Raw genomic sequence first — 57,671 nt, forward strand, 5'->3', positions numbered from 1 at the left:
ACCGTAGATGGCCTGCTTGGGGTCGCCGATCAAAAACAGCGCCGGCTCCAGACCCGCCGCACGTGCGAGCGGGCCTTCGCCGAACACGCTGGAAAAGATCGACCACTGACGGTCGTCGGTGTCCTGAAATTCGTCCACCAGCGCGATGGCGTATTGCGCGCGCAGGCGTTGCACCAGGGCATCGGCTTGCGGGCCTTGCAGCGCGTGCGCCACGCCATCGACCAGATCGTCGTAGGTCTGCACACGGCGCTGGCGCTTGAGTAGCGCGAGCCGTGCGATGGCATCGTCGCGCAGGGCATGCAGCAGACGGATGCGGCGGCGTGTGCGCCATTCTTCGACACGTGCCAGCGCGGTGAGATAGCCATCGATTTCGTGGCTCATCGGCGAGGCCGGTGTGCGATCGACAAACTTCTTGTTGGTGCCCGATGCCAATTCGGCAGCGGTCAACTTGAGCAGCTTGGGATGCTGGGCGTGCTCGTGCGTTGGCGCGGCGGCGAAGCTGTCGAACCAGTACCACAGCGCGGTGAGCCACTCCGGTTTGTAACTGACCTTGCTCAAGATGCCGCCATCGATGGCGGACATGATGGATTCGAAAAAGGCCGTGCCATGCGCGTGGAATGCGCTTGCCAGCGCGTGGCGTGCATCGTGCACGGCCTGCAGCAATGCGGCGGCATCGTCGCTGCTGGCTTCGGATGCTGCCGGCAGGATCGCCGCGTGCCGCACCAACGCGCGCAGATCGGTGGCCAGCGCAGGCGGGCCGCCCGACCACAGCGCGATCAGGTCTTCGGCCATCACCGCATCGGCCGCACGTTGGCGCCACAGATCGGCGGCCACTTCGCCCAGCAATTCGCGGTCGTTGGCGAGCAGTTGCGGCGCGGCGAAGGCCTGGCCGCTTTCCAGCGCATGTTCGCGCAGCACGCGCGCGCAGAAGCCGTGGATGGTGAACACGGCGGCCAGATCGATTTCTTCCACCGCCTGCTGCAACCGGCGGCGCAAGGCGGCCGGGGTTTCATCGCCGTGGGCCAGATGCGCGGTGAGGATGGCGCGGGTCAGCAGGACGTCGGGCGCTTCCTGTAGGAGCGGCCTTGGCCGCGACGGGACGTCGGCGAGGTCGGTCGCGGCCGATGCCGCTCCTACAGAAGCTGATGGAGCATTGGATGCATGCGTTGCAGGTGGTTTGGTCGCGGCCAGGTCCGCTCCTACGACGGCATCGGGGACGAGGGAGGCAGCCAGCACCAGGCGTTCGCGGATGCGGCGGCGCAATTCCTGCGTGGCCGCTTCGGTAAAGGTCACTGCCAGGATCTGGCCGATGCGCAAGCCGCGCTCGACCACCAGCCGGGTGAACAACGTGGCAAGGGTGAAGGTCTTGCCGGTCCCGGCGCTGGCTTCGATCAGGCGCACGCCGTGCAGCGGCAACTGCAGATACGGGTCGCTCACAGGCGCGCTCATTCGGCGTCGTCCTGGGCGCCGTGCCAGTGCCGCCAACTATCGATCAGACGCTCCGGGTCGAGCGTAGTGTCGGTGTTGCCGCGTTCGAGCAGGTCGTACACGCGATGGCTGGTGGTGGCGAAGTCGGTAAAGCGCTGCGCATCGGCAAACGGGTCGCGGCCGCGATTGACCAAGCGCAGTTCGGGACTTTGCGACTCGCTCCAACCGAAGCTAGCCTGCCATTGCCCGGCGGCGTCCTTGATGGCCTTGTCCAGATCATCGCTGCGTGCGGCCTGGTGGTATTTCCAGCTGCTGTACGGCGCAAACGCCAGCGGCATTTGCAGACCGTGGCGATACAGCTGCAATAGCTCGCCCAAGGCGTGTTGCGCCTGCGTCTGCGAGAGCGGTTCGGCATCGATGGGATACGGGCCCAGGCCATCGTCATGCTCGAAGAAGCGCACATACGGCACGCGCTCGCCGGCGGCGCGCAGCAGCAACCATTCCAGGCCGTGGCGGATCGCGCTGCGGCCACTGAGCGCGCCAACCTGCACGCGCCCCACGCCATCGGCATACCAGCCGGGCACGCGGCCGTGGACGTCGATATCGCCGATCTGCACCTGCAAGCGGCGCGACTGCGCCGGCGCATCGCCACGCCATTGCCGAAAGGCGTCGGCATACGGGCGCAGCTGCGCCACACGCTCGTCGAGTTGACGGCGGCCGAGCGGGCCCGATGGCAGCAAGGCGCGTGCGCGCAGCCGCTCGTACAACCCGTCCACTTCACCCGCCAACGCCGCCTCGAACACCTGCTGCTGCAACCCGTATTGATCCAGCCCGCGCGTGGGCGCGAGCAGCGGTTCCAGATCGCTGTCTTCGCTGGCCGGGTCGGGCAAGCGCATGCCCAAGCGATGACGCAAAAACTGCCCGGCCGGGTCGCCGAACAAGCGGCGTAGATCGTCGATAGAGACGCTAGTGGGCAAAGCGATGTGATCGGCCGGCAGCGCACCGGTCACCCACGGCGCCAGCGGCTGGCGCTGGCCGGTGAGGCTATCCACGGCCGGGCGCCATTGCCGGCGATAACTGAAACGCCGCGGGTCCGCGCCGTCATCGCCCAGCGCACCGAATGCGGCGGCGGCAAACGGCTGCAACGGGTGATGCACCACCAACGTGTGGATCGCCGTTGGGTCGGCGTGGTACTGCGCCGCGCTCGCCAACAATTCGCTGACCAGCACCGACGGCTCGCGCACGCTGCCATCGCGCGCATCGGCGCCGAGATAGCTCAGATAGAACACGTCCTGCGCAGAGGCGAACAACTGCAGAAACAAAAAGCGGTCGTCCTCGCGGGTGGAACGGTCGCCATGCCGGCGACGCTCGGTGCCCAATTCTGCGGTGAGCCGATTGAGCCCGGCGGCCGGGTCGCGACGCGGGAAATCGCCATCGTTCATGCCGAGCAAACAGATCGCGCGGAACGGCAGCAAGCGCATCGGCACCATGCGGCCGAAACTGATGCCGCCGGTCAGCAGCGGCGCACGCGTGTCCGACTCGCCCAGTATCGCTTCAAAATGCGCACGCACCACCTCGGCCGGCACCTTGCCGGCGTAGTGTGCGCGCTGCGCATCGCGGGCGAATTGATCGATCAAGCTGCGCAACCGATCCAGCGCGCGCTGCGCGCGCGGGGCCGATGGCGCGGTGGGAATCAACGCATCCAGCAGCTCGAGCAAACGCTCGCGCCAGTCGACAGGCGGCATCGGCTCGGCCAGTAGGGACTGATGGCGTTCGAGCACGCGCAGCAACCGCATCAGCGTGTCGAGTGCGGTCAGTGCGCTGCCTTCCAGCTGCGGCCATGGCGCCACGCCATCGATGTCGTCGTCGGCGCCGCTGGCATGGCCGAGCAGCAGCCGGTCCAGCGCAAAACGCCAGGTGTAAGCGTCATCGCCGGGCGCCTGATGCTGACGCCGATGCAGCGCATCCAGCCCCCAGCGCGCGCCGGCCGCGTGCAGCCAGGTGCGCAGGCGTTCCAGCCCGGCGTCGTCCAGCCCGGCGGCCTCGGCGATCGGTGCGCTGGCCAGCAGGTCGAGAATTTCATGCAGCCCAAAGCGTGCGATCGGCAGCTTGAGCAAGGTCAAAAACACCTCGGCCAACGGCTCGCTCGCCAACGGGCTGGCGTCGGCCAAGGTGTACGGCAATGCATCGTCGCTGCCATGGCTGCCGAACACCGCCTCCAGGTACGGCACATACGGGTCGATGTTGGGCGACAGCACGGCAATCTCGCGCGGCTGCAAGGGCGGGTCGAAGCGCGGGTCGTCGAGTAAGGCGCGTAACTGGTCGTGCAGCACCTGCAACTCGCGCAAGCGCGTGTGGCAGGCATGCACCTGCAGGCTGGGGTCGTGCAGATTCACCGCCGGCAATGCCGCAGGCACGGCGGGTGCACGACGATGGAACAGATCGCTCTGCATACGCCGCAGCAGGCTGTCGCCCACGCCGCCATCGGCAAGTGCGCGACGGCCGGTGTCGAGCGGGTCGGCGTAGGCGGCGATCTCGGCCAGCGGATGCACCACCTCGTAATCGCCCACCAGCGCCATGAAATCGCGCCCGGCCGCACCCCACGCCTGCAGCAACGGGTTTTCCTGCACTTGATCGACGAATAGCTGCACTGCGCCGTCTTCGCGGCGGCGCTGCCACAGCGTCTGCAGATCGCCCCAATAGCCTTGCGTGGGCGTGGGCAGATAGAAATGCAGCGTGCCCACGCGCGCTTGCGTGGCCAGCACCCGCAGCACGTCGGGCGAAATGTTGAGGATGGCGAAGGCGAACAGGCGGGTCGGTAAGCCCTGCGGCAACGGCCCGTCTGCGCGCGCGTAACGGTCCAGATACTGGCCGATGCGACGCGCACGGTATTGCCGACCGCTGGCGATGCTGCGCCACAGCCGTGCCTGCGGGTCGTCCGGATCGGCGCCACCTTCCCAGCGCAGCAGCCAGTCGCGTCGCCATGCCTGGTACTTCTCGAACACGTTGCCCAACTCGCCGGCCAACGCCCATGGCTTGAGCGCATCGCCATCGGCCAGATAGCCGGCCAGCGGCGCCAGCGCGGCGTCGCTGCCCAGATCCGATTGCAGCGTCGCGTACAGGTGCCACTGCGTGGTCGCCATGTCCAGGTCATCCTCGGCCGGGCCTAGGTTGCACTCCAGCGCGCGCGCCACGAATTCGCCCGGGGTGAGAAATTCCAGATTGGCCGCCACGCCATGCTCGGCGGCTAGCGTGGACTGCAGCCAGCGCCGCATCGCCACCTGCGGGATCAGCACCACCTCCGGCTGCAACACCGGCTGCCCGGGCACCGGCCGACGCAGCTCCTGCGCGAGCAAGGCAGCCAGGGTATCCAGCGCATTGGAAGGATAGAGACGAAAATCGGGCGCGGAGGTGGCGTGCATGCGTGCGGCATTGTGCCGGATGGCGAGGGAATGCGCTGTCGACCTGCCCGATGCGCGGCAGTCGATGTGCTTGCACGTGCTGCGCAGAGGCGTGGTGTCCGCAACATGGCACCTGCGCTCAGGCGAGCACGGCCCGTGGCAGGAAAGGGATCGGTGTCGCCATCGCTTGCGGCCTTGCAGCCTACGCAGCGTTATGCGAGCCATGCTGCGTGCAACGTGTCGACTGCCCTGTGCATGTAAGCCAACCGCAAGCGACACGCACCTCGGTGCGCCCTACCTGCCACTCCTGCACGCGCCACAAACGCGATGGGCCGAGCAGTGCCCGGCCCATCGCATTGCCTCTACTGCGGCGCGCGTGGCGCGATCAGTATTTCTTTTCCAGATTGATCATCCAGGTCTGGTCGTTGCCGCTGTCGCCGTCGGTGATGCCGCGGTATTCCAGCCGCGTGGACAGGCCTTGTTCGGTCAGCAACGCCGCGCCGATGCCCACCATCAAGCGGTTGCGATCGAACGCGCTCTGGCCGGTGCGATAGAACGGCCCGCCAGACAGATCGGCATAGCTCAGGGTGGCATCGCCACGGCCCTGGAAGTCGCGCTGATATTCCACCCGCAGCTGCGGGGTCAGGCGGCCCCAGCTCACTTCGCGACGCCATTCCAGACGCAGGCCCAGGTTACCGGTGGTGGTGGCCACATCCATGTCGGCATAGCGCAACGCGAACGGTGCCACGCCGTCTTCGCTATAGCCGTCCAGGGTGGCGCGCGAGACATCCAGCCGCGCATACGGGGTGATCTGCAGGCTGTCGCGCTGCAGGTCCGCACCGGTCGATAGCGACGCGATCCACTGCTTGCCGTCGCGGTTGCCTTCGGCCAGCGAGCCATCGTCGGTCACATAGCGGCGCAGGTCGTACGACAACAACTGGTACCCGACCAGAGTGTCGAAGAAGAACGCCTTGCCCGGATGGAAGCTGGCATACACGGCCATGGTGTACGCGTTGCCCTTGCTATGGCTGCCGTTATTGCCCACGTCGCTGTCGTCGCGGCCCCAACCCAGGCCCGCACCGATCGCCAGCGACTGCGCCACCCGGTAATCCGCACCCACGCTCAAGCCGTCGGTCTGGAAGTCCACACCGTTGCTGCTGGCCTGCCGGTTCAAGCTGCCCGAGCGGATCGCACCGCCGATCCACAGACCCAGATCGCCCTGCCCCTGCGCCTGCGCCGTGCCGCTGGACGCCACTGCCGGCGCATCGCGGAAGTCGTTATCGGCATCCTGCGTGTCCGGGCTGCACGGCTGCGCACTGACACAGCGCTCGGCCTGGCGGCAATGCGAGGTGGGCTGGAAGCTCACCGCATTGCTGAAGCTGCCGCCACCGCGATGGGTGGCCTCCAGACGGCGCTGGAAGTTGTCGATCTGCGCGCGCGCAAACCGCCGTGTGGACTCGGACTGCGCATCGATCAAGCCGCGCACTTCCGCATCCTGGCTCGGGTCGCGGCGCGGTGCGATGTTGAACACCACGCTGGCCGGCGCCGAGGTGGCGAACGCGTTGGACAAGGTGAACTGCACCGTCGCCTGGCCGACAAATGCCGGGTTGGGCGTAAAGGTCAGCGTAAAGGTAGGCACTTCGGCCATCGCGGTCGCGGCCGGCGACAGACCGGAAGCGCGTGCCGCCGATGCGGTGGCGGCACCGCCGACACGGGTGATGGTGGCGGTACCGGCCGAGGCCGGCAGCACCGAGACCACCGCGGCGGCCACGAACGGCCCGCCGGTAGCGTTGCGGGTGATATCCACCTGCTGCGCCTCGCCGGGCACCGCCTCTGCGGTCACCGACACCGCAACCGGCCGCGCATTGACCGTGATGGTCAGCGTGGTCGCCGCCGAGGTGCCGCCACTGCCGGTGGCGGTGTAGCTCACCACATCGGTGCCGATGAAACCGGCGGTCGGGGTATAGACCAGCTGCAAGCCATCGACCACGGCAGTGCCGTTGGTGGGTGCGGTGGTGATGGCGATCGCGGTGATGGTGCCGGTGTCGTTGCCGGTCACCGCCACCGTCACTGCCGTGCCATCCATGGTCGCGGCGGTGTCTGCAACCGCCACCGGGGCGGCGCTGCCAACGCTGAAGCTATAGGCCTGCGCAGCGCTGGCGGCACTGGCATCGGTCACGGTGATGGTGAAGTTGCTGACGCCTTCGCCGCTGGGCGTGCCCGACAGCGTGCCATTGGCAGCCAGGGTCAAACCAGCTGGCAAGGTGCCGCTGGTCACCGCAAAGCTGTAAGGCGCCACGCCACCGGACACGGTCAAGGTCTGGCTATACGCGGTGCCGGTGACTGCCGGCGGCAGCGTGTTCTGCCCGATCACCAGCGTGGCTGCGCCGATGGTCAACACATAAGCACGCGAGGCCTGCGCCGCAGGACTGGGCGTGCTATCGGACGCGGTGAGCGTGAAGTTGAAGCTGCCCGACACCGTCGGCGTGCCGCTCAGCCCGCCGGTCGCGGTGTCCAGCACGATGCCCGCCGGCAACGCGCCGGCGCTCAGCGCATAGCTGTACGGCGCAGTGCCGCCGGTGGCCGGGCTGATCGCTGCCGTGTACGCCTGCCCTGCCGTGCCTGCCGGCAAGGTGGATGCGGGCAGCAGCAGGGTCGGGCCGGCCACTGTCAACGCATACGCCCGCGTCCCGGTGAAGCTGTTGGCATCGCTCGCCTCAACCGTGACGTTGAAGGTGCCTTCCACCGTCGGCGTGCCCGACAGCGTGCCATTGCCGGCCAGGGTCAGGCCACCCGGCAACACGCCAGCGGCGATCGTGTAGCTGTAAGGCGCAGTGCCGCCGCTGGCGCTCAACGCCTGGCTGTATGCCGTACCACGGGTTGCAGCGGGCAGCGTGGTGGGCGCCAGCACGATCGTGGGCGCGGCGATGGTCAGCGTGTAGCTCTGAGTGGCAGTGGACGGCGTACCGGTCGTGCTGTCGGTGGCGGTCAGGGAGAAGTTGTAGGTACCAGGTGCCGTGGGCGTGCCGCTGAGCGCAGCGGTCCCGCTGTTGAGCGTGATACCCGCCGGCAGCGCACCGGCACTGAGCGTGTAGGTATACGGCGCGATGCCGCCGCTCGCCGGCGTAACGGCCGCCGTGTAGGCCTGACCGGCGGTGCCGGCGGCCAGCGAGGTCGCCGGAAGCGTGACGGTGGCACCCGCAACAACCAGGGTGTAGGCGCGGTTGCCGGTTGTCGGGGCGCCGCTGTCGGTCGCCCTTACCGTGAAGTTGAAGCTGCCGGTGCCTGTCGGAGTGCCTGACAGCACGCCGGCAGCGCTCAGGGTCAGCCCGGGTGGCAACGCACCGGCAGTGATCACGAAGGTATAAGGCGCGGTACCGCCGCTGGCCGACACCGTCTGGCTGTAGGCGCTGCCTGCCGTCGCTGCCGGCAGCGACGCCGGTGCGACGGTGACCACCGCATCGTCGTTGACGATGGTGCCGGTGCCGGTGGCGCGCGCGATGGACGCGTTGCTGGCGCCGGACAGGCCCACGGTGAAGGTGTCATTGGGTTCGACAGTGTTGTCGCCGCTGACGGTGACGATCACGCTCTGCGCCGTGACGCCCGGCGCGAAGGTCAGCGTGCCCGAGCGGGAGACATAGTCGTTGCCGGCAATGGCGGTGCCGTCGGCGGTGGAGTAGTTGACCGACACGGTCTGGCCGCTGGCCGCGCTCAGGCTCACGGTAAAGGTGAGCAGGGTGGACCCGCTATTGCCTTCGTTCACGCTGACATCGTTGATCGACAGCGCAGGCAGCGTATCGTCGTTGACGATGGTGCCCTGACCCTGCGCGTCGCTGACGGCGGCGCCAGCGACGTTGCTGACGTTGACGAAGAAGGTTTCGTTGGGCTCGCTGAGCGTGTCGCCGTTGACCAGCACGGTGAAGGTATAGCTGCTGCTGCCGGCGGGAATCGTCTGCCCGGTCAGGCTGGAAGCGGAGTAGTCCACGCCTGCGGTAGCGGTGCCGTCGGCGGTGGCGATGTCGAAGCTGACCCCGCCGGCGCCGGCCGGCTGGCTCAGCGACACGGTGAAGGTGGCATTGGTGGTGCCGGCGTTGCCCTCGTTCACGGAGACGTCGTTGATCGACAGCAACGGCTGGTCGTCATTGAGGATGGTGCCGGAGACGCTGTTGGGCGAGCCCACGCTGTAGCCGCTGCCTGCGCTCAGGCTGATGTCGACGGTCTCGTCGGGTTCGACGGTGCTGTCGGCGGTCGGGTTGATGGTGATGGTGCCGGTGGTCTGGCCGGCGCCGATCACCAGCGGCGAACTCACGGCCGCGTAGTCGGTGCCCGAGGTCGCGCTGCCGACTACGCTGTAAGCGACAGACACTGCGCTCACCGGCACCTGGTCGAGCGTGACGGTGTAGACCAGATTGGTGGCGCCGTCCTCGGCCACACTGACCGGCGACAAGGTGATCGACGCGGTGGGCAGATCGTCGTTGAGGATGGTTGCGGTGGCGCTGGACGGGCTGCCGACGCCATAGCCGGTGCCGCTGGCTACGCTGACCACGACCGTCTCGTCTGCCTCCACCGAGGTATCGGAGACCGGAGTGACGGCGAAGCTGGCCGAGGCGGTGTTGGCGGGCACCACGACGCTGCTCACCGAGCCGGTGTAATCGACGCCGTTGGTGGCGGTGCCGCTACGGTTGAGGTTTACCGTGGTGGCCGTACCGCTGGTCTGGCTCAGCGTCACCGTATAGGTGAACGATGAACCGCTGTCTTCGTTGCGACTGGCCGGGCTCACCGCGATGCTGGCGGTGCGCGACGGATTGATGGTGATGTTGAAGACGACCTGGTTGTTGTCTTCGTCAAGCAGGTAAAACGAGTCCGACGTGGCGCCGTCCCCGTTGTTGAAATAGGTCACCTGTTCGGTGCTGTCGGGATTTTGACCGGGAGCGCTGTAACTGCCATGCGCAGGAGGTATACCGGGATCTAACATGCCGATGTTGGAAGGGCCGTCGCAGTCGCCAACTTCAAAGGACACCGAGCCGCCGGAGTTGATGGTGGCGCTTTTCGGACTCGGGCAGTAGGCAGCCATGGCAACGTGAGACGTCGCCAACAACAACAGCGCCAACATCCAACGCAATAGCGGGCGCACGCCACCCAAGGCAGCGAAAGTCGTGGACATAAGTTTTCCCCAAAAAAGCACGCCACCCCGGCGTCGGCATCGGTCCTGGTGCCTCAGATCAGCGCAACGCGATGCTTTTCAGGGCATACAGTTGGACTGCGGCGCTATTTAAACAGGAACTGACTGCCAGTTAAAGGATGAAAAATTAATACTTCATTCCAGTTTTGAAGGCTGATGGCTTGTAGTGCGCAACCTCGACAGGTATCTGTACCGCAGTCCCGACATCCGTTCGGCGGCGTACCTACGCGGGGAGATCTGCATGAGCGAGTTTTTTGTCGGTCAGATCATGATGACCGGTTTCGTTTTCGCACCCAAATATTTTGCGCAATGCAACGGCCAGCTATTACCGGTCAATCAGAACCAGGCGCTGTTCAGCCTGCTTGGCAGCCGCTTCGGCGGCAATGGCAGCAGCACGTTCGCGTTGCCGGATATGCGCGGACGTACGCCGATGGGTTACGGGCCGTCGGCCGATCCGAGTTGGCAGCCCCCTGCAATGCCGATGGCGCAGGCTGCCGGTGCGGAGACGGTGACGCTGGTGGCGGACAACCTTCCCGCGCACAGCCACCTGATGGATTGCAGCAGCGCCAACGGCGACAACCGCGTCCCGACCGGGCGCCTGTTCGCGAACAACAACATCACCACCGGAACCGCGCACGCGTTGTATGCCGCGCCTGGCGCGATGGTGCCGCTGTCCCAAGGCACGGTCGCCAACAGCGGCGGCAACCAGGCGCATCCGAATATGCAGCCGTACACCGCGATCAATTTCTGCATCGCGCTGAACGGCATCTTCCCCTCGCGCAGCTAGGCGCACGCATATCCGGGCGCTTAGCGCGCAGTGTGCGCGTGGCGTCTCATCGACCAGGAAGGACCTCATGAGCACTCCATTCATCGGCGAAATCCGCATGTTCGGCTTTGGCCGCACTCCCCAGAATTGGCAGGCCTGCGACGGCTCGCTGCTGCAGATCTCCGACTACGAAACGTTGTACATGCTGCTCGGTACCGCCTACGGCGGCAATGGCATGACCACATTCGCGGTGCCGGATCTGCGCGGCCGCGTGCCGATCCACCAGGGCCAAGGCCCCGGGCTGAGCAACTATGTGCTCGCCCAGCGCTCCGGCACCGAGACGGTGACGTTGATCGACCTGCAGATGCCGGCGCACACGCATACCGCCCAGGCCACCACCAGCGCGGCGACCGCTACCGCACCCGCGGGGCTGTTGCCGGCGGCGGTCAGCGGCAGCACGTTCTATGTCAGCGACGTCAACGGCGCGACCACGCTGGCGATGTCCGCGCAGAGCACCTCGTTCTCTGGCGGCAGCCAGCCGCACGACAACCTCATGCCGACGCTGACGGTGCAGTACTGCATCGCCACCACCGGCATCTTTCCGCAGCAGCCCTGATATCCCTCGCGCCGCGCCGATCAGACCGCAGCCCGCATCCGCTTCATCGGAGGAATCTGTTCATGACCGAACCCTATATCGGTGAAATCCAGCTGTTCGGCTTCGATTTCAATCCTGTTGGCTGGGCGTTCTGCAATGGCGCCACCCTGCCGATCACGCAGAACACCACGCTGTACTCGCTGCTCGGCGTGGCCTATGGCGGCAACGGCAGCAGCACCTTCCAGTTGCCGAACTTTTCCTCACGCGCTGGCTGCCAGCAGGGCGCTGGGCCGGGGCTGACCCCGCAAACGCTGGGCAGCAACTTCGGCTCCGCCTCGGAAAGCCTGCTGAGCACGCAGATCCCCATGCACCAGCACGGCGCCAACGCGTTTTCGCAGCCGGACCTGACCAAGAAGACGGGCACGCCGGCCAGTGGTGTTGCCCTGTCGTCGCTGAGCGTCAACACCGAGCGCCCGTTCTTTGCAGTCGCGCCGGACAAGCAATTCTTCCCTAGCATGCTGTTGCCCACCGGCAATGGCCTGGCCCACGAGAACCGGCAGCCCTATCTGGCAGTGAACTTCTGCATCGCACTGCAGGGCGATTACCCGGTATTCGATTGAGGCCATGGCCCAGCGGCTCTCCAGCACGGCGGCGACGGCAGCGTTCGGCCACGACCACGCGGTCGGGTCTGGTACGCAGGCCGTCGTCTTGCGTTCGGAACGCGATACCGACCTGCCATGGTTGCGGGAGCTGTATGCCAGCACCCGTCGCGAAGAGCTGGCGCAGGTGCCTTGGCCGGACACGACCAAGCGTGCGTTTCTGGACCAGCAATTCGACCTGCAGCGCGCGCATTACCGGCAGCATTTTGCCGATGCCGACTTTCTGATCGTTGAGGCCAACGACGCGCGTGTCGGCCGGCTCTATCTGCATTGCACTGCGCCCCGGCACACCTTGATCGACATCAGTCTGCTGCCGGACTGGCGTGGCCGCGGCATCGGCTCGCACCTGCTTGCGCATGCGCAGTCACGCGCCCGCGAGGCCGAGTGCCCGCTGTCATTGCATGTGCTGCACGCCAATCCCGCCGCGCAGCGCCTGTACGTCCGCCATGGGTTCGTTGCAGGCAGCAGCAACCAGACACATCTGCAGATGCAGTGGCATCCGCACGATCACCTGGTCAGTTGAACGCGCTCAATTAAAGACGGCCTGATACAAAAACCCGTCGCGCTCGCGTGCCACCGGCACCAGAAAGATGCCGATCTCGCCCAGCCGCGCATGGCGCATCTGATAGGTCTGCTGCGGAAACAGAAACGCCGAGCCATTGCGGAACAACAGCGAGAACGGGGCGCGTTGCGCGTTGCGTGCGTCCTGCAGCGGCCGCGCTTCCACCAACACAAACGGCACCTCGCCCTCGTTCAATGACGCAGCGAATGTTTCATTGACACTCCCGGCGAAGTGTTCAAGCGTCAGCAACTCCATGGATGATTCCTTGGCGACGATGGAGATGGATCCTCGCGTCTTTTGCGCTGGCACCACAAGACGGCGATGCCAACAACGCGACGCACTCGACAGATCGGAAGGACGGGCAGAAACCCTCAGACGAAACACCTGACCGCGAGAAACGTCACGACGGTGCAGGTATCGCCAAGTGTGCCGAGCGATCGCACGCTAATTACCCTACTGCTGCGTACGTTGAACAGCAATGACACGCAGTGCTTCAGTCCCTGCGTTACGGGACACGCTGTTACGCAGATGGCGACATGCTCAGCCACATCGCTTGCCGCATGAATGCGACAATACTGCACGCAGCGGTTCGGTTATGTTCAGCCGTGTGACGGCTACTCTATTGCGTTGGAATTCTGTTAAAGGCTTCGATGACGGCGTCCGCCTCTCCTGTCGTGCAGTTGTCCGGTGTCCGCATCGATCGCGGCGGGCGGACGATTTTGCGCGACGTTTCGCTCGATGTGCCGCGCGGCAGTATCACTGCCGTGCTCGGTCCTTCCGGTAGCGGCAAGTCCACGATGCTGGCGGCGTTGACCGGCGAACTGCGCCCGGTCGCCGGTACGGTGACCTTGTTCGGTAGCCCGATCCCGCATGGCAGCCGAGCGTTGTTGGAAATGCGCCGCAGTGTCGGCGTGTTGCTGCAAGGCAACGGCTTGCTCACCGACCTGAGCGTGGCCGATAACGTCGCACTGCCGCTGCGCACGCATACGCGCCTGCCGGCGCCGGTGCTGCAGCGGCTGGTGCAGATGAAGCTCCACGCCGTAGGCCTGCTTGCTGCCGCCGATGCCTGGCCACGTGAGTTGTCCGGCGGCATGGCGCGACGTGTGGCGCTGGCGCGCGCGCTGGCGCTGGACCCGCCATTGATGATCTACGACGAGCCGCTGACCGGGCTGGACCCGATCGCCTCGGGCGTGATCATGAGCCTGATCCAGCGCCTCAACGACAGCCTGGGTCTGACCAGCATCATCGTCAGCCACCACGTGCACGAGACGCTGCCGATCTGCGACCAGGCGGTAGTCATCGCCAATGGCGGCATCGTGTTCGCCGGCACGCCGGCGCAATTGCAGGACAGCACCGATCCGTTGGTGCAGCAGTTCCTGCACGGCCAGCCGGATGGACCGATCGCCTTCGATGCCGCACCGCGTCGCGACCGGAGTGCTGCCTGATGGCCATGGTTGAATCGATCCGCGCTTTCGGCCGCGCCGGCTTGTTTTCGCTGACCGTGCTGCGCGGCTCGCTGCCGACGCGCGATTTCATCGCCGAGCTGGTGCGCGAGATCTACAAGGTCGGCGCGCGCTCATTGCCGATCATCGCCGTGGGCGGCGCCTTCGTCGGCCTGGTGCTGACGCTGCAGGGCTACCGCACGCTGACCACCTACGGTGCGTCGGACGCGCTGTCCACGCTGTTGGGGCTGTCGCTCTACCGCGAGCTGGCACCGGTGCTGACGGCGTTGCTGTTCATCGGCCGCGCCGGCAGCTCGATCGCCGCCGAACTCGGCCTGATGCGCGCCACCGACCAGATCAAGGCGCTCGAACTGATGGCCATCGACCCGGTGGCCAAGGCAGTGGCGCCGCGGTTCTGGGCAGCGGTGCTGACGGTGCCGTTGCTGACTGGCGTGTTCTGCTCGCTGGCCATTACCGGCGGCTACTTCGAAGCCGTACACGTGTTGGGCATCGACAACGGCACATTCTGGTCGGGGCTGAGCAATAGCGTCGATTTCTGGGACGACTTCGGCGTGGCGATGCTCAAGTCGGCGATCTTCGGCGGCACTGCTGCGCTGGTGGCCGCCTATGTGGGCTTCCATGCCGAGCCGACCATCGAAGGCACCTCGATCGCCACCACCCGCGCGGTGGTCAACGCCTCGCTGCTGGTGCTGATGTTCAACTTCGTCCTTTCTGCAATGTTGTTTAGGTGAGATAGCCCATGGCCATGCGTGGACCACGACTCGAATTCGCCGTTGGCGCCTTTTTGCTGCTGACCCTGGCCTCGCTGCTGGTGTTGGCGGTGGCCTCGACCAATCAGCGCTGGGGCTTCGGTTCCAGCCAGTACACCTTGATCGCGCGCTTCAGCCAGATCGGCCAGCTGCGCGCGCAGGCGCCGGTGAAGATCGGCGGCGTGACCATCGGCAAGGTGTCCGAGATCAACCTGGATCCGACCAAGTTCGATTCGGTGGTGACGCTGTCGCTGGACACCAAATACAAGGATCTGCCCGCCGACACCTCGGCCGGCATCTTCACCAGCGGCTTGCTGGGCGAGAGCTATATCGGTCTGCAGCCGGGCGGCGACCCGGAAACGCTCAAGCCGGGCGAAGAGATCGGCTTCACCCAGCCGGCAGTGGATCTGCTGCAGCTGGTCGGCAAGTACATGTTCAGTGGTGGCGGTAGTGGTGGCAGCAATGCCCCGGCCGCCACCGATGGTCAGACGCCCGCGCCTGCCCAGCCCGCTTCTCCCTCTACGGAACCTCACCACCAATGAAAACCACCCTGCTCTCCGCCGTCCTGGCCTCGACCCTGCTGGTGTGCGCACCGGCCACCGTGCTGGCCCAGCCCGCCGCCGCCAGCGCGCCTGCGCAAGGCGCGGCCACCAAGACCGTCATCGACAGCAGCACCCGCATCCTCACCACGCTGGACCAGCGCCGAGCCGAGTTCCGCGGCAATCCGGCCGCCCTGCGCCAGTACATCAATGGCGAATTGAACAAGGCCTTCGACCGCGACTACTCGGCCCGTCTGGTGCTGGGCGTGCACGGCCGTGGCGCGTCGGACGCGGACATCAAGCTGTTTGCCGACGCGCTGGCCGAGAACCTGATGCAGCGTTACGGCACCGCGCTGCTGAACTTCGAAGGCAAGCCGACCTTCCGCGCCAAGTCCGAGAGCGCGCTGCCGGGCAACCGCGGCGTCAAGGTCTCCACCGACCTGCTGCGCGCCGGCAACGACCCGACCCCGGTCGACTACCTGATGCGCAACAGCGGTGGCCAGTGGAAGATCTTCGACGTGATGATCGAAGGCATTTCCTACGTGCAGACCTTCAAGACCCAGTTCGACGGCCCGTTGCGCGAAAAGGGCATCGCCAAGGTCGCCGCGGAACTGCGCAGCGGCAACCTGCAGGTTGGCGCGGCACCGGCCAATGGCAAGTAACAGCACCGTGCAACGCAACGGCGACACGCTGGCATTGACCGGCGTGCTCGACCGTGCGGCGGTCACTGCGGCCTGGCCGCAGGCGATCGCCCGGTTGGATGGCGTGCGCACGCTGGACCTGACAGGTGTACAACGCCTGGACAGTGCCGGCGTTGCGATGCTGGCCGAACTGGCCGCGCGGTTGCGCGGTAACGGCACTGCGGCGGTGGTGGGTGAGACGTCCGGTCTGGACGAATTGCGCGCCGCCTATCGCTTGTCCCCCACTCTCGATTTTCAGGCCTGAGCGCCACGCCATGACCCAGTTACGCACCCTCCCCTTGCTGGCCTGCCTGTTGCTGGGCGCCTGCGCCAGCCACGCGCCGAAGTCGGCACCGCCGTCGGCCAGTGCCGATACCGCACCCAGCACAGCAACACCGGTGCGTGACGATGCCGGGGTGACCGCGCAACCGGCCGCTGCGGGTTTCGCCGCACCCGATGCACTGCCTGCCGGCGTGGCCGCCGCGCCTGCCGAGCAGTCCGCTGCCGGCAGCGATGCCGGTGCTGCAACTGCAGTTGCACCGACCTCGGCCGAAGACGACTTCGATGCCTTGTACGGTGCGACGACCCCGCAGGCCGGTGCCAACGGCGCGCCTGCGCAGCCAGGCGCCCCCGCCTACGACCCGTGGGAGCGCTACAACCGCGGCATGCATCGCTTCAATCTGGCGGTGGACCGTGGCGTGGCGCGTCCGCTGGCGACGGCATACACCAAGGTGGTGCCGCAACCGGCGCGGCTGGGCGTGACCAACTTCTTCGACAACCTCGGCACGCCGTTGACCATGGTCAACCAGTTGCTGCAGGGCCACCCGGTCTTTGCGGTGCAGTCGCTGGGGCGCTTTGTGATGAACTCCACGTTGGGCGTTGCCGGTCTGTTCGACCCGGCCTCCGCCGCCGGCATTCCGCGCCGCAGCGAAGACTTCGGGCAGACCCTGGGTGCCTGGGGCTGGCGTAACTCGCGTTACTTCGAGCTGCCGCTGTTTGGCCCACGCACCGTGCGCGACACCGTTGGCCTGGGTGGCGATATTCCGCTGTCGTGGGTGCGCCAGGTCGACGACGGCGGTGCGCGCTTTGCCCTGCAGGGCTTGCAGCTGGTGGATACGCGTTCGCAGCTGATGTCGCTGGATTCGCTGCGCGACCAGGCTCCCGACGAATACGCGCTGACCCGCGATGCCTGGATGCAGCGCCGCAACTATCAGATCGTGCGCGACCTGCGCAGCCGACGCACCGAAGACGGCGAGCTGCCGGACTATCTGCGCGAAGACAAGGACAGCACCGTGCCGGTGGACGCGATGCCGATTCCGCAGTGGATTCGTTGATCGGTTGCGCTGTGGTGTGACCTGCACGCGAAAGCCCGGGAGCGATCCCGGGCTTTTTGCGTTGTGAAGATCATGCAGATGATGACGTGTGCCAGTGTCCGGCACGTCCACCTTGATCGCTGCGTGTTTTTAGCGCGGCCAACACCACCCGGCAAGTAGTCGTCAGTCGTGCGCTCGGCACCGGAGCGCACAGGTGGTATATGCCGGTGCCGAGCAGCGGCTGCGCACCGGCGGTGAGCGCAAAAGATGACTGGCCGCCGTTAGATCTGAAACCCATTGAGATTGCCCGTCCGCAGCAGACGACGCAGGCAAGCACGCTGATCAAGATCAGCATCAAAACACCGGCTCGAACGCGTGTCTTGCCTGGCATTGAACGACGGCTGCCTGCGTTATGCAGCCTCAGCCAACGCCGCATCCACGGCTACGCGCAGGCGTGCATCGTCGGCCGGCACATCGGGAGCGAAACGCTCGATAACGACGCCGTCGCGGCCGATCAGGAATTTTTCGAAGTTCCACAGCACGCCCGGTGCGGGGTTTGCGGCAATTCCGTAGCCGGCGAGTTTCTCGCGCATCGGGCCATCGCCGGTGGCGCTCGGGCGCGCGCTGGTCAGGGCCTGATACAACGGATGGGTGTCTGCACCGGTGACGGCGATCTTGGAGAACATCGGGAAGGTGACGTCGTAGGTGAGCTGGCAGAACTGGGCAATCTCCGCCTCGCTGCCGGGTTCCTGGCCGTTGAAGTCGTTGGCCGGGAACGCCAGCACTTCCAGGCCCGCCGCATGCTTATCGCGGTACAGGGCCTCCAGGCCTTCGTATTGCGGGGTGAGACCGCACTTGGAGGCGACGTTGACCACCAGCAGCACCTTGCCGCGGTAGTCGGCCAGGGTGGCCGGTGCGCCATCGATGCGTGTCACCGCAATGGTGTGGATGCTGGAAGTCATGGGTGCGTCCTGATTGGCGGGAAGCACCAGAGCATAAACCGCCGGATGCGCGCGAGCGATGTCGCCCGCGCGCGCATCAGCCGGTCAATCGATGCACAGCGCCGCCTGGCCTTTGCCACCCACTACAGCCTGACGGCAGCCGAAGCGATCGCTGTCGCGCTGGCAGGTGCCGGTGGTGGCGGTACCGGTCGGCACGATGCTGGTGGCCAGGCAATCGCCGCTGCAATCGGCCTTGTCGGTGCAGGTCTTGCCGGCATCGGCATACGGCACGATGCAACGCGGAATCTGCATGCGGCCCACCGGGCGTAGCTGCCCGCCTTTTGCGATGCAGGCGGCTGCGTCGGCGTTTGCGGTTTGCGATGCGGGCGTGCTCGCGGATGCGGCCTCTGCGCGAGACGCAGGTGAGTTGCTGCAGGCAGCCAGCAGCAGCGCGGACAGTGCAGCGTAGATCCAACGGGTCGACATACCAGTTCTCTTTGAAAGGTCAGGTACGCAGGATCGCGGTGCCGATGTCTGCGTGGTGTGCTTGGCATAGGTCGCAGAAAGATGACGCCTCGACCCCGCTGTTGTAGGAGCGCACCCGGGCGCGATGAGGCGTTACCGGTAATGCCCTGTCGCGCCCGGGTGCGCTCCTACGTGTGCTGTCTGCTTGGGCAGGGGCGCTGCTGCATCGCCGTTTGCGATCGAACTACTTCTGCGCTGCGCGGGCCGCATTCGATCGTGCGCGTCCTGCGGCTGGTGGTGTAGGAGCGGACCTGGCTGCGATGAGGCGTTACCGGTAATGCCTTGTCGCGCCCGGGTGCGCTCCTACGTTTGCTGTCTGTTGGCTGGCGTCTGCGGGTGGATCATTCTTGCTCGTCGCCGATTTCGTCGTCGTTGCCGTTGTCGGCATCGTCCAGCAGCGCTTGGGATTGGTCGCCGGACAAGGTTTCCACACCGCGCAGGCGACGTTCGATGGTGCGGGTCTTGCGGCTGGCTTCGCCGAGGCTCTTGCCGACGGTGCTGATCTGCCGCTCGGCCTTCTCCAGAATGCCGGCGAACTTGCCGAACTCGCTCTTCACTGCGCCCAGCACCTGCCAGACCTCACTGGAGCGTTTTTCGATGGCCAGCGTGCGGAAGCCCATTTGCAGGCTGTTGAGCAGGGCGGTGAACGTGGTCGGGCCAGCCAGTACCACGCGATGTTCGCGCTGCAGCAGATCGACCAGGCCGGCGCGGCGGATGACTTCGGCGTACAGGCCCTCGGTGGGCAGAAACATCACCGCGAAATCCGTCGTATGCGGCGGGCTGACGTACTTGTCGCTGATGGATTTGGCCTGCACGCGGATGGCGCGCTCCAGCTGCGCAGTCGACTGCTTGATCGCGTCCAGGTCGCCCTTTTCCTGCGCGTCGATCAGGCGTTCGTAGTCCTCGCGCGGGAACTTGGCGTCGACCGGCAGCCACACCACCGTGTCGTCGCCGCGCCCGGGCAGGCGGATCGCAAAATCCACCGCTTCGGCGCTCTCGGGTTTGACCCGCACGCCGCGCGCGTACTGCTCCATCGTCAGCGTCTGCTCGAGGATGTTCTCCAGCTGCACTTCGCCCCAACCACCACGGTCCTTGACGTTGCTGAGCACGCGCTTGAGATCGCCCACGCCGGTGGCCAGTTGCTGCATTTCGCCCAGGCCGCGCTGCACCTGTTCCAGGCGCTCGGAGACGAGCTTGAAGGACGCATCCAGGCGTGTGTTGAGCGTGGTCTGCAGTTTTTCGTCGACGGTGGCGCGCATCAGTTCCAGCTTGCTGGCGTTGTCGCTTTGCAGGCTGGCCAGTTGCTGTTCCAGCGTGGCGCGCATCTCGCCGATGCGCAGTTCGTTGCGCTGGGTGAGTTCGCTCAGGCGCTGGCTCAGCGCTTCGGTGAAGCGTTGCTGCGACTCGCCGGCTTCGGCGCGGCCCTTGCGCGCATCCTCGGCCAGCGCTTCGCGCAACGCGGCCATGTGCGTGTCGGTGCGTGCGATCAGGTCGGTCAGTTGCTGGCCGAACACGTGGATGCGGGTTTCCTGCTGCTGGCCGAAGCCTTCGAGCTGGGTGCGTAGTTCGGTGAGCCGCAGGGTCAACAGTTCGCCGGTGCGTTGCTGGGCCAGGCCGCTTTCTTCGCGCGCCTTGCGGGCATCTTCGCCAAGGGCATCGCGCAGCAAGTCCAGACGTTGATCGGTGCGGGTGGACAGCTCGGTGAGATTGCGCGCGAAGGTTTCCAGACGCGCATCCTGCTGCCGCGCCAGGCCTTCGAGTTGCTCGCGCAGTTCGCCGCGGCCGTCGCGTTGTTCGGCGCGCAGCGCCAGCTCCAGACCGCTGGTGGAAGGACGCCGCAGCAGGGCGAGCAGCTGCAGCACGAGGACTACGACGAGCAGTCCGAGAAGGATCAGGGGTTCGGATGACATGCGCGCAGTGTAACGGGGCCGGTCGCAACAGCTGCCTCAGCGGCTTGGCGACTGGATGCATCGGTGCGGGGGCATGGCGCGGTGCCCGATGGGTTGGCGCAGGTTCGCACTCGGCGCGCGGCGGTAGCTGCGACGCGGGCGTCGAGCTCGTGCAGGGGTTTGCCTGGGTCACTGCGCGAAAAAGTGATGACACGCTAAGGTGAGCAGCCTGCCAAATCTGCGACAGACCATGCTCGAACTCTACGGAAAGCCGACCTCCATCAATGTGCGCAAGGTGCTGTGGCTGTGCGAGGAGTTGGCGCTGGACTACACGCTGCATGCGTATGGCAGCGGTTTTGCCTCGGTGGACACGTCGGCGTTTCGCGCGCTCAATCCCAATGCGTTGGTGCCGGTGATGCGCGATGGCACGGTGGTGCTGTGGGAATCGAACACCATCTGCCGGTATCTGGCCGCGCGCAGCCACCGCAACGATCTGCTGCCGAGTGCGCCCGCTGCACGTGCACTGGTCGAGCAATGGATGGATTGGCAGGCCACCGAGCTCAACAACGCCTGGCGTTACGCGTTCATGGCGATGGTGCGTGGCAGTGCGACGCATACCGATGTGCAGGCGATTGCAGCCAGCGTACGCGAGTGGAATCGGCATATGACCATCCTCGACGTACAGCTGCAGCACGGCGGTCCGTTCGTACTCGGGGCAAACTTCACCCTGGCCGATATCGTGCTGGGCTTATCGACGCAGCGCTGGTTTGCCAGCCCAATCGATCGGCCGGAGTTGCCTGCGGTGGAGGCGTATTACGCGCAGCTCGGACTGCGCGCCGGGTTTCAGCGGCATGGGTGTAATGGGGTGGTTTAGCGGTGCCGTTGTGGCGGCCTATAGGTCATCTGTTTGCGTAGCTTCCGGACACGCAGCCGCATCGCCTCAGCCCGAATCGCATCACCACCGATAGCTTTGCTGCAGCGCGTTGGGCGACACTCGGGGATTCTTTTGGTTCCTTCGAGGTCCGCATGTCGTCTTGGCTCAGGCGCAAATCCATCGATCAGGTCACCGTGCACGAGGCCGGCCGGCAACTGGTGCGCAGCCTGAGTTGGCCGCATCTGATCGCGCTGGGGATCGGGGCGATCGTCGGCACCGGCATCTACACGCTGATCGGCGTGGGCGCGGACAAGGCCGGCCCGGCCGTGCTGCTGTCCTTCGTTGCCGCCGGCATCGTGTGCGCCTGCGCGGCGCTGGCGTATGCGGAAATGGCCACGATGATGCCGGCTGCCGGCAGTGCCTACACCTACAGCTACACCGCCTTGGGCGAGAGCATCGCCTGGGTGGTGGGCTGGAGCCTGGTGCTGGAATATTCGCTGGTGGTCAGCACCGTGGCGGTGGGCTGGTCGGGCTATTTCGTCGGGTTCCTGCAGTGGGTGGGCGTCGACCTGCCGCATGCATTGATTGCCGGGCCGCACGCCGGCGGCATTGTGAACCTGCCGGCGGTGGTGATCACCTTTTTGGTGGCCGGCATGTTGATGGCCGGCACCAAGGAGAGCGCCACGCTCAATGCGGTGCTGGTGGTACTAAAGATCATTGCGCTGGCTGTGTTCGTGGCGATCGCCTTGCCGGCCTTCAACAGCGCCAACCTGCAGCCGTTCATGCCGTATGGCTTCTCCAAGGCGATGGGGCCGGACGGTGTGGAGCGCGGGGTGATGGCGGCAGCAGCGATCATCTTCTTTGCGTTCTATGGGTTCGATGCGATTTCCACCGCCGCCGAAGAGACCAAGAACCCGGGGCGCGATCTGTCGATCGGTATCGTCGGTTCGATGATCGGCTGCACGTTGATTTACGTGCTGGTGGCGCTGTCGGCAGTGGGCGCGTTGAGCTTCACCGTGTTCAGTAAGAGCCCGGAGCCGTTGGCGTTGATCATGCGCGAGCTGGGCCACGGCAAGGCAGCGTTGGTGATTGGTGCGGTGGCGATCATCGCGCTGCCGACGGTGCTGCTGGCGTTCCTGTACGGGCAGAGCCGAATCTTCTTTGTGATGTCGCGCGATGGGCTGTTGCCGCGCGGCTTGTCCAAGGTCAACGCCCGCACCGGCACGCCGGTGGCGATCACCTTGTTCACCGCGGTGCTGGTGGCAGCGTTGGCGGGTGTGGCGCGGCTGGACGAAATCGCCGCGTTGGCCAATGCCGGCACGTTGGCCGCGTTTACTGCCGTGGCGGCGTGTTTGCTGGTGTTGCGCGTGCGCGAACCCACCCGTGCGCGGGCGTTCCGCACGCCGCTGGCCTGGGTGGTGGGACCGGTAGCGATCCTGGGCTGCCTGTACCTGTTCTGGAGCCTGCCGAGCAAGACGCAGCTGTGGTTCTTGCTGTGGAATGTGTTGGGCGTGGTGGTCTATCTGGCCTATGGGCGGCGGAATAGCCGCTTGGCGAAGGTTGGGTAGTTCCATCTCCCATCGGGAGAAGGTGGCCCGAAGGGCCGGATGAGGGGCGCCCTAGAGATCTTTCAGTGCCATGCATGACGAACGCGTCGCCACGCGCCTTCCAGGTTGAATCGTCGATGGGAAAGTCTTGGCGGTAGCAGTCCTGTGCTGCACGACTGCTTGCGGATGCGCGCTGACCACTCCCTTCTCCCATCGGGAGAAGGTGGCCCGAAGGGCCGGATGAGGGGACGGGCGAAGCCTGGTGTTATCCAACTTGGTCAGGGGCTTCGCTCCGTACCCGCGCCCCTGCCCGCGTAGCAGCGCGGGCGCTCCCAGGCACGCGCGCCAGTGGCGCGCAAGCTGTGCCTTATCGCCCCGCAGGAGAGGGGCTTTAGCACATGCTCCGACAACGTCAGGGCTTTCCCTCGCATTCCCCGCAACCAGGGGAGAAGCTTTGGCTTAAGGCGCGGCTGCAGGCGTGGCGCAGAACGAGGTTGGGAGTGCATCCGCTTGGGTGCCCCAGCCTTGCGTGGGCGCCTGCTTGGTGAGCGCAAACGACAACGTGCCGCCTTGCTGCAATTGCGCCCAATCCAGGAAGACCTTGGTCTGCGGTGCGCCGTTCAAGCGCACGCCCTGCACGTACTGCAGCGCGCGGCCATCAGCGCCGGGGGCATCGATGCGCAAACGTTTGCCGTTACCCAGATCCAGCGTGGCGCGCTTGAAACGCGGCGTGTGCAACAGGAACTCGCCGCTGCCCGGCACCGCCGGATACAGCCCCAAGGCGCTGAACAAATACCAGGCCGACATCGTGCCGAGGTCGTCATTGCCGGTGACGCCGTTGGGCGCATTGGTGAACAACTGCTGCGCGGCGCGCACCACGGTGGCGGTCTTCCACGGCTGGCCGATCAGCGTGTACATCCACGGCGCGTGCAGGTCGGGCTCGTTGTTGGGGTTGTAGCGGTACTGGTTGTAATAGCTGTACGGGCCGACCACCCAATGCGTGCGTGCACCGTTGAGCGGGTCCTTGAGCAGGTCGTCATAGGCGAAGAAGGTGTCCAGGCGTTTGCCTGCCTGGTCGCTGCCATGCATAGCCTGCAGCATGCCGGGGATGTCCTGCTGCACCAGCCATTGGTATTGCCAGGCAGTGCCTTCGTGGAAGCCGTGTTGCGAGCGTGGGCTGTACTGGTCGTTGGACGGCGCGTACCAGCTGCCATCTTCCAGGCGTGGACGCGGGAAGCCGGCAAAGCTGGTGTCCGCATCGCGCACCGTGGCGTCCCAGACGTGATGCCAGTTGCCGCCGCGCGCACGCAGCTGGGTGCTGTCGTCGGCATGGCCCAGGGCTTGGGCCATCTGTGCCAGCGCGCAATCGGCCAGGGCGTATTCCAGCGTGGCCGAGCCGCCGTGGTGCGGGTCCACGTCCATGCCCTTGGACGGAAACGCGCGGTCGTATTGCACGAAGCCATTGGCGAGATAACTCGCGTTGCCCGAACGCCCGGAATGCCGCGAGTTGATCGGCGGTTGGCCGAAGGCGTTCTGCCGTAACGCGGCGTAGGCCTCGGCCTCGTTGCCCTGTAGTGCGCCGAAGCGCCACAGGTCGACCAGGAACGGCGTCACCGGATCGCCGGTCATGATGTTGGTGTCGTAGTTGGCGTAGCCCCAGCGCGGCAGCCAGCCGCCTTGCTGATGGATCGCCAGCAGCGAGCGGCCGATGTCGCGCGCGCGCTGCGGGCGCAGCAAGGCGAGCAGCTGATTCTGCGAGCGATAGGTATCCCACAGCGAAAAGTACTCGTAGTAGGTCCAGCCCTCGGCACGATGGATCGCATCGTCATAGCCGCGGTAGCGGCCATCGGCATCGCTGCCGGTGAGCGGCTGCAACAAAGCGTGGTAGAGCGCGGTGTAGGCCACGCTGCGGTCGTCCTTGCTGGCGCCGTCCAGCTGCAGGCTGGCCAGTTCGGTGCGCCAGACCTGCTGCGCGCGCTGGCGCATCCGCTCCAGGCTCAGCAGCGTGCCGCCCTGCATGCCATCGGCGCGCAGGTTGCTGCGTGCGCCGTCGGCATCGACATGCGAGATGGCGCTGACCACGGTCACTGCGCGCGCGTCCTTGCCCTTGCCCAGCGGAAAGCTGAGCCAGGCGCCATTGGGTTTGAGTTCGCCGCCCATGCCGTGACGCGCGCCAGGCACGCCGCCGTCTTCGCCCCACACCCCGTGCGCGGTGAACGGGCGATCGAATTCCAGCCGGAACCAGGTGGTGTATTCGTGGCCGCCACAGAAACTCTGCGTGACCAGTTTGCCTTCCACCACACGGTCGCCGACCAGCTGCACCTGGCTGCCGATCACCACGTGGCGGTCGTTGGCCTGGGCCACGTTGATCAGCAGGTGGCCGGTGTCGGCGCCCGGCGCGAAGGTGTAGCGCTCGGCCGCGGCGCGGGTGAGTGCAGTGGCTTCGGCATCAATGCCGCCGTAGTCGGTGAGCCGCACCTTGTAATAACCGGCCTGGCCCACTTCGCCGGCATGCGTGTAGCGCGCTGCATAGCGTTTCTGGTCGAAGGTCTTGGCGTCGGCGGTGTCGAAATCGCCACCCGGTCCGATGCTGCCGGTCACCGGCAGGATCGACACCTGCCCGCCCTGTTCCCAGCAACCGGCGCCGGACAAAAAGGAATGCCCGAAGCCACGAATAGTGGGGTCGTCGTAGCGCCAGCCGGCGTAGTGCGCACCGATCGGGCTGACCTGGATCAGGCCGAACGGAGCGGACGCGCCGGGATAGGTATTGCCGTCGTCCTTGCTGCCGATGAAGGTGTTGACCTGCGCCGGGTCCTGCGCGGCCAGCGGCGGCGCAACCGCCATGCCGAGCAGGCAAAGGGCAGCGGCGCGGCGCCACAGCGAGGTTGATGGAAGAGGCAACGAAGAGCGATCGGATGCAACGGCAGAGAGCATGCAAGACACCTCGGGGGAGAGCGGCCAAGGCCGCAGGTGGAATGACGCGCACCGACCGCTGCAAGACGCGGCGATCAGCATGACGACGGTGCTCGAACGACGACTAGGAACAGCCGGTAAAACTAAGGTGAATCCTCGCCAGTTGCGTGCTGACGGCGTACCGGAGTCCGAGTCTACAAGTGGTGCATGCCGATTCCGAACACCGCGATTCCGAAAAGCGGCTGTGCCCGTCTGGCGATGCAACGGGAGTGATCCAGGGTGCGCACCTGCGCCGAGCTGGGTTGGCCGAGCCAGGAATGCATGTGGGGGGCACGGAAATTGATGGCGTAACTACCGCGCAGCAACAGGTTGTCGACCAGCAGCCATTGCAGGCCGACGCTCGGGCGGCAGATCAGGCGCTTGGCGCGTTAAGCGATTGCAGGTGGGCGTTACTGGTTACAGGCGGCCACGTAGGTGAGCACTTTCAAGGACCGCCCATGGTGATCCTCGGCCCCTGCTACTGCTGCTGATTTTGCTGCTGCGTCTGTTCCAACGCCTGCTGGCGGACCTGATCCTGCCTGATGGTTTCGGCCTGCTGGGAGCATGCGCTCGATGCGGGTATCAGGCATCGCTGCGCTCCATCTCGAAGCGGACGATCGTCACGCAGGTCGGTGCGTCCCCTCGGTCAGGAGTCGCGGCAATGTAGAGCCCAAGCGACGGGCCGACGACCTTGTGGAACGTGATTCGCTGATCATCGCCAAACGTGGGCACATACACCTGGAACCGATCAGCCTCCATCTGCTTCTTCAGCCCCTCGTAGGCAAGGCAGGCGTTTGGGGTGAGTGTCAGTTCCACCCGGTGCCCAGGGTGCTTGGGTGATGGCTTCCACACCGCCCATTCGTAAGTGCCCTGCCCCACACTGCCAGTCACCCCTCTGCGCTCATGTTTGGCGTCGGGAGGAAGCGCGATTCCCAACACGCGCTCCACATTGGCGGAATCCGAGTCTGCTTGGACATGGAGAGCCTTGGCGAGTGCTTCGATCTGCTGCAGAAGCTGTTCTGGGGTGTGCTCAGCTCCTGATTGCAATGCGGGATAGCCGTCCCAGGTCATCATTGGCGCCGAACGCTCAGGAGCGGCGGCATCGACAAGTGCGGCGACGCGGTCCTGTTCGCGCTTAAGGTCGGCGGAGGTGACATCCTGCATGGCTTTCTCCTGATGGGCATTCGACGGCTCTGCGCATGCGGCCAATACCAGCAGCAAAGCGCTGGTCGAAACAACTTTGGCAATGCGGTGCCCTTGGCGAAGAGAATCCATGGCCAACACTCCGGTGCTTGAAGTCTGGATAGCTTACTGCCAAGCCATAGATTTGCCTGATTAGCCCTGACCCTCAGCAGGATGTTTGTTGCAGTCCTGCAAATAGCTTCGTTTTCCTGGTGTTTTCCTTGATGTCCGCTCTCGGCGTCGCTGACGCGAGGAGCCGGTCCGAAGTTATTTCAGCCAGGACTTCATCGCGGCCTTGCATTGGGCGGATTTAGCGATAAGCGCGGAGGTGCCACAACTGAAGGTCAGGGCTAATCGGTAGATTTGAATCAGTGCGGGGCCTGCAGACAAGCGACGCCTCGCCTGCTTTTTCGGCGTCCACAAAAAAGCCCGGTCATCGGACCGGGCTTGGCGACACGTTGGCGACGGCGGGAGGGGCCGGCGCTGCGGTGTTGCGGTGACGTCAGATCCAGCGCATGCCTTCAAACGGGTTCCAGCTGGTGCTGCCTTTGGCCTTGTCCAGGTAATAGGCGTAGTTGGCGATCATGCCGGTCAACAACGACATCGGCAGCCACAGCACATTCTGAAACGCGGCCGGCAGGAACGAGGCCACGATGCCCAGCACGAGGCTGATGCCAATCAGGCTCAACGCCTTGCGCCACAGGCCGATGATGAAGAAATAGATGCAGCCGAAGAAGAAGGCATAGAAATTCATGCCGATCTTGACCTTGTCACCGAAGCTCAGCGTCTTCAGCGCCTCCTTGTAGGACGGCTCCTTGGGGCTGCCGTGACGGTCGAAGAAGTCGAAGCGAAACTGCCACTTGGGGCTGAGTTGGGTGCGATCGAAGGTATCCATTCCAATCCATGTAGTTGAAAACGGTTACATGATAGGCGATCGCGTATTCAGGAGCACGTGTTTCGGGGCAGATTCTGCAGCGTTGCAGGGCGCCAGCCACGCACAACCGGCCTTGCCCGGCCACCCGAACGTCCCGCGCGGCCAGCCGTTAACGCTGCTGGCCGATCCCGGACCCGCGCCGCGCGCGCCGGATGGCGTAAAGCGAATGGTCGGCCCGGTCGACCACCGCGGTCAGCGCTTCACCTTCCTGGCGCAAGGCCGTGCCCAGCGTGAACAGGATCGGCGCATCGTCGCTGGCCGCCGTGTAGGTGCGCACCAGCTCTTGCAGCTGCTGCTCGCTGGCCTGGTGCAGCAGCACCAGAAATTCATCGCCGCCCAGCCGGACCAGGTGGTCCTGCCGGCGCAACGGGGCATTGAGAAACCAGGCCATCTGCACCAGCACTTCATCGCCGCGCTGGTGGCCGTAGGTGTCGTTGACCAGTTTGAACTTGTCCAGGTCCACCACCACGCAGCCCCAGCGCACGCTGGCATCGCGCCTGTCCAGGTCGTCCAGGAAGCGGCGATTGAAGCAGTTGGTCAGCGGGTCGGTGAACGACCATTCCAGCAGCTGTTTTTCCTGCTGATGCTGGTTGGTGACGTCCTGGGCGTGGGCCAGGACGATGGTGGCGTCAGACTCCACGTCGAGCACGTTGTGGTATTTCCAGTGGCGCAGGCTGCCATCGCCGGCCACCAGCTCGATCACGCCGGAATCCTGGCCGTCGAGCACCATGCGCGACAGGTAGCCGCGCACGCCGTCATGCCGCTCCGGGCGGATCAGCTCGAACAGCGAGCGGCCCTCCATCTCCTCCACGCTGCGGCCCAGCGAGCGCGCTGCCGCCGGGTTCACGCTGACCAGGTGGCCATCCATGTCGTGGGTGCAGATCAGCCCCAGGCTGTACTGGAACATCTTGCGGAATTTGCGCTCGCTGGCGGCCAGCGCGTCCACCGCGCGATGGCGGTCGGTGACGTCCTGGATTGCACCGATCAGGCGCATGCGGCCGTCGACATGTTCCACCGCGCCGGTGCTGTGCACCCACAGGCGGCGGCCGGTACTGCTGATCAATGGCAGCTCCAGATCCCAGGGCGTGCCGTCGCGCACGCACAGTTCCACCGCCTCGGTGATCACCGCGCGCGCTTCCAGCGGGTAGAAGGTGATAGCTTCGGCCAGCGTGGGTTGATAGCCCGGCGGCAAGTCGTGCAGCCGGCAGGTTTCGTCCGACCAGGTCAGCGTATTGGTGCCGACATCCACTTCCCAGCCGCCGACGCCGGCCACCCGCCCGGTACGCTCCAGAAACGCTTCGCTCTCGCGCAGACGCTGCTGCAGTTGGGCGTTGATGTCGGCGCGTTCGAGCATCACCCGGCGCTGCTCCAGGCCTTCGGCGGCCACCTTGGCCAGCTGTTGCAGAGCTGCCAGCTGGGCCGGCTGCAGGTGACGCGGGCGCTGGTCGATCACGCACACCGTGCCCATGCGCAGGCCATCGGGCAGCACGATGGGGGCGCCGGCGTAATAGCGGATGCCGGGTGTATCGGTGACCAGGGCGTTGCTGGAGAAGCGCGGGTCGGCCGGGGCGTTGGGCACCTCCATCACCGCATCGCCCTGGATGGCGTGGGCGCAGAACGCCAGCTCGCGCGGGGTCTCGGACACGCCCGGCAAGCCGATATTGGCCTTCCACCATTGCCGATGCTCGTCCACCAGCGACACCAGCGCGATGGGCGTGCCGGCGATGGCCTGTGCGGCAGCTGCCAGGGCATCGAAGAACGGTTCGGATTCGGTATCGATCACCTGCAACAACGCCAGCCGCGCCAGACGCTGCGCTTCGCTGGTGGTGGATGACACAACGGTATCGCGCTGATTCAACGGCAAGCTCGCTCGTGCCCGTGCAATCCGCCCAGTCTAGCGGACTGGGCATGAGTGCCAATCGGCGCTTCCGTGCGTCGGGACACAGGATGCGCTGCGGCCGCTGTGCAGGGGGTGGCCGCCCGCTTGGCCTGGTCCACGCGGTCCCTCATTCGCTGCAGTCGGCGGCAGAGCGTTGCATCAGCGCGCCGCCCACCTGCAGCGCTGCCGCCAGGTTGCGTGCGGTGACGCGGACATTGCGGGCAGCGTCGGCCAACGCATGCTCCATCGTGCAGGCGCCAGGCACCACCGAAAACATCGCAGCGATGCCCTCCGTGTGTAGCTGTCCAGCGCCGTTGCCCAGCGATCCGGCAATGGCGATGACCGGGATACCGTGCCGCTGCGCCAGGCGTGCCACGCCCACGGGCGTCTTGCCGCGCAGGCTCTGGTTGTCGATACGGCCTTCGCCGGTGATCACCAGATCGGCCTGTGCGATCAGCGCGTCCAGCCCCAGCGCCTGAGCGACGACCTCCACGCCCGGACGCAACTGCGCGCCCAGGAATGCCACCAACCCGGCGCCCAGCCCGCCGGCAGCGCCGCCGCCAGGCAGCGCGTGCAGGCGCACGCCCAGATCGCGCTGCACCACATCGGCGTAGTGCCGCAGGTTGGCGTCGAGCTGGCGCACCATCGCCGGGGTGGCGCCCTTTTGCGGGCCGAACACTGACGAGGCACCGGTCGGGCCGATCAGCGGGTTGTCGACATCGCAGGCCACCTCGACGTGGCACTGCTGCAGCCGCGCGTCCAGGCCAGCGGTGTCGATGCGCGCCAACGCCGCCAGCGCCCCACCGCCGGGGCCGATCGGCACACCGTGCGCGTCCAGCAGCCGCGCGCCCAGCGCCTGTGCCATGCCGGCGCCGCCATCGGTGCTGGCGCTGCCGCCGATGCCGATGATGAAACGCCGCGCGCCGGCATCCAGCGCGGCCAGGATCAACGCACCCACTCCGGCGGTGCTGGCATGCAACGGCGCGCGCTGTGCTGGCGATATCAGGGCCAGCCCGCTGGCGGCGGCCATTTCGATCACCGCGGTGGCGCCATCGCCGGTCAGACCGAAGAAGGCCTGCACCGGCGTGCCGAGCGGGCCGCTGACCGTGCATGCGATCACCCGCCCGCCGGTGGCAGCGACCAACGCATCCACGGTGCCTTCGCCACCATCGGCCATGGGCACGGTGGTGTAGTGCCACTGCGGGAACACCTCGGCAAACCCCGCTTCGATCTGCGTGGCCACCGCGCGCGCGGACAGGCTCTCCTTGTACGCATCCGGGGCGATGACGACTCTCACCAGCGACGCGCCTGCGGACGCGCCTGCGATAAGGGACAAGACGCTGCCGCGCCGATGCGCTGCGGCAATGCCACCTGCAAGGTGCGGTACATCGCCCTACGTCGCCTTGGCCTGCCTGGCCGCGTAGTCCTGCGCCTGTTGCATCACCCGCAGCAGGTTGCCGCCCCAGATGCCGGCGATCTGCGCTTCGGTATAGCCTTTGCGCTGCAGCCAGGCGGTGATGCGCGGGAGCTTGGAAACATCTTCCAGCCCGACCACACCACCGCCGCCATCCCAATCCATGCCGATACCCACGTGGTCGGGCCCGACCAAGGAAAGCACGTGTTCCAGATGGGCGAAGAAATCCTCTTCGGTGGCACGCTTGATCGGGTAACGCGCATCCAGATCTTTGAGTGCGGCGCTCAGGGCGGTGCCGTCGGCGATCTTGACGTGTTCCCAGCCGCCGTACTGATCGGTCAGCGCCTTTTCGGCGGCCTTGCGCTCGGGGCTGGTGCCGCTGTCGACCAGATAGCCACCGTAGGAGTTCACCTGGATCACCCCGCCGTGCTCGGCCAGCACCTTCAAGCGTGCATCGTCGATGTTGCGCGGATGGTCGTACACCGCACGCGCGCCGCTGTGCGAGAGCACGATCGGTACCGGCGATAGCGCAATCAACTGATCGAACACCGCATCGGAGGCGTGCGATTGATCGATCACGATGCCCAGCGCTTGCGCCTGTTGCACCAGTTGCTTGCCGGCCGGACTCAAGCCCTTCCACTCCGGACCCTTGGGGTCGGTAGCCGAGTCAGCGAACTCGTTGTTGAGAAAGTGCACCGTGCTCATCAGGCGCAGCCCCTGCGCGTAATAGAAGCGCAGCAGCGTGGGGTCGGCGACCAGCGGGCTGGCATTTTCCATGCTGATGTACACCACCCGCTTGCCGTCGGCCTTGATGCGCGCTGCATCGGCGGGCGTGCTCGCAAACGCAAACCGCTGCGGCTGTGCGGCCAGCAGTTGATGGATCTTCATCAGCCGCTGCAGCCCGGCATCGCGGTCATCGAGATGCGCGGCGGCGCTGCGATTGCCCTGGCCGGTGTAGACCGCCCAGAACCCGCCATCGAGCGCGCCGTCGACCATGCGCGGGTAATCCACTTGCGACAGGCGATTGCCGGCATGCGCCTGCAACATATCGAAGTCGGGCCGCTCCAGATTGGCCGGCGTATCCAGATGCGAATCCAGGGTGACCAGGCGCTTTTGTAGCGCAGTGGCGCGCGCCAACTCGGCCTTGGAAAACTCCAGCGCATGCGCCGAGCCAGCCAGGCTCAGCAACACGGCCACACATCGCAGTTGCAGATTCATGCGCGCTCGCAAACAGGTGGGGTCATCCGATCATAGCCGCAGCGCGGCCGCGCGCTGGCTTCGCGTTGTGCACGCAAATGGCCCGGTCATGGCGCGCACAAGTTCAACCAGCGCCACACCACGAGCGCCGAACGCGTTGCAGTTCTAAAAAATACACTGCCAAAGCAATTGCGCGGCGGTCGGCGCTGCGCACACTTGCGCGGCCGTCGCTGGCGGCATCCCCCACTCCCGATACCCGCAGATCGCCGTGCTTTCAGCGCGCGACGTGCGGGTGTGCGCAACACCTTCCCTTCTTGGCGAGATCCCTCTATGTCCATCGCATCGCGTGCGCTGCCCCGGCGCTTGCTCACCCTTGGTTTGATCGCCACCGGCCTTGGCGCGGCCTCCACCGCGAGTGCGGCCTGCACCGCCGGCACCTGGACGGCACGCGTCAATGAAATCGGCATGCCGCCAGTGCGCTACGAAACCGCGCATTTCGCCTTCCGCTGGAATGGTAACGGCGTCTCCGATGCGGATGTGCGTGCGGCCGGCGCGCATCTGGAAATGGTCTGGGACACTTTCATCAATCGCCTGCAGTTTCCCGAGCCGTTCTGCAATGTCGCCACCAAGTACAAGGCCAACCTGCATCTGGACCCGAGTTTTGGCCTGAGCGGCGGTGCCACCAGTAGTGGCGGCATGGGCATGTGGATGGCGCCGGGCGGCCTGCGCGACCATTGGGGTCTGGCGCACGAACTCACGCACGCATTGCAGTACCAGGCTGGCGGCTTGCAGGAGTCCGAATACACCGGCTGGATCTGGGAATCGCACGCCAACTGGATGACCCATCAGCTGCCGGAATTCCACGGCAGCGACGTGCATTGCTCCAGCATGCTGGTGAACTACCCGCACGTGTATCTGGGCTCCACGCGCGACCGTTATTGCAACTGGCAGTTCATGGAGTATCTGAAGAACCGCTACGGCTACGCCATCATCAACGACATGTGGAGCAAGGCACCGCGCATCGATAACCCGGCGCGTCGCACCGCCGATCCGTTTTCAGTCATCAAGACCAACATGGGTTGGACGCAGTCGCAACTGAACGATGTATTCGGCGACTGGGCCATGCGCAACGTCAACTGGGATTACACCAATCCCGACGGCAGCGACCAGGGCGTGCTGTATCGCGCGCGCTACGGCAGCAATCTGTCGTTCGACCCGCAGCGCACCCAGGACTGGGACAACCGCGACCGTGCGCTACGCATGACCGTGCTCGACCCGGTGGCCGGCCAGGCCAACCGCTATCGCGTGCCGTTCGAATGGGCACCGCAGCGCTGGGGCTACAACCTGGTGCAGCTGATCCCCGCCAGCGGCGCCACCACGATCCAGGTCGCCTTCGAGGGCCAGGTGCAGAGCGCAGCAGCGGTCACCAGCCTGCCCGGCCTGCTCAACGATCCGTCCAGCATTCCCACCCCGGACTCGGACTGGCGCTGGGGCGTGGTGGCCATCGACAGTGCCGGCAAGGCGCGTTACAGCACGCTGCAGCGCGGCGCCAAGGCCAGCGTCAGCATGCCGCTGAAGAGCGGCGACCGCGCGGTGTATCTGATGGTGATGGGCGCGCCCAGTACCATGCAGCAGATCAAGTGGGACCAGTCGTACTACGCGATCTACCGCTACCCGTGGAGCGTGACGCTGACCAATGCCGCGCCGGCCGGCAGCCAGCCCAATGCGCCCACGCCCACCCCGGTGGGACGTCGTCACGCCAACGGCGGCGGCTGGGTCGCCAACACCGCCAATGTCGCCTCCACCGCCTACGTGGGGCCACGCGCACGCGTGCTGGCCGGCAATGTGCTGGGCAATGCGCGCATCGATGACCGCGCCACGGTGATGGGCGGCACGGTGCAGGGCAATGCGGTGCTCGGCGGGCTCACCGTGTGGCATCCGGGCGCCACCATCGGTGCCACTGCGCAGGCGCATACCGTGTTCATGGGCCCGGGTGCATTCGGCGCCATCAACGTCGGCGGCACCGCACAGCTGCGTGGCGATGTCGAAGAGCAAGGCGCCTCGCCCACCCAGGGCGTGTTCTACGGGTTTGTCGATCCGGCCACGATGACCAACCCGGAGTTCGGTGCAGACCTGCGCCAGGCGGTGCCGGAAATCACCGCGCGGCCAGCCGGCTGGTGATCTTGCGCAGCTACAGTGTGTAGCTGCGCATCAGCGCAAGAAGACTCTACAGACAGGCCAGGGACGGCCATCGTTGTGCGCGCACAACGCACACGCCGCATGCGCGCGTCATTGGCAAGTGTGGTTTGTTCGGCCTGTGCACGTCGCGTTTGGTTTGTCTGTTTTGACCACGTCACGCACCACAGCTGCAAGGTGTTGAAAGCAGCGCGTGGTCCTGTGTGACGAATGGGTTTGAGAGCGATCGCAAGCAGGCGTGTGCTTGCCTGCAGCGCTATGGCCGCAGGCACACCAGCACTGCACATCGACGCTACCGTGCAGCGCTGCACGTCCAACGCAGGCTCAATCGTCGAGTTCGGCCAGCCGTGCGCGCAGGCTTTCCACATCGATGTGCTCGCGCACATGCGGCCATTGCCGCGCCCACACCGAGCGGAACACGATCCACGCGCCGAACACGCCCAGACAGGTGGAGCCCAGCGCCAGCAGCAACGGGTGCAGCGGCGAGCCGGTGCCGGTCTGGAACAGATACATGAACGCCCCGGAAAACAGCAGCCACACGCCGAATACCGGCCAGTTGCTGGCCAGCAGGCTGGCATTGGGCCGCTCGATCTCGCGCAGCAACCGGCGCAAGGCCTTGCGTTCGTCTTCGTCGCTGGACGTCATCGGCTGGCGCTCCCTAGTGAATGTCTGCGTTGAAGTCCCGGCTGCAGTGCGCTGCCATCACCCATTGCCATCGTGCACAGACCTGCATCCGCTGCGCGATGACGATGACCGTACCGCCTCACCTGCACCACATGGAACAGCGCACGCCACGCGCTGCGGCGGCAGATGCGAGCACCCACCTTGCACCGCTTACCTGCAGTGCAACGCAACCACACAGCGGCGCAGTCATCGGGCCGCCACGACTGCAATGCCGCCGCCGGTGCCAAACCACGCAGCGGGCGCTACGCATCGCCCGCTGCCTCATCACTCCTGCTGTCACACCACGCGGCAGAACACGGCCTTGAGATAGCGCGATTCCTGCACGTGCGCCATGAACGGATGGTCCGGACCGGCACCGGCCACTTTCAGGATCTGGATGGTGCGGCCGGAGAAATACGAGGCGCGGCGCAGCATGTCCAGAAACTCCTGCTCGGCCACCAGGCCGGTGCACGAGAAGGTGGCGAACAGGCCACCGGGCTTGACCACGCCCAGCGCCAATTTGTTCATGTCCAGGTACTTCTTCAGCGCCGGGATCACCTGCTCGCGGTCGCGGGTCATCTTGGCCGGGTCAAGGATCACCACATCGAACTGATCGCCGCGATTGGCCGCATCGCGCAGCCACGGAAAGATATCGGCCTGCACGAACTTGGGGCGCACGTTGTTGAGCTTGGCGTTGCCCTTGGCAATGGCGATGACGTCTTCGTCGATATCCACGCCCAGCACCTCGGCCGCACCGCGCGCGGCCGCATACACCGCAAAGCCACCGGTGTTGCAGCACAGGTCCAGCACGGTCTTGCCTTCCACCTGCTCGCTCAGCCACTGGCGGTTGTCGCGCTGGTCGGCAAAGAACCCGGTCTTGTGCGCGCCGGCCGGGTCGGCACGGAACTTGATGCCGTGCTCGGTGATCACGGACGCTTCGGTGGTGGTGTTGCTGTGGAAGTCGAAGCTTTCCTGCTTTTGCACGTGTTCGTCGGCAAAGCTGTGGAAGCGGCAACCCGGGAACTGCTCGCGCAGCGCCTCGTAGATCCACTCACGATGGCGGAACATGCCGGCAGCGAAGAACTCCACCACCACCAGGTCGCTATAGCGGTCCACCACCAGGCCGGACAGGCCGTCGCCTTCGCTATGCACCACGCGCCAGGCATCGGAGACACCGTCGAGCTTGAGCCAGTCGCGGCGCAGGCTCACCGCCGCGGCGATCTTGCGCGAAAACCAGCCCGCATCCACCGGCACCGACTGGTCGGTTTCCAGGATGCGCACGGCGATGCGCGAGTGGCCGTTGTAGAAGCCGCGGCCGATCCATTCCCCATCCACGCCGACCACATCGACGATGGTGCCGGGTTTGGGCTTGGCGATGGGCTTTTCGACCAGCTTCTGGAAGATCCACGGGTGGCTGGAACGCCACGCATTCTTGAGTCGGACGACGGGGACAGGAGTATTCATTCACCTATTGTATCCGGCTGGATTGACGTGCCCGTCCCCGGCACGCAGAATCGGCCCCAGAAGGGGAGTAGCTCCCAACGTTGTCGCCGTCATTACGAGTCCTGCTCCGGCAGACGCTCCGGTGCAACGGCAACCGGTCTGGCCGGTTGCGAGCGAGACCTTCGCCGCGCAGGCGAAGGTCCGTCACCCGGAATCCACGATTTCCGTGTCACAAGGCCTCAGCCCAACCGGCTGTCCAGGTCGTTTCACTTTTCGGGATTCTTTTATGCAAACCATTGGCAATGTCTGGTTATGGGGCGGTTTCGGGGCGGTGGTGATCGCCGCGCTGCTGATCGATCTGGTGCTGATGCGCCATGGCGGCGCCCACAAGGTCACCTTCAAGGAAGCCACCTGGTGGAGCATCGGCTGGGTGCTGCTGGCACTGGCCTTCAATGCCGGGCTGTGGTGGTACCTGCAGGGCACCATGGGCGATGCGCGGGCCGATCAGATCGGGCTGCAGTTTCTGACCGGCTACCTGGTCGAAAAATCGCTGGCGGTCGACAACATCTTCGTGTTCCTGATGGTCATGACCTACTTCGGCGTGCCCGAAGAACAGCGCCAGCGCGTGCTGATCATCGGGGTACTGGGCGCCATCGTGCTGCGCGCGATCATGATCTTCGCCGGCTCGATGCTGCTGGCCAAGTTCCATTGGCTGCTGTACGTGTTCGGTGCGTTTCTGCTGCTGACCGGCATCAAGATGTGGTTCTCTGCCGGCAAGGAGCCGGATCTGGAGACCAACCCGGTGTTGCGCTGGATGCGCAGTCATCTGCGCCTGAGCCCGCAGTACCACGGCAACCTGCTCAGCGTGATCAAGGATGGCAAGCGCTGGTTCACCCCGCTGTTTGTGGTGTTGATCCTGATTGCGGTGATCGACGTGATCTTTGCGGTGGACAGCATCCCGGCCATCTTTGCGATCACCACCGACCCGTTCATCGTGCTGACCTCCAACGTGTTTGCGGTGCTGGGTTTGCGCGCGATGTTCTTCCTGCTGGCCGGCATGGCCGACCGCTTCCACCTGTTGCCGTACGGCCTGGCGGTAATCCTGGTGTTCATCGGCACCAAGATGATGATCATCGATCTGTACAAGATCCCGGTGCTGGTCTCGCTGGCGGTCGTGGTCACGATCCTGGTGGCCACCATCATGCTGAGCCTGTTGCGCCCGGCCAAGCCGGCCGGGCACTGACCGGCCGGGAATCGGGAATCGGGAATCGGAGTTGTGCTTGCTGCAGATGGTGGTGCAAGGGACGCCGCGGTTTCGCTTCGTCTCTTGCCACTGAGCCGGGTCGTGGTCTTCGGCCTTGATCGGTGGCTACGCCGCCCACTGCTCGGCTGGGCCGCAGCGCATCACAGGCGATACCGAAACATCGGCGCCGCGCCCTGGTTGCCACCCGATCATCTGCGGTGAATTATTCGCCGCCGCCGCGGCCTGCCTGCCGGGCGTTGCATCAGCCCGGCAGGCGGCGGGATTGTCCCGTCGCCGGATCCGGTTATCCCGCGCTAACGGGGCTTGCAAAGGCAAAACCACGCCGCCATCCGTGAATGTATGACACCGCATTCTGTTGCCTCCGATGCCACCACCCAGAGCCGCCTGGACCGCTCGCGGGTCCTGCGCGCCTTCAACATCAGCCTGGCCGCCGTGTTGCTGCTGGTGGCGGTGTTCACCGCGCAAGGCATGTTCGACTGGCGCGCCTGGGCGGTCGCGCCACTGCAAGCCGACGGGCTTATCGGCATCCTCACCGCGCCGCTGTTGCACGGCTCGCTCGCGCATCTGGGCGCCAATGCGGCAGCGCTGCTGATTCTGGGCACCTTGGCCGGCAGCGTGTACCCGCGCGCCACCGCCATGGCACTGCCGCTGCTGTGGCTGGGCTCGGGGCTGGGCGCGTGGCTGTTGGGCGAGCCTGGCAGCCGCCACCTGGGCGCCAGCGGCGTCACCCACGGCCTGATGTTTCTGGTGTTCGTGCTGGGCCTGCTACGGCGCGACCGCCCGGCCATCGCCGCCAGCATGATCGCCTTCCTGTTCTACGGCGGCATGTTGGTGACCATCCTGCCGCACGAAGCCGGGGTGTCCTGGCAGTCGCATCTGGGCGGCGCGGTGGCCGGCTTGATCGCCGCGCTGCTGCTACGCCTGCGCGACCCGCAGCAAGCCAAGCCGCGCTACAGCTGGGAAGATGAGGACGAAGACGCCGCCTGGGAAGTGCGCGACGCCGAGCACGCGATGCTGGAACCGCCGCCGCCGCGTCAGGTACCGGTACTGTGGCAACGCCAGGACGACGGCTCGGAAAACGTGGTGCTGCATTTCCCGCCGCGCGAGCGCCCTCCAGGTACCTAGTGCCTGCATGAAACGATGATCGAAACGATGCTGAGCTCCCGTAGGAGCGTGCCTGCGCGCGACGTGTGCCGTTCTGGTAACGCCCTGTCGCGCGCAGGCACGCTCCTACAACCGTGATCGCTGCATTTCCGACCGCGCGAGCGCCCGCCGGGCACATAGCGCATCTCGTCAGGCGAACATCAGACCAATCGATGGCGTTCTGCCCAATCACGTAGGAGCGTGCCTGCGCGCGAGGGGCATTCCCGATGATGCCCAGTAAGGTGCGTACCCGAAGGTCATGCAGCGCAAGAACGGTGTTGCATCGCCAAATGCATCGTCATCGCATTGCGTACAAGCGGGTTGTAGCGCGCTGATGCTTTCCCGGTCATGCCCGTCGCGCGCAGGCACGCTCCTACAACCGTGGTGCTGCACGTCTCGCGAAGGCAAGTAGCGCCTCTCGTAAGGTCAACATCCAACCAATCGGGCCGCTACACCGCGTTACGTAGGAGCGTGCCTGCGCGCGACGGGGCGTTACCGATGATGCCCGGCACAGTGGGTACCCGCGGATCACGCAACGTAAGAGCGTTGCTGCAACGCGAAGTGCGTCGTCATCGCATCCCGCGCGAGTGTGCCCGCGCGCGATGCAGCTATCCCGGTGATGCCCGTCGCGCTCAAGCGAGCTCCTACGAACGCGCTACCTATCGCGGTGCTTGCCCGCGCAACGCACGCCGCGCCAGACCCGGGTCATCGGCAAAGAATGCATCGATGCCCGTGTCCAGATAGGTCTTGAGCTCGGCTAAGGCACCTGCGTCGTTACGCTCGGTCACCGCGCCGCTACTGCGGTTATCGGCGGCCAGAAAGTAATTTTCCGGACGGAACGTATACGGCTGCACCTGCAATCCGGCTGCATGCGCATCGCGCACCAGGCTGGTCGGCATACCCAGCCGTTGCTGCGCGTCCAGCGGAATGATGGCGCGGATGTCCGGCCCGATCGCATCGGCATAGCTGGCCACCTGCTTGAGCCTGGCCGGGGTCATCAATTGCGCATAGGTGCCGGGTGCGTCGCCCTTGCCTGCATCGGGCAACGGCATCTGCGCGCCACCCAGCAACTGCAGCAGGCGGATGTTGCTTTGCCGCCCGATCTTGCCGCGCAGGTAACGCAGATTGCCGGTCTCGAACGACTGGATCACCACCGGCGCCGTGCGCGTATACGCATGCGCGTGCAAGGTGGCCAGCACCTTGTCTTCCATCGGCAAACCGAGCGCACTGAAATAACTCGGATGCTTGATCTCCGGAATCATCCCGATCGTGCGCCCGGTTGCGGCAGATTCGGCCGCGACGAAATCGATGATCTCGTCGAAGGTCACGATCTGAAACTGCCCGTCCCAGCGCGTGCCACGCAGTTGCGGCAACCGCTCGCGCGCGCGCAGCGTCTTCAACTCGTTCAAGCTGAAGTCTTCGGTAAACCAGCCTTCCATCGATTGCCCATCGATGGTCTTGCGGGTCTTGCGCGCGGCAAACTCCGGGTGGCTGGCCACATCGGTGGTGCCACCGATCTCGTTCTCGTGGCGCGCCACCAGCACGCCATCTTTGGTGGACACCAGATCTGGTTCGACAAAATCGGCGCCATCGACGATCGCCTTGGCGTAGGAGGCCAAGGTGTGTTCCGGGCGCAACGCACTGGCGCCACGGTGCGCAAAGATCTGCACCGTCTTGGCCAACGGTGCCTCGGCCAAAACGGGCCCGCTCATGCCGACCATCATCGCTCCCAACACCAACGCACGGTGGAACTGCATCATGCCTCTCTCCAAGGAAAAAGCAGCCGTCAACACCACCGCGTCATCGCCAGGCCAGCTTGGCCGACGATCAAGCAGAGATGCACGCCCGTGCATCCCGCTTCCTCCGCATCGTCCGCACCCGCCCGACAATCACTCGCTAGGTAGTGTCAGCCACTCTAAGACTATTAACGTCGATCAACATCGGAAATCAATCAGCAGCAACCAGACCCGCTGTTACGATTCCCGATTCCCGATTCCCAAATCCCGTCCTCAGAACTTGGCATCCAGCGTCAGAAACACCTGCCGCGGCGCACTGGCGTGAAACGCCAACTGCCGTCCATTCGGATCGCTGTTGGCGAACGCGGTGAGGTTGGAGGCGTAGCGCTTGTCGGTGAGGTTGGTGACGTTGAGCGAGAGCTTGAGCGACTGCAGCACGCTGACCTGGCCGAACTCATAGCCGGCACCGGCATCGAATGACGTGTAACCGCCAAAGCCCTGATCATTGGTGTAGGTATAGAAGCGTTCACCGGTGTACTTACCGCGCAGGTTGACGTTCCAACCGGCGTAATTGAAGGCGATTTCGCTCGCGAACATGCGCTTGGGCGTATCCACCGTGGTCTTGCCGGCGGTGGCAATGGTCACCCCGTTCTGCACGTAGTTGTCGTCGTAGGTGGAGCGGTTGATCGAAGCCGAGTTGTACCACTGCAGGTAGCTGGTGGGCTTCCAGATCACCGTCAGTTCGCCACCGCGGCTGCTCACCGAGCCCACGTTGAAGAAGCGCGTGGTGCAGGCCGGCGTGGTGCCCTGCTGGATGCTGGCGCAGGGATTGAGCGAGAGCAGCCGGTTGTCGAAGGTGACGTCGTAGCCGACCAACGAGGCCTCGAAGCGATCACGCACGAAGCGGTAACCGGCTTCCATGGTGCGCGACTTTTCTGGCTCCAGCGCACCGACGCTGGCATCGAACGAAGCTTGGGTCACCAGCAACGGACCACCGGCGCCGCCGCCCTGAAACGCAGCGATGTTTTCTGCGTAGGAGGCAAACACTTCCTGGCCTTCGGCAAGGCGATAGCCCAGCCCGATCTGCGGCAGCACCGACTCGCTGGCCTTGATCGACCCGGTCGCCACCGGCGCTTCCACCGCGATACCCGGCGTCTCGCGTGCTGTCATTTCGGTGCTCGGGCTCTTGATGCCCAGGTCCAGGCTCAGGCGCTCGTCGAGAAACTTGAAGTTGCCCTGCACGTAGAACTGCCGGGTGGTGATCACGTAGTTCTGCGAGAACAGCCGACGATTGGGATTTTGCAGAAACTTGTCGTCGTCCACCGGCCCGGTGATCCAGTAGAAATTGCGCTCCACATCGTGGTGATTGCGCTCGTACCACAGCCCGGCTTCCAGATGATGCGGGCCCAGATCCCAACCCAGCGAGGCGATGCCGCCGGTGCGGTTGATCCAGTAATTGGTGCTGCGGATCGAGATCGGCAGTGCCTGCGGTGTGCCCGGATTGGAGGCCTGGCCCGGCGACCACCAATGGCCCTGGCCCTTGTTTTCATGGTGATACACCTGCGTGTGCAGGCTGATCGCATCGTTGGGCTGGAAGTCGCCGGCGACATAGAACAGATCGTCGTCGCGCAGCGCACGGCTCTGGTAGTACGCATCGTCGACGTTATCCACGCCACCGCTGAAGCCGCAGCGTGCGGCATTGCGCGTGGCCGGCGCGCAGTACGCCGCGGCCAGTGCACGGTTCCAATCCGGTGCGTACAGATTCCAGTCCCAGCCCAGACCACGCGCCATGCCGCTCTTGGACAGATAGGAATAGTCGGCCTGCGAGGTGCGCGAGGTATCGGCGAACGCAGTCAGCTTGCCGCCGTCGAACTGGTACACGCCCTTGGCGTTGAACTGGCGCGTGGTGGTCGGCGATTCCGGACGCGCCCACATGTCCGCGGTGGCTTCGATGCCCGACAGATACGCAGAAAACCCGTTGTAATCGCCGGTATCCACGCGCAGGAAGGTGCGACGGTTGGCATCGGACCCCAGCGTCTGCGAGACCTGCCCGCCGAACACGCTGGACGGGTCGGCCGAGTAGTACTGGATGGTGCCGCCGAGGTTGCTGGTGGACGCCGTGCCCAACGCACCGATGCCCGAGGCCAGCTCCACGCCACCAAAGTTTTCTGCGATCAATGCGCGGCTGATGTTGAGGCCGTTGTAGTTGCCATAGGCGTTATCGCCCAGCGGCAGACCGTCGAGCGTATAGCCCAGACGCGTGCCGTTGAAGCCGCGCAGGCTGATCGTCTGCGATTCTTCATTGGCACCGAAGGCATCGTTGGATTGCACGTTGACGCCCGGCATGCGGTTGAGCAGCTTCTGGATGCTGGTGCCCGGCGGCAGCACCGGAATGTCCTGCTGGGTGATGCGCTGCACCTGACGCGTTTCGCCCTGGCCAATCACCGACACCGCATCGAGCTGCTGCACGGTGGAGCCGGTGTCGGCGGACACGTCGGCCGGCGTATCGGCCGCATGCGCGGCCGGCGACAACACAAGCGCGGTGAGAACGGCAGCACTTAAGAGATGGGTCTTGGGCATGAGTGGCGTTGGGGGACGAGTCAAAAGATGACGGCAAGCGTGCGACAGCTGTCTTGCGTCGATGCGACGCTCAGATGACAGTGCCGAGACAGCGACTGCGCATGCCGCGCTGTCGCTGCGTTGTGCTGGCATGCGCGTGTCATCTGTACGTCGTAATCTGCGCGACTCTTCCCGTCGTACTGCTTTCGAGGAATCGTCCATGGCCCACCGCATCGCCCACTCGCAACGCACGCTGGCAAGCGTCGCCATTGCTGCCTTGGTGATCGGCAGCGGCGTGGTCAGTGCCCGGCAACCGGCAAAGCCGGCGGATTCGGTGCTCGCCACCGACGCGCGTGGATACCTGGAAAAACAGCAGCTGCCCGACAGCCTGCAGCTGGTGCCGGCCCCGCCGCAGGACGGCAGCGCCGCGCTCGCCAACGACGAGGCCATCGCCAAGTCCATGCTCGCGCTGCGCGGTACACCGCGCTGGGATCTGGCTGCGCGCGACGCGGTGCTGAGTTTTCCCGACGCCGCCAGCCATTTCAGCTGCGCGCTGGGCGTGCAGATCGACCAAGCCCGCACGCCGCATCTGCTGCGCCTGCTCGAGCGCAGCATGCGCGACGCCAGCAGCAGTACCAGCGCCGCCAAGTCACGCTATCAGCGCCCGCGCCCGTTCATGCGCAATGCGCAGCCGATGTGCACCCCGGCTGACGATGCGGCACTGCGCAAGAATGGCTCCTACCCGTCCGGCCACACCGCCATCGGCTGGACCTGGGGCCTGATCCTGTCCGAGATCGCTCCCGCCCAACGCAACGCGCTCCTGGCACGCGGCCGCGCCTTCGGCGACAGCCGCCTGGTCTGCAACGTGCACTGGCAAAGCGATGTCCTGCAAGGCCGAATGATGGGTGCGGCCACCGTCGCCGCACTGCACGGCAACCCGGGGTTTGAAAAGGATCTGATCGCTGCACGCCGCGAAATCGCAAAGGCCAAGCCTGCGGATTCGGCCACATGCGCAGCGGAAACAGCGGCTTTGCAGACAGTGTTGCCGGGCGCGATGTAGGCAACAGCGCACGTTGCCCTGTTTGACTGGAACGGCCATGCCGGCCTGAAGTGCGCTGGCCTGTGTGCAGCGGTCTTACCGAACGTCGGCCGGCGACAGCCCACCGACCTGCGGCCGATGCACGTGCGACACCAACCGCGTCATGCACGAGGAACGCGGAAAACTGCGCCTTAGCGTGAGCCTATGCGCCACTGGTGCGCGGATCCAAGCAGGCCCCTACCGCCCCGAGCACGCAGAACCGGCGTCAGGCCGGGCAGCGTCGTAGGCCTTGCGGCAGGCGCTCCAATAACCCGGGGTGCAGCAGCACCTGCGCGATCTCAACGCAGTCGTGAAGCGGCCTTGCAGCCCTTATCGGCGCGCTACGCCTTCTTGATCATGCAGTGACCGTGTCGATCCGGCATCCACACACCGCCTGGGCAAGCACGACGCCTGTCTTGCAACGCCTGACGCTACAAGTCCCGGGGTCCTGGCATCGCTCCGCTTCGACGACCCGGCCCCCTGTAGCGCTGCCGCCTGTCTAGCGCTGGTACCTCACGGCTGAATACTTCATTCCCTTACAGCATCTGCGCGTCCGAATCGCGGCCCAGAAGCACTGAATTTGGCAATCGTTGCCGGATGATGACATTTCCGTACATCTTCGATTAATCTTCAGACAGGCTTCAGGAATGTGACATCCGTTCAGGTTGTCGACATCGTGCCCTGAAACCCAGCTCCCCCTCGACTGCGCTCGCAGTCGAGTCCCACGTCTGCAGTATCCGTGACCGAATTCATCAGGAGAGAGAGGAATGACGCGTCCAGGGGTTCGTAGTTCGTTATCGAGCAACATCAAGCGCAGCGCGTTGAGCCTGGCGCTGGGCATGTGCGTCATCGGTGGGGTGCAGGCGCAGAGCGCGGTTGGCTCCATTTTCGGTAGTGGGCAGCCCGGCAGCACCATCGCCATCCAGAGCCCGCAGACGGGCGTGAGCCGCTCGGCGACCGCCGCCGCAGATGGCAGATTCACCTTCAGTCAGCTGCCTCCGGGCAAGTACATCATCACCTCCGATGGAGTGACCCGCGAGGTCGAGGTCAAGGTTGGCAGCGGCTCGCAAGTGATGCTCGGCAGTCAGGCCAAAACGCTTGACCGGATCGAAGTGGTGGGCGCGCAGGCGTTCAACCCCATCGACGTTTCTTCGGTGGAATCGACCACCGTGTTCACCGCCGATCAGATGGTCTCGCTGCCGGTGGCCAGCGACGTCTCTTCGGTCGCGCTGCTCGCGCCGGGCGCGGTCCGCGGCGATAGCGGGCTGGGTGCGGGCAACCTCGCCTCGTTCGGCGGATCGTCGGTGGCCGAAAACGGCTACTACATTAATGGCTTCGACGTCACCAACATGCGCACGTTCCTGTCGTTCGCCAATCTGCCGTTCCAGAGCATCGGCCAGCTGCAGGTCAAAACCGGTGGGTACGGCGCCGAATACGGCCGCTCGCTGGGCGGCATCGTCAGCATCGTCACCAAGGCAGGGTCCAACGAATGGCACTACGGCGGCAGCGTGGAATGGGCGCCGGACTGGGGCGCTGCGGCAGGTAAAAACGTCCGCGAGCGTGACCCTGATGCAGCAGACCCGTTGTACCAGTACCGCAGCGACGATCAGTTCGACAGCACCATTTACTCTGCCTATGCCAGCGGCCCGATCATCAAGGACCGCTTGTTCTTCTTTGCAATGGTGGAAGGCCGCCAGGAGAGTCAAGACAACTTCTACGCGCTGACCAGCCGGCGCGTCAGTGACACCACCCCGCAGGGCATGGTCAAACTCGATTGGTATATCAACGACAGTAACCTGGTCGAATTCACCGGCATCTACAACCAGGCCAAGACCAAATACCGCACGTACGAATACGCCACCGATGCCAACGGCGATAACCGTTACAACGTTGGCCGGCACGAGGTGCCGATCGAGCAGTACGAGATGGAAAACGGCGGCAAGATCGGCATCCTCAAGTACACCGGCTACTTCACCGACAACTTCACACTGTCGGCGCAATACGGCTACCTGAGCAATCTGATCGACTCCCGCCTGCCGGCCGACCCGGCCGGAAGCGAATGTCCGTGGGCCTATAGCTTCGGCCTAACCACCAGCGTGATCGACCGTTACATCGGATGCAACCCGGGCACGATCTCCACCATCGCCGACGCCGACGCAGAGCCGGACGAGGACATCCGCAAGGCGTTCCGTGTCGATGGCGAATGGGTACTGGGCGATCACCGGCTGCGCTTCGGCGTGGATCAGGAAAAGTACGAATCCAGTCACCGTGGCCGGACCTACGCCGGTGGCATCAACTGGGCGTATTACACGGTGCCCGGTACTTCGGTGGCCACCGGTGCGTTTGCGGGCAGGCCTGGTCGCACGGTCAACGGCCAGCTGGTTCCGCGCAATGCGCTGTACGCACGCTCGCGTGTCTATCAGACCAGCAGCTCCACATACGAAAACACCAACAGCGCGTTTTATCTGGAAGACAACTGGCAGGTCACCGAAAACTTCCTCGCCGTGCTCGGCTTGCGCGGTGAGAAGTTCGAAAACAAGAACGGCGATGGTATTGCCTGGATCGAATCCGATTACAAAATGGCCCCGCGCCTGGGCTTCTCCTGGGATGTGCTGGGCGATTCCAGCTTGAAGCTGTTCGGTACCGCAGGCCGCTATTACATCCCGGTGGCGACCAACTCCAGTATTCGCGCCACCGGCGCCGAATCGACCGTGTCCAACTGGTACTTCGTCAATGGCTGGAGCGAAGCCGATGGCACGCCGGTGGGCCAAGGCGCGCAAATCGGCCAGACCCAGACCAATGGCTCGCTCACCGCGCCCAATCCGGCCTCTGTCGCGTCCACCAACCTGTCGCCGATGTATCAGGACGAGATCATCCTTGGTGGCCAACTGCAGTTGACGGAAAACTGGATGGCCGGTGTGCGCATGATCCGCCGCGAAGTGAAGTCCGGGATGGACGACACCTGCACCACCAATCCGTGGATCGATTGGGCAGCGGATAATGGCTTTCCGGATTTCGATCCGGGCTCGGTGCCCAGCTGCTACTTCTTGAATCCGGGCAGCGATGTGACCATCAACGTCGATCTCAATGGCGATGGCGAACTGGAACTGGCGACCTTGCCGGCCTCGTATCTTGGCCTGCCAGAATATCGCCGTCTGCATACCGCTCTGGAGTTCTTCTGGGAGCGCACTGGCGAGAAGTTCAACTTCCAGGGCTCCTATACGTTCGCCAGGACACGCGGCAACGTGGAAGGCTACGTCAATTCCACGCTGGAACAGGAGGACGCCGGCCTCACCCAGGACTTCGACCACCGCCTGTTCACCGATGGCACCTATGGGCCGACCCCGAACGATCGTCAGCACACGCTCAAGCTGTTCGGCGCTTATACGATCACGCCGGAATGGCAGCTTGGCGGAAATCTGGTCCTGCAGTCCGGGCGCCCGATCAATTGCCAGGGCTATATCCCGCTGGACGATATCCCGCAGCCTGACCAGGGCACCCTGAGCGGCTACAGCGGCTCGAGCTTCTATTGCTTGAACGCAGACGGTACCCGCGTGTTACGCCAACGTGGCGACGAAGGCCGCACGCCGTGGACCTGGACCTTCGATCTGGCCGCCGCTTATGTGCCCAACTGGGCCGATAACAAGCTGCGCATCAAGCTCGACGTGTTCAATCTGTTCAACAACGACCGAGTCACCGAGTACGACGAGTTCAGTGAAGCCTCGCGTGATGTGATCAGCCCGAACTATCTGAACGATCAGAACTATCAGACGCCGCGCTCGTTCCGGTTGACTGCCCGCTACGACTTTTAAAGTGTCGCATCACTGTGTGCGTTACGAATCCGGCCTGAAAAGGCCGGATTTTTATTTGTCGGCTCACGCGGCTCTTGGCGCCGCATCGCGCAGCGCCGCTTCACTTACCGATACAAAAACTCGAAAAGATCTTGCCCAGCAACTCATCGGCGCTCAGCTTGCCGGTGATCTCGCCCAGCGCTGCATGTGCCAGGCGCAGCTCTTCGGCGGCCAGTTCGAGTTGTTCGAATCCCAGTTCCAGATCGGCTGTATCGGCATGTTGCTCGGCACGTCGTAATGCATCCACGTGCCGGGTGCGTGCGGAGAATTCGCCGTCCACACTTTCAACGCCATCGCCTAACGCGAGCTCGCGCAGGCGGGTGTGCAGCTGTTCCAATCCCTGGCCGGTGGTTGCCGAAACCGCCACTGCATTGATATCGCGCAGCGGTGCGCTGTTGTCCAGCAGATCGCATTTGTTATGAATCCACAGCTGGCGCGGGACGGCGTCGATGGCATCGCCAATCGCCTCGCGCGCGGCTTGCGGGTCGCGTGCGTCGAGCACCACCAGCGCCAGATCGGCACGCTGCAATTCGGCGCGCGCGCGGCGCATGCCTTCGCGTTCGATTGCATCGCCGCCATCGCGCAGGCCGGCGGTATCGACCAGCGTCAATTCGAAGCCATCGAGCTGGATCGCTTCATGCAAGGTGTCGCGCGTGGTGCCGGCCACATCGGTGACGATGGCGCGATCGCTGCCGGCCAGCGCGTTGAGCAACGAACTCTTGCCCGCGTTGGGTGGGCCGATCAACACCGCATGCAGACCGTCGCGTAGCTTGCGCCCGCGTTCTGCATCGCGCAGCAGTTGCGCCAGCAATGTGCGCGCCTGCTGCAATCCTTCGCGCACCTGCGTACCACCCAATGTATCGAGCGGTTCGTCGGCAAAGTCGATCGCCGCTTCCACATGCACGCGCAAGCGCGTCAGGCTGTCGCTCACCGCATCGATGCGGCGCGAGAACACACCGTCCAGCGAGCGCCGCGCGGCACGTGCTGCCCGCACATCGCCGGCAGCGATCAGATCCGCAATCGCCTCGGCCTGGGTCAGATCGAGCTTGCCGTTGAGAAACGCGCGTTCGCTGAACTCGCCGGCGCGTGCCTGGCGTGCCCCCAGTGCAACGCAACGTGCAACCAGTTGGCGCAACACCACCGGGCTGCCGTGCCCCTGCAGCTCCACCACGTCTTCGCCGGTAAAGCTGCGTGGCGCGTTGAACCACAGCGCGATGCCGTCGTCGATGACCTCGCCCTGCACATCGCGAAAGCGCGCGTAGTGCGCATGCCGCGGTTGCAACGGCGCAATGCCCAGCTGCGTTGCGATCTGCACCGCTTGCGGCCCGGACAGCCGCACGATGCCCACGCCGCCGGTTCCGGCAGCACTGGCGATGGCAACGATGGTGGACGTGGAAGAGGACATGGGCACTGCTCTTGCGTGGATTGGAACCGAATGGGTGACGATCAAAACGCCTGCACAGCCGTCAGCCGTGTGGCCGATGCTCGAGCGTTAGCTGGCACGCGTCCATCTGGGCGCAGGCCTGCCCCGGATGGTGTGCCCGCCTTAGTGCCCGCCACTGTGCATCAAAGCGTCTGCAACTGCGCGCGCGCCTGCGCCGCACCGCTGCCTTGCGGCTGCAGTTCCAGATAAGTGGAATACGCCTTGCGCGCTTTGTCGCGATCGCCGGCCTTGGCGTAGGCATCGCCAAGATTGAGATACGCCACCGCGCGCGATGGATCGATCTTGAGCGTGTTTTCAAGCCAGCGCGCCGATTCGGCAAAGCGCTCCTGGCGGTAGTACACAAACCCAAGATTGTTCGCAGCCAGCGCAAAATCCGGGCGCAGCTTCAAGGCTTCGGCAAATTGTTCGGCGGCTTCGGCGTAACGTTTTTCCTTGTACAACTGCAAACCGCGCTCGTTGGCCAACTGCGCGCGTTGGCGATCGCTGCTCTTCACTGCGGTCGGCAAAACCAGCTTGGCTTCGCCACCTTGCAAGGTCTTGACCGTGACCGGCGCAGCCGCCACCGCAGCGCCGGTAGTCGCAGCAGCAGGACGCGCGGCGTCCACGCGTCCGTTAAGTGCGATCGCATCGGCCGACAACTGCGCGGTATCGGCGGTCAGGAATTCTTCGCCGCTGGGCACCTGAAATACGAACTCGCCGCCTTGCGATCCCGGTAGGCTGCCGAATGCCGGCGTCTGCGCCGACACCGCCGACACCGCTGGTGCGACATACGCAGCCAACTCAGTCCCGGTGATCAAGCCATCGCCATTGAGATCGCCCTTGCCGGCCAGCGCCTGCAGCAGCACCCAGGTAAACACCGAATGCCCGTTCGGCCCGCTATCGGCCACTTGTTGATCGGCACCGCCGGCGGTGAGCATCTGCCGCGCGATACGGCGCGCGTTCTCGCGCAAGTACGCACTGGAGGTCGGCCCGCCGCGCGTCAGACCCAACCCGCTGTAGCACGCGTCCATCACGAACAACACGTGCTTGGCTTGCAGGCTTTCGGCGATGTTCTGCAGGTCGCTCATCGCAATCGCATCGCTGGCCAAATGCTCCGGGTCCGAGTCGACCGGAATGATGTAGCCCAGGTCGCGACCGGAGGCGAGCCGGCGCGTGGCGCCGTGGCCGGCGAAGAACACGAACACGCGGTCGTTGGTCTGCGCGCGCCCCTCCCCAAGTCGGTCATGGAAGGCGGCGAGGATATTGTTGCGCGTGGCTTCGCTGTTTTTCAGCACGATCACTTGCGACGACGGAAATCCCAGCGGGCCGGTCAAGGTGCTGGCGATCGCTTGCGCATCGTTGGCTGCATATTCGAGCTTGGGCCAGTGCGCGTAGTCGTCGATGCCGATCACGATCGCCCACGACTTGGCATAGCCAGTGGTCACCGTTGCGTCGGCCACGGCACTGGGTGCACGCGCTACCGAAAAATCGCGGCCGTTCCAGCCGGCGAATTGGTAGCCATCGGCGATCAAGCGATCCAGAATCTGCGGCAAGGCTTTCACCGCGCGGTCGTGGATGTCATGGAACAGCACGATGCCGCGCTGTTCCTTGTTCACCTGGTCGAGCACGCGTTGCACGATCGACTCTGGCACTGGGTCAGCCCAGTCCAGCGAATCGATGTTCCACATGATCGACTTCAAGCCGGCTTCGCCCAGCAGCTGCAGTCCTTCGGCATTGCGCGCGCCATACGGAAACCGAAACAGCGGCGCACGCTTGTCGTCCACCGCACGCAACAGCGTATCGGTATCCAACACCTGGCTGCGCAATGCATCGCCGGTGGTCTTGGACAACTGCGCATGGGTCAGGCTGTGATTGCCCACCGCATAGCCTTCCTCCATCAACGTGTGGCTGATCTTGGACAATGGCGCCAGCTTCGGCTTGCCATCGGCATCAAGGCTGCCGAGGTTCCGCCCTACTTCGAAGAACACGCCGGGCACGTCGTAGCGTTTGAGGATCGCCACGATCTCTTCGGTGTAGGCTTTGTGCGGGCCGTCGTCGAAGGTCAGCACCACCGTCTTGGGCGGCAGATCGCGGCCGAACACTTCGCTGTCGCTATCGCGCGCGGAGAACGGATACGGCTCCACCACGCCATGGTCGCGCAGGATCTTTTCGCGTGTGTACAAGGTGCGCAAATGCGCCACGTAGTCGTCCCACTTTTCGCGCTTGGGCACGATGGCCCGGGTGCGATCGAAGCGACTGAAAATCTGCGTCAGTTCGGTGTTGTAACTGCGCTCGATCTCGTCCAGCGCTTCCAAGTCCTCGCCAATGCGTTGATGCAGTTTGACTGCCGGCAGCGCCGAATCCTTGCCGATACGCGCATGCAGCTCGCGCAGCACCTCGCGAAATGCCAGGCGGTCGGCATCGAACAGATCCGGCGCCGATTCCACTTCGTCCAGTACCGTGGCGATCGCGGCAAAGCGGCTTGAGTCGCGCGAGCTCAGCACGGTTTCAAACGCGGCGGCAATGCGTTCGCGTTGTTCCAGATTTTCATGGAACAGCTGCTGCCCCACGCTGCTGGAAGTAGCACGATCGCGCGGGCTTTGTTTGTTCTCGTCGGCCAGCAACACGATGATGCGGCGGTGCCGATCCAGCTGTTCGCGCAGCTGTGCAATCAGCGCACGCGCCTTGGCGGCGTCGCCCGTTTGTGCGGCGGCAGTGGCAGTGCCTCCGGCCGGCGGAGCCGAAGCAGATGCCTGGGTACCGGCATCGCGCTTGCCGCAGCCGGCCAGCGCCAGCAGTCCCGCGCAACTTGCGCACAGCAACAGGCGATGCAACGGCGATGGCTTCACGACGGCGTCCTTGGCAATGGCGACAAACGGAGAGGGGCTTGCATGCAGAAAGCCCGCCTTGCGGCGGGCCTTCTTGAACCTTTCTTAGACTTACTTGGCGTTGGCCTGGATGATCTTGCTCGGCTTCTCGCCGTGCTGGCGGATCATCCACCACTGGATCAGCAAGCCAAGGCCGCCGTTGACGACCCAGTACAACACCAGGCCGGCCGGCATGAAGGCCATCATGACGCCGAACACCAGCGGCATGAACTGCATCATCTTGGCCTGCATCGGGTCCATGCCCGGGGTCGGCGTCAGCTTCTGCGTGGCCCACATGATGGAAATGTTGAGCACCGGCAGGATGAAGTACGGGTCGCGCGCGGTCAGATCCTGGATCCAGCCCAGCCACGGTGCCTGACGCAGCTCCACCGATTCCACCAACACCCAGTACAGCGCGAAGAAGATCGGCATCTGGATCAGCAGCGGCAGGCAGCCGCCCATCGGATTGATCTTTTCCTTCTTGAACAACTCCATCGTCGCCTGCTGATACTTGGCGCGATCGTCGCCATAGCGCTCCTTCAACTGCGCCAGGCGCGGCTGGAAGCGGCGCATCTTGGCACCGGACTTGTACTGCGCGGCCGACAGCGGATACAGCGCCAGACGCAGCAGCACCACCAGGCCGATGATGGCCCAGCCCCAGTTGTGCAGGAAGCTGTGCAGGTGGCTCAGCACCCAGAACAGGCCCTGGCCGATGATGGCCATGATCGAGAAGCGGCTGTAATCGACCACGCGGTCCAGACCCTTCACGTCTTCCTTGGCAATCAGGCTGACCAGTTTCGGGCCCACCCACAGGCGCGCCTCGGTGCTGGCGGTCTGGCCGGGCGCCACGGTAAAGGCCGGGCCACGCAGTTCGGCCACGTCGCGCGGGCCATCCTGATTCAGCACGTACAGCGAGGCCTGATCCTTCTGCGGGATCCATGCGGTGAAGAAGTGGTGCTGCAGCAGCGCGACCCAGCCACCGGTGATCTGGCGATTCAGGCCGCCATCGTCCATGTAATCCTTGAACGCACGACGCTCATAGCCTTCTTGCGGGCTGTACCAGGTCGCGCCGTTGAAGCTGAAAGAATCCGGGTTGGTCATGCCGCGGCTGAGGATGGTCGGCACCCGGCTCAGCTTGCGGAACACATAACCGTTCCACGCCGCACCGCTCTTGTTGATCACTTCATCCTTGATCGAGATCGCGTAGCGGCCGCGCTCCAGGGTGAAGGTGCGGCGGATCGACACGCCATTGGGACCGTTCCAGACGAACGGCACCACAAGGGTGTTCTGACCCTTGGCCAGCTCGAATGCAGTACCCGGCTGTTCGGCGCGGAAGCCGCCTACGCCGGGCACCGGCGAATGCTCGCTGGCCCAACCGCTGGTGGCGTTGTAAGGGTGCACAGCATCTTCGGTCAGCAGATCGACCGGCGCGGTGCCGTCCTTGGTCTGCGGAAACTGCAGCAGTTCGGCATCCAGCACGCTGCGGCCATCCAGCTTCAGGCGCAGCACGTCCGAAGTCAGCGTGACGACCGGCGCAGCGCCCGCGGCTGCCGGGGTGGCCGTGGTGGTGCTGGTCGCCGCCGGTGCGGCGCCCGGGACGCCTGCCTGCGGGATGGCCTGGGCGGCGGGCACGTTGGCCGCCGGAGCGCTGGCATCCGGGTCGCGCGCAGCCGGTACCGATTGCGTGGCGACTGCGGCAGGTGCGTTGGCGGCCGCCTTGTCCTTGCCCCACTCCATCCACAGCAGCGCCGCGACCATCAGCCAGGCAAAGATCAGGAAAACACGGGTCTGGTTCATCGGGCAGCAACTCGCTCAGTCGGAACTACAGTTCCGGCTCTGTCGGGGAAAGGGAGGATGGGTGCATCGTCCTGGCGGGCGGCATTGTGCCGGGCGCAGCAGGTGGGGGCAATGCGCCGGCACGGCGCAGCAGACGCACGAAGGCGTCGCGAATCTGTGGATTGGTCGCTTTGGCGGCTGCGGAGCGGGCCACAATGACGTAATCGCCACCGGCCAGCTCGGGCAGCAGATGCCGCATGGCATCGCGCAGGACGCGCTTGATGCGATTGCGTCCGACCGCACGCGTGTCCACCTTGCGCGACACCGCCATGCCCAAGCGCGGCGGCGTATCGCCGGTGCGCCAATGCAGGCTGAGCAGCGGATCCGAGGTGCGACGCGCGGTATCGAAGACGACCGTATATTGCGCACGCGTACGAACCCGCGCAGAGCGAGGAAATCGCCTGCACGGGTTCGATGCGTTCACGGTAGGACTTGCCTCGGCCGCGGAGAGCGGCGCGGCAATCAAGCGCTCAGGCGCTTGCGGCCCTTGGCGCGGCGGCGAGCCAGGATCTTGCGGCCGTCGGCGGTTGCCATACGTGCGCGGAAGCCATGGTCGCGTGCTCGCTTGAGGTTGCTGGGTTGGAAAGTACGCTTGGTGGCCATGGGGCCCTCTGCATGGATGGAGACGAATAGAACCGGAAATTCTATAGGACCGCCCCGGGCCGGGTCAACTCCCCCGTTGCTTTACCAACCGTGAGCCTCCGCACGCCCTGTGGATGGACCTGTGAATAACTCTGGGAAAAGCCTGCCTGCGGTGCTAGTCTGGCCCATCCTCTTTTCACTTCCGGGCTGCGTGCACGGCGCCTTGCTGCGCGCCGCAGCCAGCAACAGATGATCAAACTTTGATGGATGCTTGGCCCCGCTGTCTGGAACGTCTTGAAGCTGAATTCCCGCCCGAAGATGTCCACACCTGGTTGAAACCCCTGCAGGCCGAAGACCGCGGCGACAGCATTGTGCTGTACGCGCCAAACGCCTTCATCGTCGACCAGGTCCGTGAACGCTTCCTACCGCGCATCCGCGAATTGCTGGCGTATTTCGCCGGCAATGGCGAGGTGGCGCTGGCAGTGGGCTCGCGCCCCCGTGCGCCCGATCCGTTGCCGGCCCCGATGGCCGCGCCCAGTGCGCCGGTCGCCGCGCCGATCGTGCCGTTTGCCGGCAACCTGGATTCGCACTACACCTTCGCCAATTTCGTCGAAGGCCGTAGCAACCAGCTCGGTCTGGCGGCTGCCATCCAGGCGGCGCAGAAGCCAGGCGATCGTGCGCACAACCCGCTGCTGCTGTACGGAAGCACCGGGCTGGGCAAGACCCACCTGATGTTCGCGGCCGGCAATGCGCTGCGGCAGGCCAATCCGGCCGCCAAGGTGATGTATCTGCGCTCGGAGCAGTTCTTCAGCGCGATGATCCGGGCGCTGCAGGACAAGGCGATGGACCAGTTCAAGCGCCAGTTCCAGCAGATCGATGCGCTGTTGATCGATGACATCCAGTTTTTTGCCGGTAAAGACCGCACGCAGGAAGAGTTCTTCCACACCTTCAACGCGCTGTTCGACGGCCGCCAACAGATCATCCTGACCTGCGATCGCTACCCGCGCGAAGTCGAGGGCCTGGAGCCGCGGCTGAAGTCGCGTCTGGCCTGGGGCCTGTCGGTGGCGATCGATCCGCCGGATTTCGAAACCCGCGCAGCGATCGTGCTGGCCAAGGCGCGCGAGCGCGGTGCCGACATTCCCGACGACGTGGCGTTTTTGATCGCCAAGAAGATGCGCTCGAACGTGCGCGATCTGGAAGGCGCGCTCAACACTCTGGTGGCGCGCGCCAACTTCACCGGCCGTGCGATCACCGTGGAGTTCGCCCAGGAGACGCTGCGCGACCTGTTGCGGGCCCAGCAGCAGGCGATCGGCATCCCCAACATCCAGAAGACCGTAGCGGACTACTACGGGCTGCAGATGAAGGACCTGCTCTCCAAGCGGCGCACCCGTTCGCTGGCACGCCCACGCCAGGTCGCGATGGCGCTGGCCAAGGAACTGACCGAGCACAGCCTGCCCGAAATCGGCGACGCGTTTGCCGGGCGTGACCACACCACCGTGCTGCATGCCTGCCGGCAGATCCGCACGCTGATGGAGGCCGACGGCAAGCTGCGCGAGGACTGGGAAAAGCTGATTCGCAAGCTCAGCGAGTGAGTCGTTGACGCCCTTCTCGGCATGCCGGGAAAAAAGCGTGGATGAGTTGGGGTCAAATGCGGGAGAATCTGTGGATAACGTTGCCTTGCAATCCGGGCGGAAAACTATCCACAGGTTTTCCTAGCAGACCAGGGGCACTAGTCCAACGGCTTTCAGGTGCTGAAATTCTTTTGGAAACAGAGAGTTATGGTGGTTATCCGCTGAAAACGGCCCTACCATCACCACCAAGCTTTTGATTTATCCATTATTTTTTAAAGCATAGGGGCACGGAACCACATGCGTTTTACACTGCAGCGCGAAGCCTTCCTCAAACCGTTGGCCCAGGTGGTCAATGTGGTCGAACGCCGTCAAACCCTGCCAGTCCTGGCAAACCTGCTGGTGCAGGTGAAGGACGGCCAGGTGTCTTTGACGGGCACGGACCTGGAAGTGGAAATGATCTCGCGCACGATGGTGGAAGACGCGCAGGATGGTGAAACCACGATCCCGGCGCGCAAGTTGTTCGACATCCTGCGAGCCCTGCCCGACGGCAGCCGCGTCACCATCTCGCAGACCGGCGACAAGGTAACCGTGCAGGCGGGGCGCAGCCGCTTTACGCTGGCGACGCTTCCAGCCAACGATTTTCCGTCTGTGGACGAAGTCGAAGCGACCGAACGCGTTGCCGTGCCGGAAGCGGCGTTGAAGGAGCTGATCGAGCGCACTGCGTTCGCAATGGCCCAGCAGGACGTGCGGTATTACCTCAACGGCTTGCTGTTCGACCTGCGCGATGG

41 protein-coding genes and 1 other RNA gene (2 of these 42 running past the window's edge) are annotated in these 57,671 nt (G+C 64.9%); 20 read left to right on the top strand and 22 right to left on the bottom strand.

What is annotated here, in order from left to right:
• The 3 genes from ACZZ0O_RS05415 to ACZZ0O_RS05425 form a co-directional block, all read right to left on the bottom strand.
• Nucleotides 1-1,449, bottom strand: partial view of a UvrD-helicase domain-containing protein gene (locus ACZZ0O_RS05415; RefSeq protein ID WP_463590188.1) — the beginning only. 2,430 nt of this gene lie to the left of the window's left edge; the window shows 1,449 of its 3,879 coding nt (coding positions 1-1,449); its start codon is at nt 1,447-1,449; its stop codon lies off the left edge, out of view.
• Nucleotides 1,446-4,850, bottom strand: coding sequence for an exodeoxyribonuclease V subunit gamma (gene recC / locus ACZZ0O_RS05420; RefSeq protein WP_463590189.1), 3,405 nt, complete (start codon nt 4,848-4,850; stop codon nt 1,446-1,448). The genes ACZZ0O_RS05415 and recC overlap by 4 nt, the downstream gene beginning before the upstream one ends.
• 364 nt (nt 4,851-5,214) lie before the next feature.
• Entirely contained in the window at nt 5,215-9,993 is a 4,779-nt protein-coding gene (locus ACZZ0O_RS05425; protein ID WP_463590190.1) for a putative Ig domain-containing protein, read from the bottom strand.
• Between the two features lie 259 nt (nt 9,994-10,252).
• Between ACZZ0O_RS05425 and ACZZ0O_RS05430 the strand changes: the two genes are divergently transcribed.
• The 4 genes from ACZZ0O_RS05430 to ACZZ0O_RS05445 all read left to right on the top strand — a co-directional run bounded on the left by ACZZ0O_RS05430 (nt 10,253) and on the right by ACZZ0O_RS05445 (nt 12,554).
• The gene (locus ACZZ0O_RS05430) at nt 10,253-10,798 is read left to right on the top strand and encodes a phage tail protein (protein WP_115552507.1); all 546 of its coding nucleotides are present in this window, start codon (nt 10,253-10,255) and stop codon (nt 10,796-10,798) included.
• 67 nt (nt 10,799-10,865) lie between these two features.
• Nucleotides 10,866-11,393, top strand: a complete 528-nt coding sequence (locus ACZZ0O_RS05435; RefSeq protein WP_115552361.1) for a phage tail protein — start codon at nt 10,866-10,868, stop codon at nt 11,391-11,393.
• Nucleotides 11,394-11,455: 62 nt separating this feature from the next.
• Complete coding sequence (locus ACZZ0O_RS05440; protein WP_115552362.1) at nt 11,456-11,992, top strand: phage tail protein; 537 nt, start codon at nt 11,456-11,458, stop codon at nt 11,990-11,992.
• A 4-nt stretch (nt 11,993-11,996) separates the two neighbouring features.
• Nucleotides 11,997-12,554: an N-acetyltransferase family protein gene (locus tag ACZZ0O_RS05445; protein ID WP_463590191.1), complete on the top strand. Its 558-nt coding sequence runs from the start codon at nt 11,997-11,999 to the stop codon at nt 12,552-12,554.
• Between the two features lie 6 nt (nt 12,555-12,560).
• Here the strand turns inward: ACZZ0O_RS05445 and ACZZ0O_RS05450 are convergent, their stop codons facing one another.
• Entirely contained in the window at nt 12,561-12,848 is a 288-nt protein-coding gene (locus ACZZ0O_RS05450) for a DUF6916 family protein (protein WP_055852465.1), read from the bottom strand.
• A gap of 395 nt (nt 12,849-13,243) precedes the next feature.
• On the opposite strand from ACZZ0O_RS05450, the gene ACZZ0O_RS05455 reads away from it, so the two are divergent.
• Genes ACZZ0O_RS05455 through ACZZ0O_RS05480 form a run of 6 tightly spaced genes read left to right on the top strand, consistent with a single transcriptional unit; the run spans nt 13,244 to nt 17,358 of the window.
• Nucleotides 13,244-14,038, top strand: coding sequence for an ABC transporter ATP-binding protein (locus ACZZ0O_RS05455; RefSeq protein WP_115526513.1), 795 nt, complete (start codon nt 13,244-13,246; stop codon nt 14,036-14,038).
• Complete coding sequence (locus tag ACZZ0O_RS05460; protein WP_055852470.1) at nt 14,038-14,787, top strand: MlaE family lipid ABC transporter permease subunit; 750 nt, start codon at nt 14,038-14,040, stop codon at nt 14,785-14,787. The genes ACZZ0O_RS05455 and ACZZ0O_RS05460 overlap by 1 nt, the downstream gene beginning before the upstream one ends.
• Before the next feature lie 8 nt (nt 14,788-14,795).
• Nucleotides 14,796-15,347: an outer membrane lipid asymmetry maintenance protein MlaD gene (mlaD, locus tag ACZZ0O_RS05465; RefSeq protein ID WP_055852472.1), complete on the top strand. Its 552-nt coding sequence runs from the start codon at nt 14,796-14,798 to the stop codon at nt 15,345-15,347.
• The gene (locus ACZZ0O_RS05470) at nt 15,344-16,006 is read left to right on the top strand and encodes an MlaC/ttg2D family ABC transporter substrate-binding protein (protein ID WP_323526735.1); all 663 of its coding nucleotides are present in this window, start codon (nt 15,344-15,346) and stop codon (nt 16,004-16,006) included. Before mlaD ends, ACZZ0O_RS05470 begins: the two co-directional genes overlap by 4 nt.
• Nucleotides 15,996-16,289, top strand: coding sequence for an STAS domain-containing protein (locus ACZZ0O_RS05475; protein WP_463590192.1), 294 nt, complete (start codon nt 15,996-15,998; stop codon nt 16,287-16,289). The genes ACZZ0O_RS05470 and ACZZ0O_RS05475 overlap by 11 nt, the downstream gene beginning before the upstream one ends.
• Before the next feature lie 10 nt (nt 16,290-16,299).
• The gene (locus ACZZ0O_RS05480) at nt 16,300-17,358 is read left to right on the top strand and encodes an MlaA family lipoprotein (RefSeq protein WP_463590193.1); all 1,059 of its coding nucleotides are present in this window, start codon (nt 16,300-16,302) and stop codon (nt 17,356-17,358) included.
• Nucleotides 17,359-17,747: 389 nt separating this feature from the next.
• Here ACZZ0O_RS05480 and ACZZ0O_RS05485 read toward each other — a convergent pair whose 3' ends face one another.
• The 3 genes from ACZZ0O_RS05485 to ACZZ0O_RS05495 all read right to left on the bottom strand — a co-directional run bounded on the left by ACZZ0O_RS05485 (nt 17,748) and on the right by ACZZ0O_RS05495 (nt 20,665).
• Complete coding sequence (locus ACZZ0O_RS05485; protein WP_463590194.1) at nt 17,748-18,299, bottom strand: glutathione peroxidase; 552 nt, start codon at nt 18,297-18,299, stop codon at nt 17,748-17,750.
• Between the two features lie 84 nt (nt 18,300-18,383).
• Nucleotides 18,384-18,764 carry a hypothetical protein gene (locus ACZZ0O_RS05490; RefSeq protein WP_463590195.1) on the bottom strand — a complete coding sequence of 127 codons (381 nt, stop codon included), beginning with the start codon at nt 18,762-18,764 and terminating at the stop codon, nt 18,384-18,386.
• A gap of 380 nt (nt 18,765-19,144) precedes the next feature.
• Nucleotides 19,145-20,665 carry a DNA recombination protein RmuC gene (locus tag ACZZ0O_RS05495; RefSeq protein WP_193589245.1) on the bottom strand — a complete coding sequence of 507 codons (1,521 nt, stop codon included), beginning with the start codon at nt 20,663-20,665 and terminating at the stop codon, nt 19,145-19,147.
• 277 nt (nt 20,666-20,942) lie between these two features.
• On the opposite strand from ACZZ0O_RS05495, the gene ACZZ0O_RS05500 reads away from it, so the two are divergent.
• Nucleotides 20,943-21,566, top strand: a complete 624-nt coding sequence (locus ACZZ0O_RS05500) for a glutathione S-transferase family protein (protein WP_463592399.1) — start codon at nt 20,943-20,945, stop codon at nt 21,564-21,566.
• Between the two features lie 152 nt (nt 21,567-21,718).
• Nucleotides 21,719-23,134, top strand: a complete 1,416-nt coding sequence (locus ACZZ0O_RS05505) for an amino acid permease (protein WP_115552372.1) — start codon at nt 21,719-21,721, stop codon at nt 23,132-23,134.
• Between the two features lie 438 nt (nt 23,135-23,572).
• Here ACZZ0O_RS05505 and ACZZ0O_RS05510 read toward each other — a convergent pair whose 3' ends face one another.
• The 6 genes from ACZZ0O_RS05510 to ACZZ0O_RS05535 form a co-directional block, all read right to left on the bottom strand.
• Entirely contained in the window at nt 23,573-26,047 is a 2,475-nt protein-coding gene (locus tag ACZZ0O_RS05510) for a GH92 family glycosyl hydrolase (protein ID WP_463590196.1), read from the bottom strand.
• 600 nt (nt 26,048-26,647) lie between these two features.
• Entirely contained in the window at nt 26,648-27,340 is a 693-nt protein-coding gene (locus ACZZ0O_RS05515) for a hypothetical protein (protein ID WP_463590197.1), read from the bottom strand.
• Between the two features lie 409 nt (nt 27,341-27,749).
• Nucleotides 27,750-28,142 carry a DUF2628 domain-containing protein gene (locus ACZZ0O_RS05520; RefSeq protein WP_115514765.1) on the bottom strand — a complete coding sequence of 131 codons (393 nt, stop codon included), beginning with the start codon at nt 28,140-28,142 and terminating at the stop codon, nt 27,750-27,752.
• A gap of 148 nt (nt 28,143-28,290) precedes the next feature.
• The gene (locus ACZZ0O_RS05525; protein ID WP_463592400.1) at nt 28,291-30,039 is read right to left on the bottom strand and encodes a sensor domain-containing diguanylate cyclase; all 1,749 of its coding nucleotides are present in this window, start codon (nt 30,037-30,039) and stop codon (nt 28,291-28,293) included.
• Between the two features lie 148 nt (nt 30,040-30,187).
• Complete coding sequence (locus ACZZ0O_RS05530; RefSeq protein ID WP_463592401.1) at nt 30,188-31,357, bottom strand: glycerate kinase; 1,170 nt, start codon at nt 31,355-31,357, stop codon at nt 30,188-30,190.
• Nucleotides 31,358-31,453: 96 nt separating this feature from the next.
• Nucleotides 31,454-32,692: a dipeptidase gene (locus ACZZ0O_RS05535; protein ID WP_463590198.1), complete on the bottom strand. Its 1,239-nt coding sequence runs from the start codon at nt 32,690-32,692 to the stop codon at nt 31,454-31,456.
• Nucleotides 32,693-33,001: 309 nt separating this feature from the next.
• On the opposite strand from ACZZ0O_RS05535, the gene ACZZ0O_RS05540 reads away from it, so the two are divergent.
• A complete protein-coding gene (locus ACZZ0O_RS05540) occupies nt 33,002-34,852 on the top strand; it encodes an Svx/AvrXca family virulence/avirulence protein (protein WP_463590199.1) in 1,851 nt (616 codons plus the stop codon).
• 339 nt (nt 34,853-35,191) lie between these two features.
• Here the strand turns inward: ACZZ0O_RS05540 and ACZZ0O_RS05545 are convergent, their stop codons facing one another.
• Both ACZZ0O_RS05545 and ACZZ0O_RS05550 read right to left on the bottom strand, forming a co-directional pair.
• Nucleotides 35,192-35,512 carry a hypothetical protein gene (locus ACZZ0O_RS05545; RefSeq protein WP_115514768.1) on the bottom strand — a complete coding sequence of 107 codons (321 nt, stop codon included), beginning with the start codon at nt 35,510-35,512 and terminating at the stop codon, nt 35,192-35,194.
• A gap of 315 nt (nt 35,513-35,827) precedes the next feature.
• Nucleotides 35,828-36,994, bottom strand: a complete 1,167-nt coding sequence (locus ACZZ0O_RS05550) for a class I SAM-dependent rRNA methyltransferase (protein WP_463590200.1) — start codon at nt 36,992-36,994, stop codon at nt 35,828-35,830.
• 265 nt (nt 36,995-37,259) lie between these two features.
• Here ACZZ0O_RS05550 and ACZZ0O_RS05555 point away from each other — a divergent pair, with 265 nt between their 5' ends.
• Both ACZZ0O_RS05555 and ACZZ0O_RS05560 read left to right on the top strand, forming a co-directional pair.
• Entirely contained in the window at nt 37,260-38,216 is a 957-nt protein-coding gene (locus tag ACZZ0O_RS05555) for a TerC family protein (protein ID WP_055852529.1), read from the top strand.
• A 360-nt stretch (nt 38,217-38,576) separates the two neighbouring features.
• A complete protein-coding gene (locus ACZZ0O_RS05560) occupies nt 38,577-39,362 on the top strand; it encodes a rhomboid family intramembrane serine protease (protein ID WP_463590201.1) in 786 nt (261 codons plus the stop codon).
• A 677-nt stretch (nt 39,363-40,039) separates the two neighbouring features.
• On the opposite strand, the gene ACZZ0O_RS05565 is transcribed toward ACZZ0O_RS05560, so the two are convergent.
• Nucleotides 40,040-41,140 carry a glycerophosphodiester phosphodiesterase gene (locus ACZZ0O_RS05565; protein WP_463590202.1) on the bottom strand — a complete coding sequence of 367 codons (1,101 nt, stop codon included), beginning with the start codon at nt 41,138-41,140 and terminating at the stop codon, nt 40,040-40,042.
• Nucleotides 41,141-41,217: 77 nt separating this feature from the next.
• Between ACZZ0O_RS05565 and ACZZ0O_RS05570 the strand changes: the two genes are divergently transcribed.
• Nucleotides 41,218-41,292: non-coding RNA, sX9 sRNA (locus ACZZ0O_RS05570), on the top strand.
• A gap of 97 nt (nt 41,293-41,389) precedes the next feature.
• Here the strand turns inward: ACZZ0O_RS05570 and ACZZ0O_RS05575 are convergent.
• Nucleotides 41,390-43,696 (bottom strand): TonB-dependent receptor, encoded by a 2,307-nt coding sequence (locus ACZZ0O_RS05575; protein ID WP_115559378.1) that lies wholly within the window; start codon nt 43,694-43,696, stop codon nt 41,390-41,392.
• Nucleotides 43,697-43,895: 199 nt separating this feature from the next.
• Between ACZZ0O_RS05575 and ACZZ0O_RS05580 the strand changes: the two genes are divergently transcribed.
• Both ACZZ0O_RS05580 and ACZZ0O_RS05585 read left to right on the top strand, forming a co-directional pair.
• Nucleotides 43,896-44,735 (top strand): acid phosphatase, encoded by an 840-nt coding sequence (locus ACZZ0O_RS05580; RefSeq protein WP_463590203.1) that lies wholly within the window; start codon nt 43,896-43,898, stop codon nt 44,733-44,735.
• Nucleotides 44,736-45,520: 785 nt separating this feature from the next.
• Nucleotides 45,521-48,565, top strand: coding sequence for a TonB-dependent receptor (locus ACZZ0O_RS05585; protein WP_463590204.1), 3,045 nt, complete (start codon nt 45,521-45,523; stop codon nt 48,563-48,565).
• A gap of 100 nt (nt 48,566-48,665) precedes the next feature.
• On the opposite strand, the gene mnmE is transcribed toward ACZZ0O_RS05585, so the two are convergent.
• The 5 genes from mnmE to rpmH all read right to left on the bottom strand — a co-directional run bounded on the left by mnmE (nt 48,666) and on the right by rpmH (nt 55,333).
• Entirely contained in the window at nt 48,666-50,009 is a 1,344-nt protein-coding gene (gene mnmE, locus ACZZ0O_RS05590) for a tRNA uridine-5-carboxymethylaminomethyl(34) synthesis GTPase MnmE (protein ID WP_463590205.1), read from the bottom strand.
• Between the two features lie 161 nt (nt 50,010-50,170).
• Entirely contained in the window at nt 50,171-52,876 is a 2,706-nt protein-coding gene (locus ACZZ0O_RS05595) for a polysaccharide deacetylase family protein (protein WP_463590206.1), read from the bottom strand.
• A 90-nt stretch (nt 52,877-52,966) separates the two neighbouring features.
• The gene (yidC, locus tag ACZZ0O_RS05600; RefSeq protein ID WP_115526536.1) at nt 52,967-54,691 is read right to left on the bottom strand and encodes a membrane protein insertase YidC; all 1,725 of its coding nucleotides are present in this window, start codon (nt 54,689-54,691) and stop codon (nt 52,967-52,969) included.
• Between the two features lie 25 nt (nt 54,692-54,716).
• Nucleotides 54,717-55,154 carry a ribonuclease P protein component gene (gene rnpA / locus ACZZ0O_RS05605; protein ID WP_055852557.1) on the bottom strand — a complete coding sequence of 146 codons (438 nt, stop codon included), beginning with the start codon at nt 55,152-55,154 and terminating at the stop codon, nt 54,717-54,719.
• Nucleotides 55,155-55,192: 38 nt separating this feature from the next.
• Nucleotides 55,193-55,333: a 50S ribosomal protein L34 gene (rpmH, locus tag ACZZ0O_RS05610; protein ID WP_002805908.1), complete on the bottom strand. Its 141-nt coding sequence runs from the start codon at nt 55,331-55,333 to the stop codon at nt 55,193-55,195.
• Nucleotides 55,334-55,575: 242 nt separating this feature from the next.
• Between rpmH and dnaA the strand changes: the two genes are divergently transcribed.
• Both dnaA and dnaN read left to right on the top strand, forming a co-directional pair.
• Complete coding sequence (dnaA, locus tag ACZZ0O_RS05615; RefSeq protein WP_463590207.1) at nt 55,576-56,904, top strand: chromosomal replication initiator protein DnaA; 1,329 nt, start codon at nt 55,576-55,578, stop codon at nt 56,902-56,904.
• 276 nt (nt 56,905-57,180) lie between these two features.
• On the top strand, nt 57,181-57,671 hold the 5' end (the start) of the coding sequence (gene dnaN, locus ACZZ0O_RS05620) for a DNA polymerase III subunit beta (RefSeq protein ID WP_055852563.1). Its footprint extends 610 nt past the window's final position; 491 of the gene's 1,101 nt are visible here — the first part of the coding sequence; the start codon lies at nt 57,181-57,183; its stop codon lies off the right edge, out of view.

This window comes from Xanthomonas sp. AC360, assembly GCF_979258225.1.

Excerpts from the sequence above, each read along its gene's own strand:
- recC (WP_463590189.1), bottom strand. The coding sequence starts at position 4,850 with ATGCACGCCACCTCCGCGCCCGATTTTCGTCTCTATCCTTCCAATGCG.
- ACZZ0O_RS05425 (WP_463590190.1), bottom strand. The coding sequence starts at position 9,993 with ATGTCCACGACTTTCGCTGCCTTGGGTGGCGTGCGCCCGCTATTGCGT.
- ACZZ0O_RS05430 (WP_115552507.1), top strand. The coding sequence starts at position 10,253 with ATGAGCGAGTTTTTTGTCGGTCAGATCATGATGACCGGTTTCGTTTTC.
- ACZZ0O_RS05435 (WP_115552361.1), top strand. The coding sequence starts at position 10,866 with ATGAGCACTCCATTCATCGGCGAAATCCGCATGTTCGGCTTTGGCCGC.
- ACZZ0O_RS05440 (WP_115552362.1), top strand. The coding sequence starts at position 11,456 with ATGACCGAACCCTATATCGGTGAAATCCAGCTGTTCGGCTTCGATTTC.
- ACZZ0O_RS05445 (WP_463590191.1), top strand. The coding sequence starts at position 11,997 with ATGGCCCAGCGGCTCTCCAGCACGGCGGCGACGGCAGCGTTCGGCCAC.
- ACZZ0O_RS05450 (WP_055852465.1), bottom strand. The coding sequence starts at position 12,848 with ATGGAGTTGCTGACGCTTGAACACTTCGCCGGGAGTGTCAATGAAACA.
- ACZZ0O_RS05455 (WP_115526513.1), top strand. The coding sequence starts at position 13,244 with ATGACGGCGTCCGCCTCTCCTGTCGTGCAGTTGTCCGGTGTCCGCATC.
- ACZZ0O_RS05460 (WP_055852470.1), top strand. The coding sequence starts at position 14,038 with ATGGCCATGGTTGAATCGATCCGCGCTTTCGGCCGCGCCGGCTTGTTT.
- mlaD (WP_055852472.1), top strand. The coding sequence starts at position 14,796 with ATGGCCATGCGTGGACCACGACTCGAATTCGCCGTTGGCGCCTTTTTG.
- ACZZ0O_RS05470 (WP_323526735.1), top strand. The coding sequence starts at position 15,344 with ATGAAAACCACCCTGCTCTCCGCCGTCCTGGCCTCGACCCTGCTGGTG.
- ACZZ0O_RS05475 (WP_463590192.1), top strand. The coding sequence starts at position 15,996 with ATGGCAAGTAACAGCACCGTGCAACGCAACGGCGACACGCTGGCATTG.
- ACZZ0O_RS05480 (WP_463590193.1), top strand. The coding sequence starts at position 16,300 with ATGACCCAGTTACGCACCCTCCCCTTGCTGGCCTGCCTGTTGCTGGGC.
- ACZZ0O_RS05485 (WP_463590194.1), bottom strand. The coding sequence starts at position 18,299 with ATGACTTCCAGCATCCACACCATTGCGGTGACACGCATCGATGGCGCA.
- ACZZ0O_RS05490 (WP_463590195.1), bottom strand. The coding sequence starts at position 18,764 with ATGTCGACCCGTTGGATCTACGCTGCACTGTCCGCGCTGCTGCTGGCT.
- ACZZ0O_RS05500 (WP_463592399.1), top strand. The coding sequence starts at position 20,943 with ATGCTCGAACTCTACGGAAAGCCGACCTCCATCAATGTGCGCAAGGTG.
- ACZZ0O_RS05505 (WP_115552372.1), top strand. The coding sequence starts at position 21,719 with ATGTCGTCTTGGCTCAGGCGCAAATCCATCGATCAGGTCACCGTGCAC.
- ACZZ0O_RS05510 (WP_463590196.1), bottom strand. The coding sequence starts at position 26,047 with ATGCTCTCTGCCGTTGCATCCGATCGCTCTTCGTTGCCTCTTCCATCA.
- ACZZ0O_RS05515 (WP_463590197.1), bottom strand. The coding sequence starts at position 27,340 with ATGGATTCTCTTCGCCAAGGGCACCGCATTGCCAAAGTTGTTTCGACC.
- ACZZ0O_RS05520 (WP_115514765.1), bottom strand. The coding sequence starts at position 28,142 with ATGGATACCTTCGATCGCACCCAACTCAGCCCCAAGTGGCAGTTTCGC.
- ACZZ0O_RS05535 (WP_463590198.1), bottom strand. The coding sequence starts at position 32,692 with ATGAATCTGCAACTGCGATGTGTGGCCGTGTTGCTGAGCCTGGCTGGC.
- ACZZ0O_RS05540 (WP_463590199.1), top strand. The coding sequence starts at position 33,002 with ATGTCCATCGCATCGCGTGCGCTGCCCCGGCGCTTGCTCACCCTTGGT.
- ACZZ0O_RS05545 (WP_115514768.1), bottom strand. The coding sequence starts at position 35,512 with ATGACGTCCAGCGACGAAGACGAACGCAAGGCCTTGCGCCGGTTGCTG.
- ACZZ0O_RS05550 (WP_463590200.1), bottom strand. The coding sequence starts at position 36,994 with ATGAATACTCCTGTCCCCGTCGTCCGACTCAAGAATGCGTGGCGTTCC.
- ACZZ0O_RS05555 (WP_055852529.1), top strand. The coding sequence starts at position 37,260 with ATGCAAACCATTGGCAATGTCTGGTTATGGGGCGGTTTCGGGGCGGTG.
- ACZZ0O_RS05560 (WP_463590201.1), top strand. The coding sequence starts at position 38,577 with ATGACACCGCATTCTGTTGCCTCCGATGCCACCACCCAGAGCCGCCTG.
- ACZZ0O_RS05565 (WP_463590202.1), bottom strand. The coding sequence starts at position 41,140 with ATGATGCAGTTCCACCGTGCGTTGGTGTTGGGAGCGATGATGGTCGGC.
- ACZZ0O_RS05575 (WP_115559378.1), bottom strand. The coding sequence starts at position 43,696 with ATGCCCAAGACCCATCTCTTAAGTGCTGCCGTTCTCACCGCGCTTGTG.
- ACZZ0O_RS05580 (WP_463590203.1), top strand. The coding sequence starts at position 43,896 with ATGGCCCACCGCATCGCCCACTCGCAACGCACGCTGGCAAGCGTCGCC.
- ACZZ0O_RS05585 (WP_463590204.1), top strand. The coding sequence starts at position 45,521 with ATGACGCGTCCAGGGGTTCGTAGTTCGTTATCGAGCAACATCAAGCGC.
- mnmE (WP_463590205.1), bottom strand. The coding sequence starts at position 50,009 with ATGTCCTCTTCCACGTCCACCATCGTTGCCATCGCCAGTGCTGCCGGA.
- yidC (WP_115526536.1), bottom strand. The coding sequence starts at position 54,691 with ATGAACCAGACCCGTGTTTTCCTGATCTTTGCCTGGCTGATGGTCGCG.
- rpmH (WP_002805908.1), bottom strand. The coding sequence starts at position 55,333 with ATGGCCACCAAGCGTACTTTCCAACCCAGCAACCTCAAGCGAGCACGC.
- dnaA (WP_463590207.1), top strand. The coding sequence starts at position 55,576 with ATGGATGCTTGGCCCCGCTGTCTGGAACGTCTTGAAGCTGAATTCCCG.